A 57,671-nucleotide genomic window follows, 5' to 3' on the forward strand; every position below is an offset into this window, starting at 1 on the left:
AGCCCAAAGCCCCAAAGATGAGCGGATGAGGGATGGAAAGGGGGGCGGCGAAGCCGCAGACCCAGCGGGCAAAGCCCGCGCAGGGCCGAGCAGACCTGCGAGCCCCGACACAGCCCGACCCGAGCCGAAGGCGAGTGGGCAGCCCCAAAAAATTAAGAATAAAAAAATGTCTCTGTAAGTAGAATCACCTAGAAATAGGATAGAGAAAGCTTAACTTTGAAATGGAAACAACTGGCAGAAAAATCTGCTTATAGCTAACCCAATAAATCTAAAAAAACGATGAGCTTTCTATCTAAAATTAAGGACTTTGTAGGTTTTACTGGACTAAAAGTAGAGCATGAGCGGCCCAATTTGGAGCTGCCATACAACAGCACTCAATTTGATTTCCCTTATGTTTTGCAAGTAGGGCATAATTTGGACATTACCGATATTCGACAGACCTTGCGGGTTCAGCGTTCTGGTTTTGATGAATGCGTAGAAGAGCTGGTTTTGGCGGATAAAATGGCCAGCAAAACGGCTCCTGAGAACTTGCATTTTCCTTTGTCCGTAGAAAAAGGGGAGCAATTGCACTATCCCCTTAACTTTGAATTTGACTTGGCCGAGGCGCTCAAAAAATGGAACATTAACAGTGTAGAAGAGGCCTTGAAAGCGAATTTAAAATTTGAAGTATTGCTCCAAATTGATATTAAAGAAACCTTTTATGCTTTTGACCCAGAGGTCCGTTTTATCTTGGAACTAAAAGCATAATTGTAAGAAAAATCACTTAGGGGGGCGGTTCTTCCGTTTATCTTTGGGCAAAAACAGATGAAAACACTAAAAATTGCGAGCTTGCTTTTGAGCGGCTCATTACTTTTTGCCTATTGTTCTACACCAAGCGGCAGCGAACCAAAAGTTTATTCGGGAGAACAGGCCCAAACCCTAAAAAACAAAGGCAGCGAGGCAGCCCTCAAGGCGCAGCAAAGGTTGCTCAAAACCGTAAAAGGCGCTATGGCCGAAAAGGGTGTAGCCGGGGCCTTGAGCTATTGTAATTTGGAAGCCTTGGGCCTAAAAGCCAAATTGGGCGAAGAAATGGGCGTAGAAATCGCTAGGCGATCGGCTCGTTACCGCAACCCTAAAGATGCCCCAGAGAATGAATTTGAGGAGCAGCTTTTGGCCGCTTATGAACAGGCCCAAAAAGAGGGCAAAGACCTCAATAGCCAAATTTTTGAAAGCGAGACCCACTATATTTACTATCAGCCCATCAGCATTCCCAATGCAGCTTGTTTGAAATGCCATGGGAAGCCGGGCCAAGACATTGCCGATGCAGATGTACAAAAACTAGCCGAACTTTATCCAGAAGATAAGGCCCAAAACTATAAACTGGGTGATTTTCGGGGAGCTTGGCGAATTCAATGGGCCAAAAATCTGCAGGAATAGCCTTTTTGTCGAAACAGCTTGGAAAAGCTTTTGAAAGCGCTTAATTTGGGAAAAACATCCCCGCTTATGCGCATTCAAGAATCGATCAGTATGGCCTTCTCGGCTATACAGTCCAATTTTATAAGAACATTTCTCACTTTGCTCATCATTGCCATTGGAATCATGGCATTGGTGGGCATTTTGACGTCTATAGACAGCATTAAGGCCTCTATGGCCGACAATTTTGCCAATATGGGCGCCAACACCTTTAATATTATTCCTTCGGGAACGGGGATTCAGGGTGGGCGGCGTGGCCGCCGCCAAAAAAGAGGCGAGTCAATTAGCTATCAGCAGGCGATTTCCTTTAAGCAACAATATAATTTTCCCGCCAAGGTTTCGGTTTCTGCTTTGGGCACCACCCTGGGCCTAATCAAACGAGGGCCAGAAGAAACCAACCCCAATACCACCGTTTATGGCATTGATGAAAATTATTTATCGGTGGCAGGCTATGAGGTAGCTAGAGGGCGAAACTTTACGAAAACCGAGGTAGAATTTGGCCGAAATTTGGTCATTTTAGGCAAGGGCATTGCCGAACAGCTTTTTCCCAAACAAAGCCAAGAGCGAATTTTGGGCCAGCAGATTAGCCTGCGTAATATTAGTTATACCGTAGTGGGAATTTTGCAAGAAAAAGGCTCGAGTATGAGTTTTTCGGGAGACCGCATTGTCTTGATGCCCTTAATGAGTTTGCGCAAATATTTGGGCTCGCAGACCAACTCCTACAATTTATCGGTGGCCGTACAAGAGGCCCAACAAATGGAACTCGCCATGGGCGAGGCCGAAGGAATCATGCGGGCCGTTCGACAGATCCCCTTAGATCAACCCAATAACTTTGAGCTAGAAAAAAGCGATGGCCTGCTAGATGTTTTGGATGAAAATACGGCTAGCATTCAAATTGCCGCCATTTTTATCGGTTTGGTCACCCTATTGGGCGCCGCCATTGGCCTGATGAACATTATGTTGGTCTCGGTTACCGAACGAACAAGGGAAATTGGCATTGCCAAATCTTTGGGGGCCACCAAAAGCAGCATTCTACAACAGTTTCTCATAGAAGCCCTCGTCATTTGTCAAATCGGCGGCATTTTAGGCATTTTTCTGGGCATCATGATGGGCAATGTCGTCACTTTAGCTATGGGCGGGCAGTTTCTGATCCCCTGGGCCTGGATGGCCCTAGCCTTTGCGCTCTGTTTTTTAGTGGGCCTGATATCGGGAATTTACCCCGCCATGAAAGCTGCTAGCCTAGACCCCATAGAATCTTTGCGCTATGAATAACGTCTAGATTAGGCCTAAAGAACCATCTTGTAATAATAGACTGTTACGCTTAAACTACTTCTAGGAGATAGCTTTTTATGCAAAATAAATGCGGCAAAGTTTAGAAAAACTTAAGAGAATGGAAGATTTATTTTAATAAGTTTATGTTATTCCTTTTCTAAAAAAGAAATAAGTTATATATTCGTGCTAGCAGGCTAATCAACTGTCACAACTCCCTTCTATTTTGTCGGTAAATTTAGCTGGAACAAAAATCGAACTAACTTAACTTTAAAATTAAATTTTATGGATTTCTCTAATTTGAAAGAAGAAGATGCCAAACAACTGCTCATGCAGTACGATGCGCAACAACGTCAACTTTTTTTCCAACTACAGCAGGTACAAACCGCTATTGGTAAATTACATGCAGTTTTGAATGGCGACAGCTCTTCAGAAGTAAATGCCACACCTCAGGTACAGCCCGTAAACAGCGCTTTTATTCCTGTAGGTTATATGTATAATGGCGAGCGTGTAATTACTCAAGCTGCTGCTGAGCAACCCCGCAAACGCCCATATACTCGCAATAGCCCTTGGCCCAAATTCATTCTAGACAAGTTGGAAGAGGGACAAAAAACATTGAGCAGCCGCGAAATTTATGAGCTAGGCATCAAGGCCAATGTAGAAGATGAGATGGGCTTCCCCGATGCTGGTGAAGTACGTCGCTTGATCTCTAGAGCCCTACACCGCCTGAGCAACCAAGAGAAGAAAATCTCTAAATTCCCTCTTCGTGAAGGACAAGGAAAAGGATACAACTATGCTCTTCCTGCTTGGGTAGACAAAAAAGGTAACCTTCCTGATAAGTACAAGTCTGAAGACTTTTAGTCGGAAAGACACTTAACTAAAGAAGTTTTAATATGTCTCTTTGTTTTTGCAAAGGGACATTTTTTTTATTTTGACGACTCCCTCTTTTTTATTTTGGGGCTGCCCCGCCCTGCGAGCGGGTCGGGCTATGCGGGGGCTCGCTACTCGCTCGGCCCATCGCTTTTTTCGCTTTGCTCAAAAAGCTCGGTCTGGCCTGCGGCCACCCCCTACTATCCCTCAGCCTGCGGCGGCTTTGCCGCCTGTAGGACCCAAATAGACAAAACGCATTTCATCATAGCGCTTTGAAGCGCAACAAAAAACAATAAATTATGAGAAAGCAGCTTTTATTTTGCTTTTTGGCCCTAGGCCTCCTCTCTTCTTGCAGAACGGCCAACAACAGCGGCAGTTTTACCGATCCAAGAGATGGCCAAAGCTATAAAACAGTAAACCTAAGCGGCAATGTTTGGATGGCAGAAAACCTCCGCTTTGAACATGCAGAAGCGCAGCCTTATGGAAAAGACGAAAGTAAAAAATCTGACGGTTTGCTGTACAGCTTGGCTGGCGCCCGCAATGCTTGTCCAGAAGGCTGGCATTTACCTTCTGTAGCAGAATGGAAGTTTTTGCTCAAAAAAGCGGGCGGCTATTATCATGAGGTAGTCAATGGTCGAAAGCCCGAAAGAAAGGACTCCCCCTCTTCGGTCTTTTTAAAAATCAATGAAGGAGATGGTTTTGGCTTTCCCGTTTTGCCTATTGGCTGGGGCAGCCCAAAAAATGGCGGCTTATTTATGGACCAAGGGAAAAAAACCGCTTTTTGGAGCGATACAGGCCATCCCACTATGAGAAAATACCATAAATTTGTTCTATTCAATTTTGAGGAACAAAGAGTAACCATTACCCAAAAGCCCTTTGACGACTTGCTTTTGCCTTGTCGCTGTGTGCAAGATTAAAACATTTTGGGCCCGCGGCCAGCTAAGCCGCAGGCCCAAAACATAAAAAATAATAGCCTTCCCTTTCCCTTGATTTTATTCCCATGTCTAGAGCAAGCTACTACTTAGAAAAAACAAAAAAGCGAATCATCTTGGCCCATAAACCTTTTGCCAGAGGTGGAGAAGGGGCCTTGTATAAAGTACGGAGTCCCCGAAGGTTGCAAGATCGAGTAGTTAAATTATATTATCCGCATAAATTGCAGGCCGAAAAAAGAAGCAAATTGCGGGCCCTCGCCAACTACCCGCCCCAAGGCCTAGGCGAAGAACAATCGCCTATTTTTGTTTGGCCCGAAGAAATAGTCGTGGACCAACACAAACAACTGCAGGGCTTTATGATGCCTTTTGTGCAGGGACATAAATTGGAGCTTTTTTGTTTGCCCAAACTGCCCAGTCGTTTAGGGAGTTATTTTCAAAAATATAATCTATCCGCAGAAAATGGCCGAGTTTTGCGGCTTCGCCTCGCCTTTGAATTGAGCTTGGGATTGGCTCGTTTGCAGGCCGAGGGCCGCTACGTTCTAGTGGATTTAAAGCCAGAAAACATCTTACTGACGGCAGATAATCAACTGGCTTTTGTCGATTTGGATGCCATGCAATTGGAGCATCCTCAAGGGCTAGAAAAGGCCACCGTAACTACGCCAGAGTATAGCGCCCCAGAATATTATTGGGATGGCCGACCCGCTGTTTTTGATAGCAGTTGGGACAATTTTGCCTTGGCCGTGATTATTTACAAATTATTGTTTGGGATTCATCCCTTTGCGGCTGCCGCAGGGGGGAAATATGCCGAATTGACAAGTTTGCATCAAAAAATTGAGGCAGGGCTCTTTCCGCATCAATCAGAAATTCCTTTTTCAGTTATTCCGCCTCCGCATCAGCTGTTTAAAGAAGAATCTGCAGCTCTGCAAGAAGCATTTAAACAGGCCTTTATCCTTGGGCATTCTTCGCCGAAAGATCGGCCTTCGGCCAGAGCTTGGTGTTCTATTTTGTGGACCGAATTAGGAGATCCTAATTTATTGGGGCGTTTTTTAGACTTCTACCCTATTGTTTGGCGAAAAAACGGAGAACTATTAACGGTAGAAGAATTAGCGACTAACTTTGAAGAAGAAGAAAAAAGCATAGCGGCCCTAGAAGCGCCAATTTTGGCCCATTGGGAGCAGCAAGCCCTAGAACTGCCTCAGGAACTGCCCTCATCGGTGATTATTCCAACCCATTTGCGGAAAGAAATTTTGTGGGCCTTGCCTATCCTTGTTGTAGTCGCAGCTTTTTTGGCCCTAAATTTAAAATGGGCCTATGGATTTCAGAAAAGTTTTTTGCTCTTCCCTATTTCAATTGTTTTGGCTCTTCTAGGCTATTTTAAGCGAAAAAAGCTTTTGTTGCAAGAACAAAAAAGAGTAGCGATTGGCGCCATTTGGGCCGAAATAAAGGCTTGGAATGAAGAAAGTGCACAGCCTCCTTTGGCAAAAAAAGAATTGGCTTATTGGAATTTGGAAGAAAAGAAAAAAGACTTAATTAAGGAGTATCAGCAAGCTTTGAGGCAGCTAGAAAAAGAGCGCAAAATCTTAGCCGCGGCAGAAAAACAAATTGATCCTGAAGAGGAGGAAAAAGCCCTAAAGGCATTGCATCGGCAAAAAAGGCTGCCCTCCCCCCATCATATCTGGAAAAAGAAGGATGCTTTTTTAAATCAGCTCTGGGAGCAATCGCCTTATCCCTTGAAGGGGCAAAAAAGTATAGCCGCAGCTAAGCAACATTTGGCAGCATTAGAGGCTGAAGAATTGGAAAAAATAGAACAAACTTCTTTTTCTACAGATAAAAAAGACGCTAGATTGGCCATTTTAGAGAAAAACTACCAAGAAAATATGGCCCTTTGGGAAAGTCAGCAGCGTTCTTTAGACAGCAGTTGGCAACAAGAAGAGCTAGAAGGAAAGCAAAGATTAAATCGCTTGGCAGATTTTGATCGGAACTATAGAAAAAGGCTGCCTAGTATTTCTCCCGCCTTCAATCAAACTTTACTCATTTATATGGGTATTGACAGTATGTTGTCTTTGGTCCAAGTAGATCCAATTTCGGCAGAGCTTGAGTTTGTGGGAGGAGAAAAACGTTCTTTGGCCGCTTGGGTAGAGCAAAAACCCAACTTAATGAAGGAGCTCTATGATTGGTGGCAGGAAGTTATGGCAGAGCAAAAAGCCTTTTTGTCTCAGCAAGATCGCCTAAATATTGATCGGGCCAAAAAGGACTTGGCCAAAGAGCGCAAACAATGGCAAAAAAAGTATGAAAAGAAAAAGGCCCAACTAGCAGAGGCCGATGAGGAATTTTTTCGACAAGAAGCGAGGGCAGTTACGGCCCTAAAATATAAAAGCTGGAGAAAGGAATTACAAAAGGTAGAAAAGCTACTGTATAAAAAAGCCCAAAAGAATACAGGGGGGGAAGCCCTAGCGAATTGGAAAAAAGCCTTTTTATCCTTAAGCATACAGCATCATCAGGATATATGGCAGTTATCGGCTCAGCAAGAGGCACTTTTTTCTCCATTTTCATTTGAAGAGCGGATGAATTTTGAGCAAAAAGATCGGCAGAAAGTGTTGGAGGAGCGTTTGGCGGCTTATTATCGGGAGTATGGACATGAAAAAGCCCCCAAAAAGGGGGCAATTTAGGAATACTTATAGTTGGTGGTTGGTTATTTACAGTTGATTATCATAGCAAAGTCCATATTCATCAGCCTTTTTGCAGCTATTCATGCTAGTAGTTGCTTGCTGTAAAAGTCTGTTTTGTAGAGAAATATATTTTTGGGGTGTATTTCTTGATTCTCCAGGCATTTGGATATTGAATAAATCGCCATCGAAGCGATCATCGAAGCCATCTTGGTCCAAATCTCTAAAATTATCGACTTGGCCATTTTCGTCTCGGTCCAATTCCATATCATTCCAAAGCCAAAGGTCTGCTTGGCCATCGCCGTTAAAGTCTAGGTCCAAAAAAGCGGGCAATCCATCTTGGTCCACATCCAGTTGGGCAAGATCTAATTGGGCATAATCATGCCAGCCGTCTAGATCTTCATCAATAAAATCATCAACTTGGCCATTGCCATTTTGATCGAGCATACCTGCTTCTACTAGATCGGAGATGCCATCATTATCGCTATCTAGGTCCAGATAATTTGCTAATCCATCGCCATCTTGGTCGGCTAAGGGGTAAGCTTGTTCTATATAATTGGGGATGCCATCATTATCGGCATCAAAGTCAAGTTCATCGGCGATACCATCTTGGTCCATATCCTGTTGAGCGAAGATAAAAGTTGGCGCCAAGAGCAGTAGAGCAAAAAAAATAATTCTGGGGAAATTCATAAGGAGGAGCTTTGCTTGTTTTGGAATAAGCTATCTTATTCTAATGACACAAAGTTAGGCCTCAAGTCACTGATTTTTAGCGGTTTTAATCGCAGAGCTGAAATTTAGGTAGTTATTCCCCTTTAGTCAGTACTTTCTCTATGCGTATTTTACCTAAACAGTTGTTCAATTTAGTTTTTATAGTCCTTTTCTAAGTTGGCCAACCAAGCTAGCGCTTTTTCTCGCTCATTAAAGATTTTGATTGGGCTGGGGATTTTATTCATTTGCAGGAAGAAGTTGGCCAACATTTTAGACAAGACCGATTTTATTTGGATAGCGCCAGCAATGATATGCAAACGTTCGTCATCATAAACTTTTAATCGGCGGGCTTCTTTAGACACCGATTTCATATCAGAGAGATTGACCACAAAAGTAAAAGGTTGGCCAGCAGAAAATTCTGCGGCGGTATCGGCCCAAATATCCATTTCGGCAACATCAATATGTGCACCTTTGGCAATATCACAAATAAATACCCCATTTTGCAGGTACATTTTCCCCCAAGGCAGTTGCTTTTCCATGCAATTTTATTTTAAGGCTACAAAAGTAGTGATTTTGTTCTGCTTTAAGGAAAAGGCAGCGGAATTTTGGTCCTTGTTTTTGGGTGGCCTGCTAATTGAAAGCCGCTAATTGAAAGGGGGAGTTTATAAGCTGCATAAATTTCATAAGCATCTTAAAAAGTTGTTTTTTCTTGCTGGTTTTAGATCCAAAAAAAAATGAGCCGACAGTTGAAACCATCGGCTCATAAAAGATGAACTAAAATCTTTTCTGTTTTTTATGCCATTGCTAATTGAAAGCCACTAATTGAAAGGGGGAATTAAGGGCCGAAGAAAAAAGCGCTGAGAAAAACTAAAGTTGTGCGGCCTAGCGATGCGGCGGGGTGGCCGCAGGCCAGACCCAGTTTTTTGAGCGCAGCGAAAAAAACGCAGGGCCGAGCGAACAGCGAGCCCCAAAGCGTAGCGCCGCAAGGCGAAGCCGCAGCGGAGGCCCCAAAAAATAGAAAAACAAAAAAATGCGGAAAAACCAGATCGATTTTTCCGCCCATGCTAAAAAGAAGGCTTCATCTAAATAATTAGACTGGATTAGGGGTTTTATTTGGATACAGCTCAACTGCCTTTTTAGGCAAAGTGTTGCTTCAAAAACGCTTTATAGTTCGCAAATTCTTCTTCGGCTCTGGCGTTTTTTTCTATATCGTGAAAATGCAAGCTTCCTTTAAACTCAAGCCCTACAAAAGCATTCATTCTATGAAAAGGAAAGAGGGCACCTTCATCAACAGATTTTTGTTGAAAAAACTCGCCTTCCCATTCAAAAGCTTCCTTGGGAGCATTCCAGCTAGTGGTTATCAAGTAGTTGCGGCCATGCATTAAGCCTCCAGTTCCGTAATTGACTTTGGGATTTTTAGAAGATCGGCCATCGCTGGTATAAATCCGTCCATGCCCCTTTGTGAAAACCCGATCAATATATTCCTTAAAACGAAAAGGCATATGAAACCACCAAATTGGCATATGATAAATGATCGTGTCGGCCCAAAGAAATTTCTGTACTTCTGTCTCTACATCATATTCTTCACTTAGTTTAGTGTACTGTAGTTCATAGCTCTCTTTGGGAGCAAAAAAATCAAGATCAATGTCTAATAGACTTTGGTTAAATCGACCGGGAGAATGACCAAATGGAAATCCGGCGTTTATGACAAAAATATGTTGCTTTTTCATGCTAATGATGTATTTGGAAAGTAAAGGGAGGACCGTCCCTCCTTATTGCAACACAAAATTAAGCGTTATCTTTGCTAGCAACAATCAATAATTTTTAAATTAGCTATTAGTATTTTTATAGTAGCAGGCTTAAGCAATCAAATTATGCTCAATTTAGAATGGCTCCGTAGCTTTAAAGCAATTTATGAAGAAGGGAATATTAGCCGAGCTGCTCCAAAATTGTATAGCTCTCAACCTGGTCTTAGCATGCAATTAAGGGCTTTAGAGCAGCATCTAGGCTATAAACTGTTTATTCGAGCAGGCCGACAAATGAAGCCCACAGAAGAAGCTAAGCAGCTACATGCCTATGTTCTGCCCGCACTAGAACGTCTAGAGCAGGTCGAAGAACTTTTTCAACAAAGTGCTTTACAAAAACGAGAGCGAATTCGTATTGGCCTTTGCTCCGAAATTTTTTCATTGGTTTTGGCGCCCCAATTATCAACACTTTCTTTTGATGTACATGCCCGCTTTGCCGACAATTCTACTCTTTTTAAAGAATTGGAACAAGGCCTGTTAGATCTCTTAATTACAGCTCAGCCCCTAGATCATAGTCTAAAAAAACGCTTCGAAGCAGCGCATTTTTCTCAAGAACAACTTTACCTTGTTGGCTCTAAAAATTTAGACCTTTCTCCTTTTCAACAGGCGATTAAGGCCCAGGATTATAAGCGATTAACGCAGCAGCTAAGAGAATTTCCATGGTATGCAGTGATTAATGAAATGGAACATAGCCGCCGATTTTGGTCCGATAATTTTGAGGAATCGCTGCCTTTTCAACCCAATTTCATGCTGCCCAGCCTAGCTACGATTATTCAGTGCCTAAAAACACAAGAAGGGCTAGCTATTATTCCAGATATTTTGATCCAAAAAGAGCTAGAAAATAAGGAGCTGCAGCTTATTTGGAGCGGAAAAACACCTTCCGTTAACCCACTCTATTTTATTCGAGATAAACATAGCCGAAAAGAGAAAGAGTTGGAGTTGCTCAAGGCTATTTTTAAACAGAAAATGCCCCCGCAGATAAAAAAAGAGCTGCAGGCCTAGGATAGAAAAACAAAAAAAGGCGGAAAAACCAGATCGATTTTTCCGCCCATGCTAAAAAGAAGGCCTAATCTAAATAATTTTCCTCGGGAACGGTCCAGCTAGAAGGCACCACATAACCCTGCACCTTACTTTTGGGATAGGCTTTTATGCACACCTTATTGCCCTGGTTTCCGCCAAGGGTAAGAATATGGCTGTCGGTTTGGCCGGCCACAAAACCGACATGTCCGCCGCCAGAGCGACTAAAAACGACGATGGCCCCATAGGCGGGCTTGTCAATTTTTCGCCCATAATCCAGGTATTTTTTTGCTCGACCGCCATCATAATAACTGAGTGCGGGCTGTCCCGATTTTTTAAGACAATGCGAAACAAAAGCCGCGCACCAGTTGGCTGTTTTTACGGTTTGTTTGTGCGCCCATTCGTCATAAGTGCCCAATTCTTGGAAGAGCATTTTGACAAAGGGGTCATCTTTTACCATTTTTGCCGTTTCGGCTTTGCCTTTATAGCCTTCTGCTTTGCTGATCCAGGCAGGCTTTTGATAGTTTCCTTCTTTTTCAGAGGTTTTGCCATCATCACTTGGCTGATCTTCGGTGACCGTAGAATCATTTTCGGCAGAGGGCGTATCATTATTTTCGCTAGCACTTGTATGGCCAAAAAGGGAGCCCGCGGTTTTTCCGCCCACTTCAATCAAGCCATCTTGCCAACCAAAGGTTTTTTGCTGGTAGTTTCTGATCGCCTTAATCGTGAGGGGACCAACATCGCCATCTACGGCTAGGCCTGCATTATTTTTGGCATTTAGTGTTTTTTGGACCAAAACCGCATCGGCTTTTTTGTTTTCTCCGCCTTTACCGACCGAGGCCGAAATGCTGCTATTGGCCGTGGGGGTTTCTTCATTTTCCTCTTTGCCAGAAGGCTGATCATCTTCCTCTAGGCCTTCTTCATCGGGCATATCGAGGCCTTGTTTTTTGGCAAAGCTTTCAATATGATCAGATTGGCGTTGGACCTTATCCTCATATTCTTTATCCGAGGCATAGCGCTGATCCTTCTCATTGGTAAAGTTTTTCTCTAATTCGTCGGCATCTTTGGTCGAGAGATAATCTTCGGCCATCAAATCAAAGTACATTTCGATACCAGCATTCATATCGGGCAATTGGTCCAAAAAGTTGGCATCTCCAGAATCGTAGACGCCCACATTGAAAGGCGATTTTTCGCTACCTTCTCGATTGCCACGGCTACCAAAAAAGGTTTCAAATTGCAATTGCGACAACATCATTTCTACGGGTACCACTTTTTTGATGTCGCCATATTTTAGGTAAGTTTTGAGGGCGGCATCGGCTAGGGCTTGGCCAGTAATTGGGCTTTTTTGGCCCTTGCCATATTTGGCCATTTTTTCGTCAATATACTTTTGCGCCAAGGCCGCATAATCTGCAAAATAATCTTTTTCGGCCGCGGTCAAGCTGCCTTTGTCGACCACCACCTGCGAGCGCTCCTTCATAAAGTCATCAAAACTCCAACGCTTGTTCGGATCTACCTCAAATTGTGGTTCTCGGCCCAGTTCTTCTTTAGTTTCTTCTGTGCTGCTTGTGGCTGCCGAAGAAGCCGCCAAAGCTTTATCCAAACGCTGGTTAATTCGGCCCATTAAGGCCTCAATTTCCGAAATCACTTCTTGCTCCTGAGCGTCAATTTTTCCATCGCTCATAAACAACTTTTGCAAACTGCTAAGCTTGCTTTCATAATCTTTTAGTACTGCTTGTAGCTTTTCAACTTGATTCATAAGAGGATTGTATTTTGGCAAATAATATTGGGGACAAAAAAATACAGAAAGTAAAAAGCCAAGACAAGCTAAGCCCCTCTTTTTTAGGATAAAGCAGTTTTCTATTGTTTTTTTAAACAAGTTCTTTTATTTTGATAAATTTTGAACTTCGGCAAGGATAAATTCCTTTTTGGGCCGCCTGCCTAAGGGCTATAGGCAGGCATTGGCCCCCAGAACTCATTTATTTATCTTTTTCCCAATCGGTATTGTACATATCATACTCATAAGAGAGGTCCAAATCGCTCAAAATCATCTCCAGAAGTTCGTCATCTTTAGGATCATAGCCCGTTTTCAGATTATAGCCATACCAAGAGGCCATGCTTTGCCATTTGACGGCGGTCCAACGGCCTCTAAAATTCCGAATAACCTGATAAAAAGGCTGTTCCAGCTCTCTTTCGACCATCTTAATCAAGATATAGCCCTGCGATTTGGTCAGTTTTTTTAGCTGTGCCTCATATTCTGGAGTCAGTTCTTTTTGGTATTGCTTAATATATTTCTTCTTTTTTCGGCGGCTCATCCCTCTGGTCTCCTCTTCCATTTGCCGATGCAAACGAACGGCTTCTAGGGCCAGCGGAAAAACTTTTGCCGCATAATGCCGCCACTGATGATAGCGTCGACGCTCTTCTCGGTTTTCAAAATTTCGTTTTCGGCTCACTTGCACATCAATGCCGCTAATGGTGGGCAGGGTGTCTCCATCAATAATCAGAATGGGAATAATTTCGCCATTAAAGGTAGTGGTTCCAAAATATTCCCCTTCTCGAATCAGGCTATCTTGCTGTCCCTGAGCCCCTAAACTAAGGCCCAAAAAGGGCAAGATATATAGTAGTTTACGCATAATTTAGCTGTTTAAGCAGTTCATTAGGGCCAATTTTATGCCCAAAAAAAGCCGACAGTTTTTGCTGCCGACTTTTAAGATAATATTTATTTTTTGGGGCTGCCCCTCGCCTATCGGCTCGGGTCGGGCTGTGTCGTGGCTCGCAGGTCTGCTCGGCCCTGCGCAAAATTTCGCTACGCTCATTTTGCTAGGTCTGCGGCTGCGCCGCACCACTTTCCATCCCTCAGCCGTCGGGCCTTCGGCCCTCTAGGACCAAAAGCTTAGCCCTTGCAGGCGGCATCTAGTTGGCAGCCAATGGCAAATTGCAAAGTCTGCAAACCCAAACCTCTAGCATCCCGATTGCTAAATCCTTTTTGGATGAAGTAATCTTCTAGCTCTCTGAGGCTATTATAATAAGCTACTTTTAGGCTTTTGTAGTTATTGGCCTGTAGCGGAGCGCCTTGTTTCCAGCTATTTAGTTGCTGCCAAACGCCATTGTTCCAAGCCTCTAGGGATTTCATTTGCTCATATTCTAATCCTCTGGGAAAAGCATAAAGCAAATTGAGTTGGGCCAAATCTTGGCTTTTTTTACCGCCCGACAAATCCTCGGTCATGGCCAAAAGCAGTTGCATAGCCGGCAGGCTCAAAAAGCTGCCGCAATCGCTAGAAATTTGGTAATCATCTCGCTCATTGTTCCAGTAAGGGGCAAAAGCCTCGGCAGCTAGTTGGGGGTGGCGGCGGAAAAACCAGCAGGGTACATCAGGCTCGTCTTTTACGGCCTCATGAATGGCCCGCAAATGCTGAATCAGCTGGCGAATATCGTTATAAGCATATTGCTGGCTAAAATCGTAGCGGGTTTTCTGACGATAATTGACAAAGACCTGCCCAATAGCGGCCTGCATCAGTTGGTTGATGGTTGCATCGGCATTTTTAATCACTAGATCGCCATTGCGGTACATATAGGCTCGGTACACCTTGGCCAAGGGGTGCTTAAACTGCTTGAGGCCCGCTTCGGCTTGTACGGGATCTTGGTCAATTAGGTTGAGGTAATATTGCAGGCTATACTTTTCTACCTCTTCCTTAAAGAAATTATCTTGGCTGAGGAGTTGGTATTTTTGGACCGTTCTATCTTTTTGCATAAAAGCCAAAAGCGATTTTTCGGTATTGGGGCCCCATTGTCCATCAATTTTTTCCTGATAATCGCCAGTTTGGTTAAGGGCCAACTGCAAGCTTTTTACCGTAGGGCGAACCGCTGTTTTTTTACCATAACTCTTTGACTTTTGGCGCTCAAAATTGCTGAGCGGGTGCAAAGCTTTTTCGCTTACTCTGCGCACAATCATATCTTGGCGGCCGCCTTTGGCCTGAATGGTTTTCAGGGCCGCATCGGCTTCGGCTTGGCTGTAGTAAGGGCCAGCGGCAATCCGTAATTTTTTGGCCGAAAGCTGCAGGCTGAGTTGGGGCGTTAGGCGTTCCCAATCGGGCCAATAGACATCTTCGTTTTGGTCCAAGGTGGCCATTTGCACAATAAAAACGGCATCTTGCTCCAAGATGGCTCTCCTTTGGATGAAAGCATCTTTATAGCCTCTAGCTTTTACGGCATCCAGCTTCTTTTTGGCTGCATTATAATTGCTATAGGTTCCCATAAGCACCTGATAAAGGCCCGTGGGTTGCATTTCGGCAAAGAGGTAGCCTTGGCTGTGCACCTTAGAAAAATCTTTGTAGTCGGGATTGGCATAGGTGGCCAACTGAACAAAGTAAATGTTTTGTTGCAGCTGCTGCCCCCAAAGCGGGAGCGTCATAAAAGCAGCCATTAAAAAGGGTAATAAGCGCATACTATATAATTATATGATAAGAATGGGGAAAGAGCTCCCGATTGAGTTCATCCAAAAATAGAAGACTCTGAAAAAAAATTCAGTTATTGCGGGCAGTTTATCCAAAAAAAGTAGGCTGGGCCATTTTTTCGACGAAAAGCGGGGGCCCTACTCTATCTAGAAAATAATTTACTTAATCGAAAAAAGGCGTCTAGCTTTTTCTTTTGAAGTATTATGAGTTAGAAAAGCTGCTTGGGCTAGCGGGCTGGTCTTTGGCCTAGCGATGCGGCGGGGTGGCCGTTAGGCCAGACCGAGCCAGCGAAGCTGGCGAAGGGCCGAGCAGACCTGCGAGCCCCAAAGCGTAGCGCCTGCCGCAGGCAGGAGGCCCCAAAATATAAAAATCATTAAACCCTTTATACTATGAAAAAATTACTTTTAGCCCTTGGTTTTTGTGGCCTTGCCTGGCAAGCCCAGGCCCAAGCGCCTTCTTTAAGCTACCATTATAAGGTAGATTTGAATGCGGTCAAGGACGATAAATTGACCGTGAGTTTGGAGCCCAAGGATTTTAATGCCCAGGGAGAACTGCGTTTTTATTTGCCCAAAATGGTGCCCGGCACCTATAGCATTTATGATTTTGGCCGTTTTGTGTCTAACTTTAAGGCCTTGGATGCCAATGGAAAAGAGTTGGCGGTGCAGCATCCTGACGACAACAGTTGGGTCATTGCTGAGGGCGCAAAACTGGCTCGAATTGAGTACCAGGTGGAAGACAGTTGGGATACGGAGCAGGAAAATGTTGTTTTTGAGCCTGCGGGGACCAATATTGATGCAGAAAATGAAGTTTTCGTTTTCAACAACCACGGTATTTTTGGCTTTTTTGACGACCAAGAGCGTCGTCCCTTTACCATTGAGATTGACCGTCCGAAAAACTTATTTGGCGGCACCTCTATGGAAAGAGTGGCTGGCGATGAGGACAGCGATATTTTTCGGGTAGCCGATTATCATAAATTGGTGGATGCGCCCATTATGTATGCCGAGGCTGATACGGCCATTATTAAAGTAGGCGATGCCGATGTTTTGATTCAGACCTACTCGCCTACGGGCATGGTAAAATCTAAGGATTTGGTGCAGGAAATCCAGCCTATTTTGGAATCTCAGCGGGCCTATTTGGGCGGCAAACTGCCTGTGGACCACTACGCATTTTTGATTTTCTTGAATGAAGGTGGTGAAAGCTTTTTGTCGGGTTCTGCTGGAGCGCTAGAGCACTCTTACTCTTCTTTTTACTGTTTATTTGAGGGCGAATCTGGCGATATTGCCCAAACGGTACGAGATGTAGCGGCCCATGAATTCTTTCATATTGTAACGCCTTTATCGATTCATTCGGAAGAAATTCACTACTTCAACTACATTGAGCCCGAAATGTCGGAGCACCTTTGGTTATATGAGGGCGTAACCGAATATTCGGCCCAGCATGTACAAGTTAAGCAGCGTTTAGTTTCTGCCGAGCACTTCTTGAACGAGATGTCGACCAAAATGGCTACGGCGGACTACTTCAAAAAGGATTTGCCTTTTACGGAGATGTCAAAAACTTGTTTGGATGAAAACAAAGACCAATACCCCAACGTCTATATGCAGGGCGCATTGATTGGGATGTGCATTGATTTGAAGCTCCGTATTTTGTCTAAGGGCGCTTATGGCATTCAGGAAATGATGCAAGATTTGGCCAAAAAATACGGCATTCAAAAACCCTTTAAGGATGCCGAACTATTTGATGAGATGGTGGCTGTTACAGGTTATCCAGAAATCAAAGAATTTATGCTCAAGCATGTGGCTGGCACCGAGCCATTGCCCTATGTAGAGCTAATGAAAGAGGCGGGGATTGAGTACAGCGATCAGGGATTTCGGACCGAGCTTTCGCTTTTGGGTTTCAATCCCAACGGAGGCATTGGCTTCAATCCGGAGCAAGGGCTTTTGATGGTGGCCAATGAAAAATTCATTGATGACTTTGGCAAAGAGCTCGGTTTGAAAGAAGGCGATATGCTCAAAAAATGGGATGGCGAAGAATTGACGCCCTTGAATGCGCAGCAGGTATTGACCAGCTATGCCAGCAAAGCCAAAGAAGGCTATGAATTGGAGGTCCTTGTTTTGCGAGAAGAAACATTAAGCAAACGCAAAATGCGCAAGCGCAACCGCAGAATCAAAAAGGGCAAAAAGGTAGATCCTTTAGCCATTGAGGAAGTCCTTTTGAAGGGAAAACTGAAAAAGGTAAAAGTGCCACAGGAGCATGCCCTCAATTTGCTTGAAGAAGTAAGCGCCGAGCAGCTTAAGATTCGTAAAGCATGGTTGGGCGATTACATTTTGGAAGATGATGTAGAAAAATAAGCTTGAATCCTTATCTTCGCAAAAAAATAGCGACTACTATGTTTGGAAATATTCAGGAACAACAAGAGAAAATGCGTCAGCGCCTCACGCAAATTGAGGTGAGTGCTCAGGCTGGCGGCGGGGCCATTCAGATCCGGGCCAATGCCGCTCGTCAGATTTTGGACATCAAAATTGACCCAGAGCTTTCTTTGGACGATCATGAAGAGCTAGAGGATTTGTTGCTTACGGCCATGAACCGAGTTTTGGCGGCAGCAGCAGAAAAAGAAGCGGCCGAGACGCAGAACATGCTCAAAGACATCTTGCCTCCGGGCATGGGTGATTTGGGTGGAATGTTTGGCTTCTAAGTTCGACCTAATGAAGAAAACATTTCTATTAAATTTGGCTTTATTGGTGGGCATCAACCTGCTGATAAAGCCATTTTATATTTTTGGGATCGACCTACAGGTCCAAAACCGTTTGGATGATGGGGAGTATGGCTTGTACTTTAGTTTGTTCAATTTTGCCTTTATTTTTCAGCTCCTAGCCGATTTGGGTTTGCTACAATTTAATAGTCGATTTATTTCGCAGCAAGAAAATTTGCGCTCTGCCTATTTGCCGATGCTGCTCAGTCTCAAGGCGGTTTTGGGCTTGGGTTATTTTGCCTTGGCCTTTGGGGCTGCTTTTCTGATGGGTTATGGAGAGGCGGCTTGGCAGATATTGCCCTATATTTTGCTCAATCAGTTTTTATTGAGTGGCATTTTATTTTTGCGCTCCAATTTATCGGCCATGGCCTTTTATCGGCTCGACAGTTTGCTTTCGGCCTTGGATAAATTATTGCTCATCATTTTACTATACAGTTTACTGTCCCTTGAACCTTTTGGCCCCTTCAATATTTTGCAGTTTGTGCAGGCGCAATCTGTCGGTTATGCCCTCACTTTTTTGATTTGCGCAGTTTTTTTGGCCCAAAAAGTAGAGGGGCCGTTGGCTTGGCGCATTTCGCCTAGACGGATGTACATTTTGCTCAAACAGGCCTTGCCCTATGCCTTTGTCATTTTGCTGATGACCTTATACAGCCGTATGGATGCCGTGATGATTGAGCGTTTGCTGCCTGCGGAGGAGGGAAAACTGGAGGCGGACCAATATGCTTTTGCCTATCGGTTGCTCGATGCCTTTAACATGATTGCTTATTTATTTGCGGGTTTATTGTTGCCTATGTTTTCTCGTTTGCTGCGGCCTTTGCAGCTCAAAGATTTGGGCCAATTGATGGCCACGGCTTTCCGCTGGATGAGTTTTTTATCTGTCTCGCTCAGCATTGCCCTCTTCTTTTATGCCGAGGAGCTCGCCCCCGCCCTTTATGAAAGTAGCCATAGCCAGACCCCGCTATTGCTCCAAATTTTATTGTTTTCCGCCAATGCTGCTGGACTCATCTATATTTTTGGTCCTTTTCTCACGGCGGCGGCTCGTCTCAAGGGGATGAATATCTTTTTTGCCTTTGGGGTAGTGCTCAATTTTGGCCTCAATCTGCTCTGGATTCCAACTTATGGGGCTTTGGGAGCGGCTGTAGCCACCCTAATCACGCAATTTTTCATTGCCATTACGGAGATGTTATTGAGTTTTCGCTATTTCCCGGCCTTGCGTTCCTACTTCTCTTTGGCCTTATTTTTCCGCTTCATTTTGGGCAGTGCATTGAGTTTCGGCATTTTTTACGGCAGTCAATTTTTGCCCCTTATTTTTTGGTTCAAGATTTTATTGGCGGGCGCAGCCTCTCTTTTAAGCGCCTTTTTGATTGGCCAACTTTCTTTTCGGGAACTTCTCGAATTGCGGAAATAGTTTTTTGGGGCCTGCCGCCTTTGGCGGCCGGGCCCTTACAGGGCTCGCAGGTCTGCTCGGCCCTGCGCCAGCAAGCTGGCTGGGTCTGCCGCTGCGCGGCCCCCTTTCAGGCCCCTAGGCCAAGTCGCTTCGCTCCTTTGCGGCGGCTTCGCCGCCTGCTAGCTGTGGCTGCAGGTTGAAACCAGCAGCCATACAACAACCCTATTCTATATCTATAGTGCGAAGAGGATTAAAATCCTCTACCGCTTTGAACAAGGGTTGTTTTTCTTCGGTAGTTTGATTTTCTTTTTTTCTCCCCCATAAATTTCATGGAAACGCTAGGGCCAAGGCCCTAGGCTATTGAAAAAATCGTCATCCCCTCATTCGAGGGGATTTTTCTGTTCCACTAGGCTCCATCAGCAAACAAGGGCTTTAGCCCGACAGTTTGCATAGCCCCACAACCATGGGCTTCAGCCCATGGAACCAAAACCAACTAGTTCTTAAAAGGCTTATTCTCTATTCTCTCTCCCCTCCCTTTCAATCTTACAAGAAAAAGTTGAGGGACTAACAGGCGGCTATCCTTACCGCCCTGGGCTGAAGCCCAGGGTTGCTGACTTTAGCGAACTAGCGGACTAAAGTCCTTGTTCGCTTTCATTGCTTCTAAGGGCCCAAAACTGCCCAGCCGCCGAAGAAAACCGCCCAAAGAAAAAAGACAGCTGAGCGGCCACAACAAGCCCTTTAGGGCGCAGTTCGACGACCAACGGGAGTAACCGATGGTAGGCAGTGCGGCAAAGCCGCAGACCAAGCAAAAACTTGTTTTTTGCGCAGGGCCGAGCGACCCGACCAACGGGAGCCGACGCAGCGAAGCAAGTAACAGCGAGCTGCCGAACGTAGCGCCCGCCAAAGGCGGGAGGCCCCCAAAATTTCAACCTACTTGAGACCAAATGTATAGATAAAATCACCTTCAATATACTGCCAGCCCAGCTTGGCGCAATCAGAAGGATTCTTTTTAGCGGCATAATCTATTCTGTAAATCCCTTTTTTCTTGGAGTAAAAAACATACCGCTTCAACACACACAAATCTTCGTAGCGGCGATCCTCAGATAGGGCTTGATGTCTATGATGTGTTTTTTGCTCTATAACAAATAGCGTATCTCCATTATTTTCAAGTGTAGACTGTAGTTTTGAATCAAGATTTCCAGAATTCAATCTAAAATTATACGTTTCCTCAAAAAAGGTACAACTATCGCAGCTTAAATCTGCAATAGCCGAATAGAACTCCACCTTTAGCAGTCTATCATAAAACAACACAAAAAGTGTATCATTTCTCAAACCTGTAAGAAGGGCCCCAGTTTTTATGTTTTCTACTTTAGAAAAAAACTTATTGCCCTTAGGAGGCTCCCAGTTTTGCCCCTGACAAATAGCAATTTGAAAGCAAAAAAATATTGCCCATATTATCAGCTTAGGTTCTACCTTCATAGTTAAATGTCAATTTTGCTGCCTACTTTTATAACTTTTTCATCTAACCTAAAGGTTAGGGCGATCTATTTGGACCTTTGCAGCTTAGCTCTGCAGTAGTTTTTGAATATCGAGCTCAAAATTAGAGTCAAAGTTGTATTTTATAATATTTTGAACAACCTCCCAACTATCACAGCGACGAGTTCTTCCATCATACAGAAGGATTAAGCCAATATTGTGTTCTTGATAATCAATAACTTTGAACTCTCCATGATTGCCAACTATGCCTAAAGAATAACGTACTCCTTTTATTTTTGAGAAGGATTTGTATAAATCAAAAAAGGCCTTCAACTGCTGTTCTTCATCCTCAAACTTTTGTTTTAAGATCGTTCTCCAGCCATAAGCTGAGTTTATTCCAGGCCCTAATTTCACGCTAACCCATTCATGAAATAAGTCAAAAAATAAATCAGAAGTAGAAATATTCTCTTCGCATACTTTAGCCACAGAACCTCGTCCTGTTAAAAAACCTGCTATATAATTACCTAAAGAGTCTAGAGAAACTGGATAAAAATACATCCAAGGTCGTTGTTCGATGTACGAAAGAAGTTGATGTAAGGTCATTTTGTTTTTTATTTAAAGATTAAAAGTGGGCACTAAAGATAGACATAATAGATAGCCGCTCCGCATTTTTTGCCCCAAAGGTATGTCCATTTTGCTAATCAAAGGGAAGGCTAGATTCCTTGATGATGATTTCAACACAACTAGCTAATTCAGCTCCAGCATAGATAGTATGAAGATGCTTTTTATTGTTTTTATCGATACCAATAATTTCCCAAAATGGCCGCCTTAGAGGTTCCTCTTGAACGGATGCTAACTCCCAAAACTGAGCATTCATAAAGCGTTTAAAATGATCGGGGGGAATAAAAAAACTATCTTTTACACTATAAACGATAAGGTAATCTTTAGCGCCCTCATACTCATCAGAGGCCCAAGAATAGAGACTATCATAATCCTTACCCGCTAATTGAAGTCCACTAAAGCAGGCTCTGTAAAGATCATACTCTATTTTCGTATAAAAAAACGTGTCCTTTCTAAATTGGGCCAACAGTTTATAAGAGTGATGAGGACTATATTCGCTATTGAGGACATTTAGCACCCAATAATTTTGTTCATTTAGGTTACTAAATGTATCACAGTCTACTCCTTGCAGGCCCAAATGCAGCAGCATCTTACAACTCATCCGATAATAGCCCTCTAGCTTATTGAGCTGCTCCAACTGCCTAACGGAATCTTCCTGCCCTGGCTTCTCCTCCGACTTTTCAGAAACTTCAGCCACGCAAGCCAAGAGGAGAATCAATGGCAAGAATAAACAGAAAACAAATTTCATCATTAAGTTACTTTTGATCTAAATATTTCAGTCTATACCTTTTATGCTTAATGCTTCTGGACTAAAAAGTTACGAAGCCTATAGCACTCCATTAAGTCTACTATTTTTTTGAATCCTTCCGCTGCTCGGCCTTCTGCTGCAGCTGAAAACCTATGGCAAAGCCTTCAACAACCTAATCCTTTAGTTTGTATAAAACTATTTTTTTAGAGTAGTTCAGGCCAGTTCTTCTGATCACAATTTTTCCTTTCCTGTTATTTACCTTTAGGAGCTCTATATTTGTAAGAAAACAGTAGTCCCAATTGTACATTGTTATGGTTAAATCCTCCTGAGGATAGGCCCTTAAATCAATAGTAAAAGCTAGCTCTTCTATAGAAGAAGTCGAACTTATAATGAGTTTTTTTGGAGCCTCCTTTCTAAGAAAGGAAACTGTATTATTTCTTCCCACTTCAGAACTATCAGTAATCAGACGGGTACTTATCTTGCATTTAGTTACTCTTGATGTCAATTGCTCTAAAGACAGACTATCTACTACTTCATAAAGAGGAATACCCAGCTCTTCAAACACAAAAGACAGACGAATACTATCTGAATGCTTAGCGCTTTGAGTTGTTAATACAAAAGCTCTATTCTTCTCATGGTTAAAGCTAGCTCGCTTCTTATCTACTCTTATCGTTCCTTCTATTAAGCAAGGGTCCATAAGATCAAAACGGCAAGAAAAGCTATCATTTTCTTTTACTTCTAAAAGAACATATGGTAGTGCATTGCTACTATAACGTCCCGGTACAAGTTTTTGATACGCACAAGAAGTTGCCAACAGACAGCAGCTAATCAAAGCTATACTGATGCACAGATATTTCATTTAATTGCTTGTTTTATCGGAACAGCAGTCAATCTCGACCTTAAATTTATATCTATTCAGATGTTGCTTTTAAGGGTTTTGGTGGGCATGCTATCCATATTTTTTTGGGGCCTGCCGCCTGCGGCGGCCGGGCCCTTGCAGGGCTCGCAAGTCTGCTCGGCCCTGCGCCAGCAAGCTGGCTGGGTCTGCCGCTGCGCGGCCCCCTTTCAGGCCCCTAGGCCAAGTCGCTTCGCTCCTTTGCGGCGGCTTCGCCGCCTGCTAGCTGTGGCTGCAGGTTGAAACCAGCAGCCATACAACAACCCTATTCTATATCTATAGTGCGAAGAGGATTAAAATCCTCTACCGCTTTGAACAAGGGTTGTTTTTCTTCGGTAGTTTGATTTTCTTTTTTTCTCCCCCATAAATTTCATGGAAACGCTAGGGCCAAGGCCCTAGGCTATTGAAAAAATTGTCATCCCCTCATTCGAGGGGATTTTTCTTTGCGGTTGTGGTTGGACGGTTGTTGTTTTTGAGGAGCGAACCTTTTCCATTTTTATAGCAAACAAGGGCTTTAGCCCGCCAGTTTGCATAGCCCCACAAGCATGGGCTTCAGCCCATGGACCCAAAACCAACTAGTTCTTAAAAGGCTTATTCTCTATTCTCTCTCCCCTCCCTTTCAATCTTACAAGAAAAAGTTGAGGGACTAATAAAGCTATCTGCCTGCTCTGCTGCCTAGGGACAAGCCCCTAGGCTAGCTTTTTCAGACAGCCCTCTGCGAGGGCCTTTGGATATGGCCCTTCTCTGCAATCACAACAGAGCAAAGCCGTAAATCATAATTTGAGGCCCTTTAGGGCTGACTCCATTAGGTTAGCCTAGGGGCTTGTCCCTAGGCGATGAATGGCAGGCGGCAAAGCCGCCATGGCCGAAGGCCAAACGGCCTAGCGATGGTAGGCAGTGCGGCAAAGCCGCAGACCCAGCAAAAACTTGTTTTTTGCGCAGGGCCGAGCGAGCAGCGAGCTGCCGAACGTAGCGCCGACGAGCGCAGCGAGGCGGAGGCCCCAAAAAAAAGGAGAAAAAGCCAAGCTTCTTCTCCTCTTTCGCCCGCTTATTGCGCAGGGGGATTGGGTGGGGTGTCCTGATCTGGATCAGGATCTTCAGTGTAATTTTTCATAGAAATTGTGTTTTTGTTAAAAAATTAGGTTGTTTAGTTTGGTTAGCTTTATGTCTAGTTATTTAGGCTACTCATCCTCTGGATTATTTTTTTCCATACTGCTGCTAAAGGCCGCGATATCCATCCCCGGATAAAATTGCGCCATCTCCTGCAGGCAATCCTCCACCTTGTCCAAGGCGCCAGTCACTTTATACAATTTTGTCTGCATCCGCAGGCCTTCAACGCTCAACTGATGGCGATTGGCTTGCTCGCAAAAAAAGAGCGCGCCCTCATGCAAACCCAAAGCATAAAAATCTTGGGCCTTCTCCAGAAAAATGCGGTCCTGGCTCATCTGGGGCAACTGCAAACTGTTGTGATAGCTGCACCAAGCCTGGGCCGCCGCCAAATCTTGTTTTAGGTCCTGCAAAAGCTGCGCATATTCCGACATATAGCCGATCGGATCTGCCGCCTTTTCGGTCAAGGTTTTTAAATAGGGAAGTGCTTTTTCGCCCTCTCCAAAAGCAATATACAAGCGGCAAAGCAGCTCAAAACAGTCCTCCTCAAATTCGGTGTTACAAATTGGCGATAAGAGGGAAATTCCCTGCAGATATTCGCCTTCTTCCAAGGCAATGGCCGCCAAAAAATAGCAGCTTTCTGCGGTGGGGATCGCCAAATTCTCGAGTAAAATTTTGGCCTTGGGCAGATCTTCTTCCAACAAAAAAAGTAACTTGGCTTGGGCCAAATCGGCCTGTTCATCGCCCTGCCCCTGCTCATAATAATGAAGCGCCAAATCATAGCGCCCCTCTTCTTCCATCAATTGGCCAAATAAAAAATACAGCCGCCCTTTTTCAGCAGAACGCTTTTGGCCCAACTGCAAACAACGCTTGGCATTCAAGTAGTTAGGTGATTCTTTTTCGAGTTCCACCTTCACCCAGTAATAATATGGCGCCGAGCTTTTTGCTCCTGCAGCCATTAATTTTTCGGCTAATTCCTGACAAGCCGTCAGCTCATCTAGCTCAAATAGCTCGGTTAATAAGGTCTCATTTTTTTTCATGCTGTCTCTTTGCCCCATGCTAAAGCATGAGTTTGGGAAAAAATCTTTTGGGAAAACTACGCCCTCCAATTAAAACCATTTTCAACTTGCGCCTCCACTCTTGGCATAGCTGTTAAAACATTTTATTAAAGTCGGTCATCTACTAAAACATTGACTTATGCTTTAATGTCACCTAAGTCCATTTTGTGAACTTTATTTTTAAGTTTTTTTAAAAAATTTTAGGCGAACTGCATTTTTGCCATAAACTAAATAGCTATTTAGCTCTAAAATTAGTTGGATTTGATTTGAAAAACAAGCTATCAAAATCCTCACTTACAACTGATTACCAATCAGTTAGGACTATATTCTTTTTTTGGGGCCTGCCGCCTACGGCGGCCGGGCCCTTGCAGGGCTCGCAGGTCTGCTCGGCCCTGCGCCGCTTTCAGCGGCTGGGTCTGCCGCTGCGCGGCCCCCTTTCAGGCCCCTAGGCCAAGTCGCTTCGCTCCTTTGCGGCGGCTTCGCCGCCTGCTAGCTGTGGCGGCAGCTTAAAACCTACAGCCATACAACAACCCCATTCTACATCTATAGTGCGGAGAGGATTAAAATCCTCTACCGCTTTGAACAAGAGTTATTTTTCTTCGGTAGTTTGATTTTCTTTTTTTCTCCCCCATAAATTTCATAGGAACCCTAGGGCCAAGGCCCTAGGCTATCGAAAAAATCGCCATCCCCTCCTTCGAGGGGATTTTTCTTTGCCGTTGTGGTTGGACTGTTGTTTTTTTCTTGGAGCGAACCTTTTCCATTTTTATAGCGAACAAGGGCTTTAGCCATGAGTCCAAACCCGCTAGTTCCAAAAAAGGCTTCTTCTCTATTCGCTCTCTCCCCCTCCTTTCAAAACTCCCAAGAAAAAGTTGAGGGACTAATAAAGCTATCTCAATACTACCAACTCTGCTGCCTAGGGGCTTATCCCTAGGCTAGCTTTTTTCAGACAGCCCTCTAAAGAGGGCCTTTGGATATGGTCCTTCTCTGCAATAACAACAGAGCAAAACCCTACATCACAATTTGAGGCCCTTTAGGGCTGACTCCATTGGGTTAGCCTAGGGGCTTGTCCCTAGGCGATTATTGGCTGCTGCTTCGCCTGCAATGGGTTTAGTATTTATAATCCAGCAAATCAAAAGCAATAACGGATGTCGTTTCAATGCTGCTTCGCCTGCAATGGGTTTAGTATACGAGATGGAACGAGGACGACCTAAGCGGTCGAGGTTTCAATGCTGCTTCGCCTGCAATGGGTTTAGTATTTCAAGTGGCGTTTTGCCTAAGTTAGACGCAAAAAGTTTCAATGCTGCTTCGCCTGCAATGGGTTTAGTATATTTTTAAATATTTAATTGAGGGAGGGGGGGGAGGTTTCAATGCTGCTTCGCCTGCAATGGGTTTAGTATGTCCCGAATGATGTGCGTACCAGCGTGGATTGTGACGTTTCAATGCTGCTTCGCCTGCAATGGGTTTAGTATAAGGAGAATGGGTTGCTCCTAAATGGATGGTAGAGTTTCAATGCTGCTTCGCCTGCAATGGGTTTAGTATTTCAAAAAATCGCTCACTATGGGCGATATAAAACAGTTTCAATGCTGCTTCGCCTGCAATGGGTTTAGTATTAGCCATTGGGCCAATACCGAAATAGAGGCTAAAAAAGTTTCAATGCTGCTTCGCCTGCAATGGGTTTAGTATGGGATAAGATCCCTGCAGTTGGAGTGTGGAACTGTGTTTCAATGCTGCTTCGCCTGCAATGGGTTTAGTATTGCATTATATTAAACCCTTAAAGCTGTCTAAGGCAGTTTCAATGCTGCTTCGCCTGCAATGGGTTTAGTATTATGCTAAGGCTAGATTATAAATAATCCAATGCCACGGTTTCAATGCTGCTTCGCCTGCAATGGGTTTAGTATGAAGATGAGAAGTCGAACTTCTCTCTCAACGTGGAGGTTTCAATGCTGCTTCGCCTGCAATGGGTTTAGTATTTAGGAGGGTCTATTGAAGTAACCCCTAAATAGTCGTTTCAATGCTGCTTCGCCTGCAATGGGTTTAGTATTCAATGGCGAGCAGGCATTCATGCAGCTCCTCCAGCCGGTTTCAATGCTGCTTCGCCTGCAATGGGTTTAGTATTCAATGGCGAGCAGGCATTCATGCAGCTCCTCCAGCCGGTTTCAATGCTGCTTCGCCTGCAATGGGTTTAGTATCAGTTGTACGTCTATTGGATACAGCCAACATGTAGAAGTTTCAATGCTGCTTCGCCTGCAATGGGTTTAGTATCTAAAATCACAAATCTTCCGCCTTTTACTGGATAGGTTTCAATGCTGCTTCGCCTGCAATGGGTTTAGTATATCAATCCAGAGCCTTCTACTGCATTCGCATAGTAGTTTCAATGCTGCTTCGCCTGCAATGGGTTTAGTATAAGCCCATTGCCTCACTCCTGAAATGGTTCAGGAGTGTTTCAATGCTGCTTCGCCTGCAATGGGTTTAGTATTAGATGCGTATTTCTCTTATTGGAGGGAATTTGCTAGTTTCAATGCTGCTTCGCCTGCAAAGGGTTTAGTATAATTACCAACCTAAGCTAAAAATAATGACACGATGTTTCAATGCTGCTTCGCCTGCAAAGGGTTTAGTATCAAACCAAAGCAGATCAAAGCAGAAATGACACTGTTTCAATGCTGCTTCGCCTGCAAAGGGTTTAGTATAGATATGTAGAAGGGGGGAAAAGCAACCTCTATTGTTTCAATGCTGCTTCGCCTGCAAAGGGTTTAGTATCTAAAACGGGCCGTTTTATGGCCCAAATTATGGCTAGTTTCAATGCTGCTTCGCCTGCAAAGGGTTTAGTATTTTTAAAATGGGGGGCAACCTCGCAGGCTTTCAAAGGTTTCAATGCTGCTTCGCCTGCAAAGGGTTTAGTATAGGCTCAGTGCGTTGCTTATGCAGGTATGGACAAGTTTCAATGCTGCTTCGCCTGCAAAGGGTTTAGTATCCTCCACTTTGAGGTTTTTGATAAGATCTCTTATGTTTCAATGCTGCTTCGCCTGCAAAGGGTTTAGTATTAATACGTGAGTCTTGTGGAATCCCCCTAGAAGCTGTTTCAATGCTGCTTCGCCTGCAAAGGGTTTAGTATCCCTAATCAAGGGGTTCAGCGTCTTCTTTAAAGAGGTTTCAATGCTGCTTCGCCTGCAAAGGGTTTAGTATTTCTTCAGCTCTATTGTTAAATCCACCTCCAAAGTTGTTTCAATGCTGCTTCGCCTGCAAAGGGTTTAGTATATTTCAATATTATCATCATGGTCTAAAGCAATAACAGTTTCAATGCTGCTTCGCCTGCAAAGGGTTTAGTATTGTTTGAATACTTCAATAGACTACTGTTTGAAGGAAGTTTCAATGCTGCTTCGCCTGCAAAGGGTTTAGTATGGTGATGCCACTGATGGTGGTGTTATCGGGGAAAGTTTCAATGCTGCTTCGCCTGCAAAGGGTTTAGTATATTTTATTATGTCATTTTTTGATGAAAAAGAAAAGGTTTCAATGCTGCTTCGCCTGCAAAGGGTTTAGTATATAAAACCCATTCTCTTTTAATAATCCACTTATTGTTTCAATGCTGCTTCGCCTGCAAAGGGTTTAGTATAGTAGAGGTTTTATTAGCATATAAATCATTTCAGTTTCAATGCTGCTTCGCCTGCAAAGGGTTTAGTATTTTATAGACATATACTCATCGGTCTCAATACGTGTTTCAATGCTGCTTCGCCTGCAAAGGGTTTAGTATACTATTTCACCACTTAAAATGTAATCAATACCATTGTTTCAATGCTGCTTCGCCTGCAAAGGGTTTAGTATAGGAGAAGGGGTAGTTTCAGGCTGGAGCTGCTCCAGTTTCAATGCTGCTTCGCCTGCAAAGGGTTTAGTATCTGATTCGTACTCCAGAAGAATCTCCGCAAAGATGTTTCAATGCTGCTTCGCCTGCAAAGGGTTTAGTATAATGGATGTAATGTACAAGCAAGCAGATGACGAAGTTTCAATGCTGCTTCGCCTGCAAAGGGTTTAGTATAGCTTCCCTGCCAACTCCCACGCCTCAGCGGAGAGAGTTTCAATGCTGCTTCGCCTGCAAAGGGTTTAGTATACAACTAAAATTTCTTTTAGAACCTTTAAAAACTGTTTCAATGCTGCTTCGCCTGCAAAGGGTTTAGTATTCAGAGCGAGTATAAACAGGCGTTTAGGCTCTGAGCGTTTCAATGCTGCTTCGCCTGCAAAGGGTTTAGTATCAGAACAATGTAGTGTCTACTACGATAGAATTGATGTTTCAATGCTGCTTCGCCTGCAAAGGGTTTAGTATAAAAAATGATTTCATTCAAAAATTTCGAGGAATTGTTTCAATGCTGCTTCGCCTGCAAAGGGTTTAGTATAACCTCTCTCCTCATTATTAGGAGAGGGGTAAAACGTTTCAATGCTGCTTCGCCTGCAAAGGGTTTAGTATATAAAACAACCCTCAGATTCATTATGACATCTGAGGTTTCAATGCTGCTTCGCCTGCAATGGGTTTAGTATACTTAATTATGTTGACATCTGTGATTATATTGAAGAAGTTTCAATGCTGCTTCGCCTGCAAAGGGTTTAGTATTAGACAACGTAAGGATTTCTGTTTTTGCAAATGGGTTTCAATGCTGCTTCGCCTGCAAAGGGTTTAGTATTCACCATACCTAGGAATCAGGTGGTCATCATGAAGTTTCAATGCTGCTTCGCCTGCAAAGGGTTTAGTATATCTCGTTATTTAATAATCTTTTTCTTCCCGTTTTCTCATCTTCACCATACCTAGGAATCAGGTGGTCATCATGAAGTTTCAATGCTGCTTCGCCTGCAAAGGGTTTAGTATTAATTATTTAGCTCTTAATTCTTCATTTAATTTGTTTCAATGCTGCTTCGCCTGCAAAGGGTTTAGTATTCATAATCAGTGGGTCCACGGTTCGAGTCCGTGTAGTTTCAATGCTGCTTCGCCTGCAAAGGGTTTAGTATACGGCTAAGGACGGGGGGGATGTCCTTGGAGAGTAGTTTCAATGCTGCTTCGCCTGCAAAGGGTTTAGTATCAAAGGTAACGATTCAACAGTAGCTGTATTAGAACAGGTTTCAATGCTGCTTCGCCTGCAAAGGGTTTAGTATAACCAACCGAATCGGGGGGACTCGGCGGCGCCAGAGTTTCAATGCTGCTTCGCCTGCAAAGGGTTTAGTATTAGCACCCTACCGTAATTGCTGATCACTCTTACGGTAAAGTTTCAATGCTGCTTCGCCTGCAAAGGGTTTAGTATTTTTTTTATCTTCCACCATTATAGTATCTTCAAATAGTTTCAATGCTGCTTCGCCTGCAAAGGGTTTAGTATTACAGATCTCCGCAGTTGTACGTCTATTGGATACAGTTTCAATGCTGCTTCGCCTGCAAAGGGTTTAGTATTACAGATCTCCGCAGTTGTACGTCTATTGGATACAGTTTCAATGCTGCTTCGCCTGCAAAGGGTTTAGTATTAGACAGTTTTAAGTCAAACCCAAAAACTTTAGAGTTTCAATGCTGCTTCGCCTGCAAAGGGTTTAGTATAACCTGTGAAAAGAATCTTGATTACTTTCGGAGAGTTTCAATGCTGCTTCGCCTGCAAAGGGTTTAGTATGACTGTAAAGACGAACTCAATGCAAATTAGAGAAAGTTTCAATGCTGCTTCGCCTGCAAAGGGTTTAGTATCTCCTCTTTTGACAGCTTCTGTTAATATGTCAGCTGTTTCAATGCTGCTTCGCCTGCAAAGGGTTTAGTATGCTCTAACGATGGATCCCTTGTATTGCCCATAATGTTTCAATGCTGCTTCGCCTGCAAAGGGTTTAGTATTTCTAAGAAATCTTCTGGTAGATCACTACATGTTGTTTCAATGCTGCTTCGCCTGCAAAGGGTTTAGTATTGGTGCTTACCGAAAAAAAGAGGCCTACCGTGAATGTTTCAATGCTGCTTCGCCTGCAAAGGGTTTAGTATCTACTACTTTGTTTTTTAATTCTTCTAATTCACGGTTTCAATGCTGCTTCGCCTGCAAAGGGTTTAGTATTAGAAACTATATCTGTTGAAATTTTGAATGAATAGTTTCAATGCTGCTTCGCCTGCAAAGGGTTTAGTATGTAGCATCTATTTTCGGATTGAGACCTCAAGGAGGTTTCAATGCTGCTTCGCCTGCAAAGGGTTTAGTATCGAGTAAATACTCGCTTAGGATCCGACTTACGCAAGTTTCAATGCTGCTTCGCCTGCAAAGGGTTTAGTATGTAGCATCTATTTTCGGATTGAGACCTCAAGGAGGTTTCAATGCTGCTTCGCCTGCAAAGGGTTTAGTATCTTGAGCCCTTTTAGTTCTTAAGGCATTGATAGAGGTTTCAATGCTGCTTCGCCTGCAAAGGGTTTAGTATTTAAAGTAGCTTCAATTCTTTTAATTTCTTTTTGAAGTTTCAATGCTGCTTCGCCTGCAAAGGGTTTAGTATAACTTTTTTTTGTCAGACACCCCCGGGGGTCAAAAAGTTTCAATGCTGCTTCGCCTGCAAAGGGTTTAGTATAGACACCAACTCATCGCAGCCCTCTATCTTCATCTGTTTCAATGCTGCTTCGCCTGCAAAGGGTTTAGTATAGCCTAAATGGCTGTTTATACTCGCTCAGTCGAGTGTTTCAATGCTGCTTCGCCTGCAAAGGGTTTAGTATATTGTACCGAGGGAGCATTTCTCTCTCGGTCACTGGTTTCAATGCTGCTTCGCCTGCAAAGGGTTTAGTATAGACTGGTTCAGTAAACTCCCTGAAGAAGAACGTGGTTTCAATGCTGCTTCGCCTGCAAAGGGTTTAGTATGCTTTCGTTTGCTGTAGCCCAGTACATGTCTGAGGTTTCAATGCTGCTTCGCCTGCAAAGGGTTTAGTATTCGTAGGGAGGCCAATTTGGAGATGATACGCCTTTTGTTTCAATGCTGCTTCGCCTGCAAAGGGTTTAGTATACTCCCATCGTTTTCGCATCAAAGTTCTCTAGCGATGTTTCAATGCTGCTTCGCCTGCAAAGGGTTTAGTATTTAAAACGCTCTGAAATAAGTAGATTTCTCATGAGTTTCAATGCTGCTTCGCCTGCAAAGGGTTTAGTATTACACTATAGTGGATTTCCACTCTTCTGTCGAGAGGTTTCAATGCTGCTTCGCCTGCAAAGGGTTTAGTATTCCCCGACGAATTTCGAGGAAAAGAGCTTTCTGACGGTTTCAATGCTGCTTCGCCTGCAAAGGGTTTAGTATTCCCCGACGAATTTCGAGGAAAAGAGCTTTCTGACGGTTTCAATGCTGCTTCGCCTGCAAAGGGTTTAGTATTCTGCAACAAGGAAGGGCGGCTTGCTCTTAAACAGTTTCAATGCTGCTTCGCCTGCAAAGGGTTTAGTATTCAGGTTTTTCCAAACCAAGCTAGCAGCACCTGTAGTTTCAATGCTGCTTCGCCTGCAAAGGGTTTAGTATTCGGCCCGGTACATTTCTAGCAAACATCTTTTAAAAGTTTCAATGCTGCTTCGCCTGCAAAGGGTTTAGTATTTTCTCGGATCCGTGAGCTATTGCAGGAAAAAAATGTTTCAATGCTGCTTCGCCTGCAAAGGGTTTAGTATTCAGGTTTTTCCAAACCAAGCTAGCAGCACCTGTAGTTTCAATGCTGCTTCGCCTGCAAAGGGTTTAGTATTCGGCCCGGTACATTTCTAGCAAACATCTTTTAAAAGTTTCAATGCTGCTTCGCCTGCAAAGGGTTTAGTATTTTCTCGGATCCGTGAGCTATTGCAGGAAAAAAATGTTTCAATGCTGCTTCGCCTGCAAAGGGTTTAGTATAGTTTGACTCCGATATTAATAGACTTACAGATGACTGTTTCAATGCTGCTTCGCCTGCAAAGGGTTTAGTATATACGCAACTCACAGCTTGAGTAATCTCGTACAACGTTTCAATGCTGCTTCGCCTGCAAAGGGTTTAGTATGCTATTACGATTTCAAAAATGGCGTGTTCTACCACGGTTTCAATGCTGCTTCGCCTGCAAAGGGTTTAGTATTTTCCTAGGTTTTTTTATTTTTTTCTTGCAAAATGGTTTCAATGCTGCTTCGCCTGCAAAGGGTTTAGTATAAATTCTTCGTTAAACATAGCTTCGTTTTAAGGTTGTTTCAATGCTGCTTCGCCTGCAAAGGGTTTAGTATTAACTTGGACTACCCACTAGAATTAGATGAGTTGTTTCAATGCTGCTTCGCCTGCAAAGGGTTTAGTATGCTACCGTTTATGAATGTCACGGTTAAGCTTGTTGTTTCAATGCTGCTTCGCCTGCAAAGGGTTTAGTATAACTATTGTATTGCTGTGCCAACTTGAAAAGAGCAGTTTCAATGCTGCTTCGCCTGCAAAGGGTTTAGTATGCCCTAAAGCCAGCAAGGCTAAATTCCTAAGCCGTTTCAATGCTGCTTCGCCTGCAAAGGGTTTAGTATCGAGAGTTCGACCGCGAGGTCGAGTTCATTGCCAGTTTCAATGCTGCTTCGCCTGCAAAGGGTTTAGTATTCAAAGCCTTCTTCTGGACCACAAGTCTTGAGAAGTTTCAATGCTGCTTCGCCTGCAAAGGGTTTAGTATTTTAAGACCGAACACGAGGCCTTTATTTTGGGCCGTTTCAATGCTGCTTCGCCTGCAAAGGGTTTAGTATAGGTGAAGGAATGTCTCTCATTAAGAACTATAAAGTTTCAATGCTGCTTCGCCTGCAAAGGGTTTAGTATTCAATGGCAGAATCTGAAACTTTGAATAAGACTGTTTCAATGCTGCTTCGCCTGCAAAGGGTTTAGTATTTATCTGATCTCAGTTGAGAACAAAATAGAATAGTTTCAATGCTGCTTCGCCTGCAAAGGGTTTAGTATGAAAGATGATCTGGAGGAATACTTCTCCAGCATCGTTTCAATGCTGCTTCGCCTGCAAAGGGTTTAGTATTCTTTAAATAACTCGAAAGGTATTTCTGGAGATAGTTTCAATGCTGCTTCGCCTGCAAAGGGTTTAGTATCTACCTTTCTTATATTGTACTGCATATTTCTCATAGTTTCAATGCTGCTTCGCCTGCAAAGGGTTTAGTATAGCTTCTGGATAAAAAAGGAAAAAGAAAAGAAGCTGTTTCAATGCTGCTTCGCCTGCAAAGGGTTTAGTATTCTACGATCAGAAGCTTTGTTGCTTCTGATAACAGTTTCAATGCTGCTTCGCCTGCAAAGGGTTTAGTATACAGCAACTGACTTTTTAAATGGAGCATTTGTAGTGTTTCAATGCTGCTTCGCCTGCAAAGGGTTTAGTATTCGGCCCGGTACATTTCTAGCAAACATCTTTTAAAAGTTTCAATGCTGCTTCGCCTGCAAAGGGTTTAGTATATTATAATAATGTATAAATTTTAGGTGAACTAGAATGTTTCAATGCTGCTTCGCCTGCAAAGGGTTTAGTATGGCCGCCAGCTGATCAATAAATTTTTTAAAGCGGTTTCAATGCTGCTTCGCCTGCAAAGGGTTTAGTATCTTGGACCTATACCAAGATGGCACACTTGCCAGCCGTTTCAATGCTGCTTCGCCTGCAAAGGGTTTAGTATTATGTATTTTTTTAAGTTAATTATATGAAATTAACAGTTTCAATGCTGCTTCGCCTGCAAAGGGTTTAGTATAAGAATTTGGTCAAACCAAATCTCTGTTCTGGATGTTTCAATGCTGCTTCGCCTGCAAAGGGTTTAGTATTCGAGCTCTTTGATTGCTTCTACTGTGAGACGTAGTTTCAATGCTGCTTCGCCTGCAAAGGGTTTAGTATAAAGTACATTTAGATACCTTAATTGAGGCTGACAGGTTTCAATGCTGCTTCGCCTGCAAAGGGTTTAGTATAAATAATATCATTACACAAACTAATGTAAATATATTGTTTCAATGCTGCTTCGCCTGCAAAGGGTTTAGTATACACAATTTTCAGTGGAAGTTATTTTTCTGAATTGTTTCAATGCTGCTTCGCCTGCAAAGGGTTTAGTATCAGAGTCAGGGACTGGAAACCAATGCTACCAGGTTGTTTCAATGCTGCTTCGCCTGCAAAGGGTTTAGTATTCGATATGGACCGCGGCTATGCCGTTTGGTTCTAGTTTCAATGCTGCTTCGCCTGCAAAGGGTTTAGTATCTTGCTCGAAGCGGTAATTTGGGTTATCCTGCAAAGTTTCAATGCTGCTTCGCCTGCAAAGGGTTTAGTATACGCTCTGTTAAGAGAAAAGGTTGAAAAACAACCTGTTTCAATGCTGCTTCGCCTGCAAAGGGTTTAGTATTTCTGGCAAGAACCGCCTTGTTGCCAAGGTAAACAGTTTCAATGCTGCTTCGCCTGCAAAGGGTTTAGTATTCTCAAATTCTTTGAACTTCTTACCCATAATAACGTTTCAATGCTGCTTCGCCTGCAAAGGGTTTAGTATGGAGTTTCAACCCCAAAACCGAGCAAATAAAACAGTTTCAATGCTGCTTCGCCTGCAAAGGGTTTAGTATTAGTTTCGGTAACCACGGCGGGTTTTGTTCTTTCGAGTTTCAATGCTGCTTCGCCTGCAAAGGGTTTAGTATTTGTGTAGGTACGTATGTCTGGAGAGACAATAAACAGTTTCAATGCTGCTTCGCCTGCAAAGGGTTTAGTATACAAAGCTACAAAGTAAATAAGGAAGTATACTTAGTTTCAATGCTGCTTCGCCTGCAAAGGGTTTAGTATTTTTTTAGGTAGGTATTTAACAATAAGAGTGCACTGTTTCAATGCTGCTTCGCCTGCAAAGGGTTTAGTATGCACTTGACATAATCTCATTACTAGCCATTCTATAGTTTCAATGCTGCTTCGCCTGCAAAGGGTTTAGTATTGTACTTCCTGGAGGACCTGATGTAAGCCTTGCTGTTTCAATGCTGCTTCGCCTGCAAAGGGTTTAGTATACGTCATTTTTAGTTAGGGTTTCGGTAAAAGAACCGTTTCAATGCTGCTTCGCCTGCAAAGGGTTTAGTATGAGCCGTCTTCTTCGGGCTCTACTAAACTTACAAGTTTCAATGCTGCTTCGCCTGCAAAGGGTTTAGTATATAGAGTTAAAAAAGTAGTAAATGAATACATATAGTTTCAATGCTGCTTCGCCTGCAAAGGGTTTAGTATAATTTGGTTTCGAAGTCGGCTGGGCTTAAATATTCTAGTTTCAATGCTGCTTCGCCTGCAAAGGGTTTAGTATTCCGCTTTCTCGAATTATAGAGTCCCACAAAGGGAGTTTCAATGCTGCTTCGCCTGCAAAGGGTTTAGTATTCAGCTGCTTGAAGTAGCTTAACAATCTGGGCTGTTTCAATGCTGCTTCGCCTGCAAAGGGTTTAGTATGAAACAGAACTAGAAAATCTAGGGGAGATTGAAGAGTTTCAATGCTGCTTCGCCTGCAAAGGGTTTAGTATAGGCGCAAAGCCCGAAAATACAAGGAGCCTGCAGTAGTTTCAATGCTGCTTCGCCTGCAAAGGGTTTAGTATTATACAGTATGGTCAACAGGCCACCTGCCTATGGGGTTTCAATGCTGCTTCGCCTGCAAAGGGTTTAGTATTAGAAATGACTTCAAAGCTCTCTTAAAACAAGAGCTGTTTCAATGCTGCTTCGCCTGCAAAGGGTTTAGTATTGCACACGAGTACGGATAAGGAGCTGGAAGAACTGTTTCAATGCTGCTTCGCCTGCAAAGGGTTTAGTATGTTTTTAGGGCCATAGCCATCGCTTCGGCAAGGGGGTTTCAATGCTGCTTCGCCTGCAAAGGGTTTAGTATACATTTATAAACTTATAATATTCTAAAGCTGTCAGTTTCAATGCTGCTTCGCCTGCAAAGGGTTTAGTATGAACTATTCCTCCCCACTACATTGATGGAGAGGATGTTTCAATGCTGCTTCGCCTGCAAAGGGTTTAGTATAAACTTTCCATGTGTAGCTTCTACACATTCGAAGTAGTTTCAATGCTGCTTCGCCTGCAAAGGGTTTAGTATTTGATAAGATTGCTGCTGAGATTTCAATGAAGAAATGTTTCAATGCTGCTTCGCCTGCAAAGGGTTTAGTATTATATTTAATTAACTCTAAATTTATTACATTATGAGTTTCAATGCTGCTTCGCCTGCAAAGGGTTTAGTATTTGAGATGCGGATTTCATAGACTTATGAATTTATAATAGTTTCAATGCTGCTTCGCCTGCAAAGGGTTTAGTATAGGGCTGGGAACTCATATGAGAGTTTGCCAGGAATGTTTCAATGCTGCTTCGCCTGCAAAGGGTTTAGTATAAAAACAAAAGAGGCCCTAGAGGGCTCTTTTAAGTTTCAATGCTGCTTCGCCTGCAAAGGGTTTAGTATAAAAGGGTCAAAGGTTGCCAGCTTCCACGCTGAAGTTTCAATGCTGCTTCGCCTGCAAAGGGTTTAGTATTTTTTATACAGAGACTTCTGCTTCTTGGCAGTGGCGTTTCAATGCTGCTTCGCCTGCAAAGGGTTTAGTATGCAAAGCATGGTAATGCCCGAAATTAAAATTGAGGTTTCAATGCTGCTTCGCCTGCAAAGGGTTTAGTATCCATAACAGGTCAGTCAAGTGGGAAGCCTCTGCTAGTTTCAATGCTGCTTCGCCTGCAAAGGGTTTAGTATATAGAATGGGCTGAAGGCGAAAAGCTAAAAGTGACGTTTCAATGCTGCTTCGCCTGCAAAGGGTTTAGTATTCCTGTGGGGTCGTTGGTTGTCCGCTCAAGTCGGGTTTCAATGCTGCTTCGCCTGCAAAGGGTTTAGTATTGGCCAATATTTACCAAACCTACTAACTGAGAAATGTTTCAATGCTGCTTCGCCTGCAAAGGGTTTAGTATAGCAAAACTATCATATAATTCAAAAAGCCATAAGAACGCTTTCACCGACATTAGAGCCACCAAACTCTAAAATATACCGCAAAGCTCCCAAATGCTCTTTTTTCATTTTAAGAAAGTTTTAAGATTTGGATTTTCCCACTATCTAAAGACATTTCCTGCTCACAATATAAAACTTATCTCCTATACTTCCTAATTTAATTTTGGCCCCTTTTTCCGCGACCTACAGGCGGCAAAGCCGCCGCAGGCCGAAGGCCAAACGGCCTAGCGATGTGCAGGGGTGGCCGAAGGCCAGACCGAAGGCGAAACGAAGTGAAGCCTGAAGGGCCGAGCAGACCTGCGAGCCCCGAAACGTAGCGCCGCAAGGCCGCAGGCCGCAGCGGAGGCCCCTCCCCCAGTCCTTAACAGTAATTTGATTTTATAAGCCAAAGAGCCAGCAAAAAAACCGTATTTTTGCCCCCATTACCGCTTGTCTAAATCCGTACGATATGAAAAATATTATGACCAAGTATATCTTTGTTACAGGTGGAGTGAGCTCCTCTTTGGGCAAAGGGATTATTGCCGCCTCCGTGGGTAAACTCCTGCAAGCTAGGGGCTTTTCAGTGACAATCCTGAAATTAGACCCCTATATCAATGTGGACCCCGGTACCCTGAACCCCTACGAACATGGCGAATGCTATGTGACCGAAGATGGGGCCGAAACGGACCTCGATCTCGGCCATTACGAACGCTTCCTTAACCAAAATAGCTCGCAGGCCAATAATGTGACCACGGGCAGAATTTACCAAAGCGTGATTAACCGAGAAAGAGCTGGCGATTATCTGGGCAAAACGGTGCAGGTGGTCCCCCATATTACTAATGAAATTAAACGCAATATCATGGCCCTAGCCAATCAGGGTAATTACGATATTGTCTTGGTCGAAATTGGTGGCACGGTGGGCGATATTGAGTCTCTGCCCTATGTGGAAGCGATGCGGCAAATGCGCTGGGAACTCGGTCGAGAAAACTGCCTGACGGTCCACCTCACTTTGGTCCCTTACCTTCGTGCAGCCGGCGAACTGAAAACAAAACCCACCCAACATTCGGTCAAAGAATTACTCGGCTCAGGTATCCAACCCGATATTCTGGTCTGCCGAACCGAGCATCCGCTCAGTATGGAAATCAAACGGAAATTGGCCCTCTTTTGCAACCTCGATGCCCCCTCGGTGATTGAGGCCCGCGATGCCAAAAGTATTTATGATGTGCCCATGCTGATGCTCAAGGAAAAACTGGATAGCAATATTCTCACAAAGCTTCGCTTGTTAGACCGACATGAGCCCAAATTAGACCGCTGGAAGCGCTTTTTGGGCCAACTCAAAAATCCTATGCATGAAATCGAAATTGGGCTGGTAGGCAAATATATCGAGCTCCAAGATGCCTATAAATCGATTCATGAGGCCTTTATTCATGCCGGCGTGAGCAATGAATGTAAGGTGCATATTCGCCATATTCACTCGGCCCATATCAATGAAAGTACGGTGGCCCAAGAACTCAAGGGACTATCTGCCGTGCTGGTGGCCCCAGGCTTTGGCGAAAGAGGGGTTGAAGGAAAAATTACGGCCATTCGCTATCTGCGAGAAAATAATATCCCTTTTCTGGGCATCTGTCTGGGCATGCAATGCGCCGTGATTGAGTTTGCCCGTCATGTTTTGGGCCTCCAACAAGCCAATTCTACCGAAATGCAGGCCCAAACGCCCGAGCCCGTAATTTCCCTAATGGAGGAACAAGAAAGTATTGAGAATTTGGGCGGCAGCATGCGCCTAGGCGCCTACCCCTGCCAGCTCCAAGAAGGTAGCAAAATGGCCCAAATCTATGGCCAAAAAGAGATTTCTGAACGCCATCGCCACCGCTATGAGTTCAATAATAATTATCTGCAAGCCTTTGAGGAGGCCGGCCTGATCGCCTCTGGTCGCAACCCAGAAACTGGACTAGTGGAGGCCGTAGAACTCAAAAACCACCCCTGGTTTTTGGCCGTTCAATTTCATCCCGAATATAAAAGTCGAGTAGAAAGTCCCCACCCAATTTTTATCGATTTTATCCGCGCAGCCCTAGCCTATAAGGAAAGCGAAGCCTAATTTATAGGTCCCCAAAAATAGAAAAAGGAGTTGTAGCCCGCTGGCTGCAACTCCTTTCTTTTAGCGCTTTAATCGCTTATTTTGTTTCTGTCGTTACTACATCGGCCTTGATGGTCAGACGAGTTTGAGCAGGGTTGGTGTTGGCGGTTAGTGTCACAAATTTAGTTTGTGCACCTTTCTTGCCTGCAGAGTTAAACTCTACTTCAATTTCGCCAGATTCACCTGGAGCAATAGGCTCTTTAGGGTACTGAGGCACAGTACAACCGCAAGATCCTTTGGCATTGGTGATCGTCAAGGGCTTGTCGCCATCATTAGTAAACTTAAAAGTATGTGTCACTTTTTCGCCTTGCTTAATGGTGCCAAAATCAAAGGCATCCTCGGCAAACTTCATAGTTGTGGCCAAAGCGGGGTCTACGGCTTCTTGTGGGTTGCCAGACTGTTGAGCCTGGATGGATTGAGTGGGTTGCGTTCCAGTAGGTCCTACTGTGTTGTTATTCTGAACAGCAACATCGGTTTTGGTTGCTTCCACCTCGGCGGCAGAAACTCCTCCGCCACACTGCATAAAGGTAAACGCCATCAAGCCAATGAATGCAAAGCTGAGAAATTGGGCTGCAAATCTTTTCATCTTCTAAAGAGAAATTTTGGTTAAAGTAATCTGTCCGCAAATCCTGCGGATAACAAAAGTACAGCTTTCATCGCAAAATGAGAAAAGCCAATCTTTAAAAGAAACTTAAGAACGAAAAGTTTAGTTCTTTCCGCCCCTTCTCTTAAGGTATGGGCTAAAAGCTTCCTCCATTTTGGGAAGGTAATCAATAAAGAAACGATTTGCTTTTGGCCAATCTTCTTCACGCCCTAAACTAACGCCCTTCAAATCAAAGCGAATACAACTCTTTTTGTTGTCTGCCATCTCTTGCCAAACCAAAGGCTGCCCAAATACTGCCTCTATTTCTTCCTTATACCCAAATAGCTTTCTAAATATCTCCTTGTTTCTTGTCTTCTCTGCGCCAGTAATAGAAACCTCGATTCGAGCTTCGTCTTTTGTCATGATTAAGCTATAATACACACTAGTCGTTCCGGCTCCACAACTCAGCCAATGATCCTTAGACGGAGATACCCGCTGAAAAAGAGTCGTATCCTTTATTTGAGGTAATAGTTGCGTCCAGTATTTCTTCCGCATAAAAAAGCGGTCCTTCTTTGTCGCTGCTATTTTTTCTCCCAACTCTTGCTTATCCCGATACTTAAGGAGTAAAGCATCTTCTAGACCAAATAAAGGCAGTAAGCTCTTGAGGGTAGTAAACTTACTATTGCTATCTGAGTTTGTCTCTACATAATAGGAACCGACAAGCAATTGTGGAGCCCGAAAATCCTCAGCCCGTTCACTAACTTTAAGCCGATCTGGCTGACTCAAAAGCAAAGCAGCATTCCTTTCATATAACGCTCGCAAAACATACAGATACATCTGCGTAAATCGGCCTTCTTCTACTTTCTCCCCCTCAAAGATGAAATAGGCCAATTTCTTGTTCTTGGGCAAACTCGCCTCCATGATATGAAGCTCTGGCTCTAAAAACTCCTCCTTAACCTCTACTTCTGGATAAGGCCATATCTCTAAAAAACGCTCGGTAATAATAACTGTCCGCTCTTGATAGGCCTGTATATCCCAAGAAGATAAACTACTCAAGTATTTATTTAACCACAAACGACTATACTGATAACCCTGCTCTTTCCCCTGAATATTCATCTCTTTTTTTGCCCTAAAGGTTTTATTCCCCAAAGCCCCATTATTTCCCGATAAGGTCAAATTCCCTATCGTATGCAAATAACGATGCTCAAAGGCTTGTATGTCCTCTTCAGCTAGTTCTTTTCGCCAATCTTCACTAAGCTTCTGCGGAAAAATATGCTCTACACTAATGCGCTCATCTCTAGTGTCTACATATTCTCTGTTGTTATAGTTTTCTAACTTCTCAAAAAGATAGTTTCTCTTTCTCGCTGTTATATGATAAAGATCTCGATCCTTCAAGGCCTGCCTCAATTCCGCATCCAAAGGAAAACGCCCAGCGCCCCGCTTTTTCAAGATAGCCTGATAAATAGAATTTAAATAGTCCTCACTATCCACCTCTGCATATAAAACCATGAAAATCTTATTCAAGGCACTAGTAGGCAAACCCATAATAAACCGACGCCAGACATATGCCTGCAAAAACTGAAGGATCGCAATCAAATCTAACTTAGAAATCACCCCATTTTCCTTATCCTCAAAAAGCTGCAATAAAAAAGGATATACTACATTAACATCCAGTTGGTTAATGTACTCTAACTCCTGCCGAATGTCTTTATCTCGCTCTGCTCTCGGATTGATAAACAAATGATAATGATATGATAAGCTCTTGATCTGCTCCAAATCGTTCCAGTATTCCTCCCCCTTCTTATCCTGACACTGCTCTTTAAAGGTCTGATATACCTTAGATTTCTTGGGAATCGTCTTGTTCTTTAAGGTCAAGTAATCCCGAATAAAAGCCGAAACCATAGATTTATCCTCGCCCCAGTTTCTAGCATTCTCCTCTATCGGATACCAAATCCGCTTATAAACCCGCGCCTGCTCTTTAGGATCCAAATCCATCAATATGTAGTTCCGAATCAAATCAGACTGCGAAAGATCTAAACCCGTAGAGTTCAAACTCTCAAAGATCCGCTGTGGATCATCTTTCCCCCGCTCCAAAGCAATCTCTACAAAGATCAAGCGTTTCAAACCCTGCTCGATCAACTGAAAGTTGTCTTTATTGACCAGCCCCTTAAAAAAACGGTAGTTTTCCAGGACCTTAGCCCCCCCCTCTACCTTATCCTCCTCCCCCAAAAGTATCGCCTCAAAAGCAAGCGCATTCTTATCCGTTTGCTTCAATTTCAATTTGTAGTTCTCCTCTTCCGCATACTCATTACACAAATAACTATTGTAAATTCTAGCCGCATCCCGCTGCTGACCACTCTCCAAAGCAAAACGATACAAGGCCACCAACAAAATATTTAAAGTCGTCAGACGCTGCTGACCATCAATTATCACCAGCTCACTAATCTCACTACTACTAAATAAGCCATCATAAATAAACACAATACTCCCTATAAAATGAGAGCTGCGATGATGACTGACCACATCTATAATGTCCTTAAATAAATCGGAACACTCCTTCTGCCCCCAATCGTAATTCCGCTGATAAATAGGAATAACAAACTGTATGTCCCGCTTTTTCAAAAAGCTGACTACCTGCAATTCTTTAGCATTCATTCTTGGTTCTTGTTTTTAGTTATTTTTATTTGGGGCTGCCCCTTCCGCTGGGTTGAAACCCAGCGCAAAGCGGTATCGCTTTGCGAAGCTATACAAAATGAGGGTTGAAACCCTCATGAATTATCGGTCGGGTCGGGCTGTTTCGCAGCTCGCTGTTCGCTCGGCCCTGCGCCGCCAAAGGCGGCTGGGTCTGGCCCTTCGGGCCACTGCTGTCCATCCCTCAGCCTGCGGGCGCTCCGCGCCCTGTCCCCTCCAATACTAGTTTTCTGCAGCCAAACTGTCCTTGGCCAATTGCTCGGCCTTATAAGCCTTCCACTTCTCCTCGGCTAGCTTCCAAGCCGCCGACTTAACATCCAGTACCTCTTCCTTCAATTCGCTTTCCCAAAAAGATTTAAAGCTCTTAAATTCGGTTCTCGTCTCTGTCTTCAAACTTTCTATCTCACTATAGATATAGAAGTAAAAGAAAGCGCCCGCCCCCAATAAACTCAATAACATCCCTAAGAGTAAGCCCAGCCAAAATGCAGTATTCTTCATTAGTTGTGGATTTTTACGGCCCGCTCAAAGCCCAAGCGCTCCAAATGGGCCTTGCGCACCTGCTTGAGGTCAAAATCTTGAAAGCGAATCTGCGCCCGCAAAAAGTCAAAGGCAAAGTCAAAATCCATATACTGATAGCGAATAGGCAAGGCACCCGGCCCCGCCATATCCGTCAGTTTCTTTTGGTTGAGGACCTGCAACAGATCGCCCGCCAATTGCAAAAAGGGATTCAAATGGTTTTCGATAAATTGTTGGCGCTTCTCTCGGTCCAACTCAAAGATTTCTTGGGCCAAACGACAATAGGCCTGCATGGCCGGACAATAATCCAGCACAAAGACATTGCTCAGCTCGTTGCGGCGCGCCCGAACCATTTCCCCATTCTTTTCTCTCAACTGCTTTTTGAGGTCCTTCAAGATTAAGCGAATACGCTCGTTTTTTGCCTTGCAGGCATCCTCCAAAGCAAAAAGTTGGTCATTTCGGCCCAATTGCAATTTGGCAATTTCAGTTTGGTATTTGGCCAACTCGCCCATAAAGCGACTACGCGCCCAAAACCAACTTACCGCCACCAAGGCCAACAAGCCCGCAAAACTCAGGGCATAAAAAGGCAACTGCTCGACAAATTCGTCCCAGTTCATATATATAGGGGATTAAATGAATGATAAAATAAGAAAGAGAAGACCCACTACAGCCGCAGCAGCCAAAACAATGTAAATAGCAAGGGGAATAGGGCTCCAAATTCGCACTTTTTCTAGTACGGGCAAGCCCTCTTCCATCCGCAGCGCATACAACAAGCTATCTATACTTTGATAGGGATCTGCCGTTGGTCGAACCGCATAATTGGGGTCTATCGGAATAGCCGAAGGGGGCGGCAATTGCTCAATAATCAAGTCTAATTTTTGATTTTGCTGCGCTTCTAATTCTTGCAGGCGCTTTTGCAAGTTTTCTAGCTCTTCCTCTATAGAAGCTTGCGAAACTGAGCGCAGCTGAAGGTAGGCCCCAGCGGCCAAGCCCTGCGCTCCAAAACTTTGGTCCAAAAACAAGGCCTCGCCCTTAAAGTAAAGGTTTAAATCTCCGGGCAAGTCACTCAAAAAGCCTTGATCGACTAATTGCTGCAGGGCCTGCTGGGGCAATTGCTCCTCATCAAAGGCTAAGGGGGCATAAGTTTGGCCCAAAGGGTCTTGTATATAAATAAAATGCTTGGCCGCTGGCCCTTCTTGCTCAATGCGCAAGATGCTGCCCTCATACAAATCACTAAGTTGCTGCAACTGCTGTTCGGCCTGCAAAAGCTGCTCGCCAAAAGCCAGTTGGTAGCTGCCCCCTCGGGGAAGGAAGCCACTAAGTTCCAGCTGCTCAATCATTTCGGCAGCAGAGAAACTAAGATCCACCTCGGCATTCATGAGCGTGCCGTATTGCGGATGCATAAAATTTAAGTTGAGTATAGGTTCCATAGCTTATACTGGGGATATTTTGAATCCGAATATACTAAGATATCTCTTAAATAACAGTTTTTTGCCCAGAAAAGCAAAAGGCCCCAGCTGCAGAAGCAGCTAAGGCCTTTTTTTGGTCCATTTTTGCGGCGGACAGGGCCGATAGGCTTGGGTTGACCCACTTTTAAAAATAAGCTTAACTTAGCTCTAAATCAAGATTTATATGGACAGTACAAAGGTATCTTCATTTATGCTAAATAAGCAATCAGTGAGAGTATGTTATAGATTAGCAGAGAGTCTAAAAAATAATCCTAACCCACATTTAACAAATGTAGCAAAAACTGATGCAGACCGTAAGGCTTTCATGAGGTTGTTATCAAACAAAAATCTTACTGAGGAATACATTCAATTTGAGTTTATTGGCAAAAGTAGGGAGTCTATGAAGGTGGTTGAAGAAAAGCTTCTGGCCTTTCACGACACCTCTGAAGTTGTACTGAATAAGCAAAGAAATAGACTAACGGACAAAGAGGGTTTAGGCCCTGGAGGTCGGGAAACAAATTTGTCTGTATTTCTTCACATGGCTCTACTATATGGTCGAGAAAGCTTTCATTATCATGGCTTAGGAGGTGTTCAGCTTTATAATCGATATAAAAATAGAGTAACTTGTAAGGAGGCTGAAAATAGAAATACGGGTCATTTTAGAGGTGAAATTACGAGATGGAAAGTAAATGTAGAAGAGACAGAATCTGCGTTAAAAGTAATTAACGACCTAATTGATATTTTACATGTTTGTGATCGAGAAGGAGATGTTTATCCCATGATGGAAAGTTTTTTCAGACAGCATATTAAGTTCTTGATTCGGTCTCGAACAGATAGACGAGCAACGATTTGGGAGGATGGCAAAAAGATTCCATTATGTGATGTCTTTGAACATTATCCAGCAGACTTTGAGACGACAGAAACGGTCAAGAGTAGCCGTAAAAAACTTAACGGGAAGAAGCTAGTTGTTCGATCTAAAAAAGTGACTTTTGCCGTTCCCAAATCTTGTAAGTATGTTCTTGGCGAACCAAGGCCTAAACCAATGACAATCAATGTTATTGAGGTCTTTGAAAAGGGCAAAGGTTTTTCAAAATCTGCCGCTAGAAAAAGAAGCCGAACAAAAAAAGATCATGATGATGAAACCATCAGTTGGCGCTTACTCACAAATGAAGAAATCAACAGCGAAGAAGAGCTCTTAGAGCTTGTTCTTTGCTACCGCAAGAGGTGGTTAATTGAAACATACTTTAAATATTTAAAATCAGATGGCTTTGATATTGAAAACATATGTTTAAAAACAGGTAAAGCTATCCGCAAAATGATACTTATGGCAATCAGTGCATCTGACAAGGTCCTTAAGCTTAAAGAAGCTGGACTTAACCAAGATAATGAGACTCCAGCAACCTCTATTTTCACAGAAGATGAAGTAGAAGTCTTAGATCTTATATTTAAACAATATCTAAAAGGCGAAAGCCAAAGCCCTTCTTTGCGTAACCCATTTACCTCTAAATCAATAGCTTGGGCCTATTGGATCATAGCAAGGTTGGGCGGATTTAATGGCGCAGTGAAGAAAACTAGGCATGCCGTATCCGTCAAGAAAATAGGACTAGGGTTAGAGAGATTCATATTTATGTATGATGGATATCGATCCCTAAATTGACACCGCTATAAAAAGTGGGTCAACCCAAGGGCCGATAGGCCCGCAGGCTGAGGGGCTGTAGCAGGGCCGCCGAAGGCGGCAGACCAAAGCGGCTTTGCCGCTGCAGGGCCGAGCAGACCTGCGAGCTGCGCAATGGCCCGACCCGAGCGAAGCGAGTGGGCAGCCCCAAAACAGTAGCCCCTCATAAAAAACGACTTTTCATCGATCGCCTTTTCTTTAGCCTAACGGGGAGGAGGAGGAGGGCCACCGGGACCACGACCGCTGCGACGACGTTGATGATGCTCAATCATTTCCTTAGATTTTTCCTCATCGACTAGGCTTCCCTTTTTGGGCACAAAACGGTAGCTAAAGCGGAGCATAAAATAGCGCTCCAACACCTGCCCAATTTGGTCCTCAATATAGCTGGCCGTAAAGTTTCGGCTCAGGCTAGTATTTTGGCCCAAAATATCATAGACATAAAGGCCAAGTTCTCCGCGTTGGTTCTTGAAAAGCTGCGTCGAAAGACTGGCATTCCAGAGCAAAAAGTCGGTATTAAAGCCATCGGAAAGGCCCGCATAATGTTGGTGGCTGAGGTCCGTTTGTAGGACCAAAGTTTTCCAGGGGTTCCAATAGGCCCGCAGGCGAGTAGTTTGGTTATAGTAGCGGTTATTCGAGCTAGTATTGAGGCTATTGATCGAATAATTGACGCTTCCGTCCGTACTCAGAGTAAAGTCAACTTTCTCGCTAATATTCGAGCTTAGTTTAAAGCCCAAACGGCCAGAAGGCTGTCGAGAATAGTTGAGCTGATTGTTAATCAGGCTGGGGGTTTCGGAGAAAGAGCCGCCAAATTTAATTCCAAAATTTGACTTAAGAAAATTGAGCGGAAAGCTATAATCGGCAAAGAGATCCATCTGATATTGGCGGTCCAAATTGACATCTTGCGTGAGCTGCGTCCCTTGGGCCAAATCTACGCCCAAAAAGCTAGTATCCTGATAAGCGATAAAGGTACTTTCGCCCAGATAATCTTTATTATACTGTGCACTGAAACCGACAAAAAACATGGTATTTTTGCTCGGATTGGGGCTGGCATAATGAAAGTTAATGCGGTGATTGGTTTCTTGGCCAAGCTGCGCATTACCGATAGACAATTGGATGGGGTTGCTATTATCGACCACCTCCTGCAATTGACCAATAGAAGGCTCATCGGTTCCGGCTCTATAAAAAATGCGTAAATTTTTTGTCTTCGAAATCTTGTAGCGCATGACGGCAAAAGGCAAGATATTGAAGAAATTGTAGCTATTTTCAAAGCTTTGTGGATAGACCTGCGTGGCCGACAATTGGGCCCATTGTGCCGAGGCGCGGACATAAAAGCGGAAGCCTTTTTTATTGTAGCGCAGGCCCAAAGAAGCACGATGGCGCTCATAGCGGCTATCGGCCTCATTAGACAAAAAGGTATCGAGCAAATTATAATCTTGGCCATCAAAATTAAAGGTAAACTGCTCGGCCTCATTGTAGCTAATTGAGGGATCGTAGCGAAACTGTAGTTGCATTTGTTTGTTTAGCGGTTCGCTATATTCTAGGCGGGCCGAGTAGCTGCGTTCGTATTCGTCCAAATCAGAAGATTGGTCAATAGAATCAATTTGGTTGAGGCTATAATAATTATTTTCAGACTGCAACTGATTATTGCCATTTTGCCCGCTAAGCTCTTGTTGAATACGGACCGAAAAGGTTCGGCCCCTCTTTTTTAGGCGGTGGCGATAGAGCAAACGGTTGCGAAAATTGTAGGCCGTCAGCTCGCTATTAAAGAGGCTTTGGCTTTGGTTGAGCGTTTGCTCAATATTATAGGTTTCGGACTGGCTCATTTGCTCGCCCTGATTGATTTGCACACTCAGGTTGGGTTCAATTTCAATCTGGTTGCGATCATTGATTTCATACTCTAGTCGAAAGGTCGCCCGATGGTTGATATTCGTACTATTTTGGTTTTGCGACTCTAGATAATACTGCCCCGCCTCTTCTTCCGAAATAAAGCTACGGAAAGTAGAATCGAAGCCGATATTATTGGTTTGATTAAAAAAGTAGCTTCCGTTGAGCTTCCATTTTTTGTTCCATTCGTTGCTGTAGTTAATTCCCCCGGCATAGGTCTCATTGATTCCGCCATTATCATCGACCAAGAAGTTACCGAGGCTACCACCGCGCCAGCGGCGGCGACCACCTCCACCCGAAGCGGCCACTCCGGCCAAATCTTCAGAGCTAAAGTTCTGCTCATTGATATTATTGAGTTGGCCCAAAATCGAGATGCGTTCATTGCCATTGAAGCGGTTGTAGACCCCACCTAGGCGATAGCGCCAATCGTCGTCGGCTTCTTGGCCATCGTCATGGCCTATACCGGCATAAAAGCGACCAAAAGTCCCCGAGCGATAAGCTGGCTTAGAAATAATGTTGATCGTTTTGCTTTCTTCGCCATCTTCAAAGCCAGAAAATTGGGCTTGGCGGCTCTTTTGGTCATACACTTGGACCTTATCCACCATATCGGCAGGCAAGTTTTTTAGGGTAGTTTTGGCATCTTGTCCAAAAAAAGGTTTGCCATCAATGACCACCTGCTGCACGGTTTCGCCTTGGGCCTTTACGGTTCCGTTTTCGATTTCGATACCCGGCATTTTTTCCACCAAATCCTCGGCAGTAGCATTGGGGTTGGTTTTAAAGGCCTTAGAGTTAAACTCTACCGTATCGCCTTTGAGCACTGCGGGAGGCGTTTTGCCGACCACATCTACTACCCCCTCCTCTAGGGCCGAAACGTTGAGCAAGATCGGATCCAAATCAATGGCGGCTTTGTCTAAAAGCAAGGGCTGCTCATAGGTTTCATAGCCCAAAAAGGAAATTTTGAGCTGGTAGGGGCCCTGAGGCAGGGCCAATTGAAAGCCGCCCTCTAAGTCGGTACTTGTGCCAAATTGCTTTGTACTGTCTTTGGTCGACTGCAAAACAACATTGGCCCCAATCAACGGCTCTTGAGTTTGCGCATCAAAAATGCGCCCATTGAGCTGGCTTTGGTTTTGGGCCGAAAGGCTCCAACTGAGGAGCAGCAAAACGGCCAGAGATAAATAATATTTCATTGTACAGGATTAATGAACTAGATAAAATGATGGTATCGGCTAGGGTAAGGCCCAGGCGATCAATTAGACCGATCGGCGATCAATAAAACCTTGAAAGGCCTCTTTGTATTTGTCTGAAACGGGAATATGCTGTTTGCCAAAAATCAATTGCCCCCTTTCAATGGTGGATATCTTGTCTAAATTGACAATATAGGAGCGATGCACCCGCATAAAGCGATGCCGAGGCAATCGGGCCTGCAAGCTTTTCATGCTCAATAGGCTGAGCAAACTTTTATCAGTAGATCTGCGATGAATGCGCACATAATCTTTTAGACCCTCGATATAGAGTATATCATCTAGGGCAATTTGTTGCAGTTTATAGTCGGACTTGAGGATCAGGTAGTCTTCCTGCACTACCGTAACCGCCTGCAGTTGCTGTTTGGCCTTTTGGGCCGCCGAGAGCAGCTCTTCAAAGGCAAAGGGCTTGAGCAGATAATCGACAGCATTGACCTTATAGCCCTGAATGGCATACTGCTCAAAAGCCGTAGTGAATATAATTTTATGCCCCTGCCCAGCCAGTTGTTGGGCCAGCTGCATACCCGAAAGATTGGGCATCTGAATATCGAGAATGAGTATGTCTACCCACTCTTCTTCTAGTTGCTCTAGCACCGATAAGGCATTGCTGTGGCTGCCAATCAGCTGCAAAAAGGGAATTTGCTTAACGTATTTTTCTACTAAGGAAAGCGCCAAAGGCTCATCATCGGCCACAAGGACAGAATAGGTTTGCATAAGTGGATTATTTTGGAAGGCAAAGCCGGGCCAAGAAATAATTAGATTGGGGCCCTTGCTCAAATTGATAGTCTTGTTCTGGATAAAAAAGCTCTAGGCGCTTGCAGAGGTTTTCTAAGCCTATACCCGAACCACTTTTATCCGTTTCAGTTTTGGGAAATAAGGAGTTTTTCACCTCAAAGCAAAGCCATTCTTCATCTAGCCGCAAAGATAACTGGATAAAAGAAGGCCGACGAGCATCCACCCCATGCTTAAAGGCATTTTCCAAAAGCGGAATGAGCAAGAGTGGAGGTACTTGCAAACCCTCTTCCTTCGGAAATTCCATCTCTATTTGTACATGCTCCGCATAACGCAGGCGCATTAGCTCGACATAGTTTTGCAAAAACTGTATTTCATCGGCTAAAGGGACCGCCATTTCATCAGAATGATATAAGATGTAGCGCATCAAGCGGCTAAGACGAAGCACATTTTCTTGGGCCATTTTAGGCGCCAAATCAATGAGCGCATAGATGTTATTTAAGGTGTTGAAAAAGAAATGAGGCTGCAACTGATATTTCAAATAAAGCAACTCCGACTTTAAATGCTCGTTCTCCATTTCCTGATAACGGTCTTTCTCACTTTGCAAGCGCTGCGTTACCCGAATGGCACTAGCTACGCCTACACTTAAAGAAAAAGCCAGGCTATCACCAAATAGCAACAAAAATATGGGCGGCTTATGTAAGTGTCCTTCATTGACCAACATATAGCTCCCTATTATTTCACTATAACAAAAGTGCAAAAAGAACAACATCGGCAGCAAAAAAGCCAAATTGCGCCCCAAAAAGGCCCGATGCTTTCGCTTGATGAGTAATTGCGGCACCCAAACATAGAAGTTCAGGTAAAAGACGACTACATTAAACCCTAGGTTTAATGTGTGCTTGAACAAAAACTTTTGCCAAGGGATATGCGTATGCGTCCAATCAATCCATAAAATCGGAGAAATCAACAAGATAAGCCAAGGCAGAAAATGAAAAATAAATTTGCGCCAGCTCGGAGAAAAGTCAAAACCGCAGTCTTCTTTTTGCATAAATTTGATGTTTATACACAAATATCTATTTTCTCCCCCCTTTTAAGGCCTAAACTAGACTAAGCCGCCTTTCTTATAGATAATTGCCCCATAAAAAAACCGACAGTTTCTTTAGCGAAACTGCCGGAGCAATATATTGTTTTCTTAACTTCTTTTGGTCCCCTCTTCTTCTATATAAGTAGGCGCTTTATTCCGTTTTGGCGATACATTTTCCTCTATCGCTGGAGCCTCTTCAGCCTCCTCATTCTCAAACCAAATTCGCTTGATTTTGTGGCGCACCATAATTTTTATGCCCTCATAATCCTTATAAAAACGAACCTCATCGGCATTGGGGTCCAAAACCATTTCGTAGTGGTTGCCCACATCGGAAACCACCGAAAACTCAAAGATTTCATTCTCCTCATCCTGCCGGGCCTCCTTGATCAAATAAGCCGAACTAATGCTAGGAGTTGTATGCTTAAACATGCTCATCTCCGCATTAAATTCAAAAAAAGTAAGCTCTTCCTCATCCGAAGACATCAGTTTCCATTCGCCAGTTTCTTCACTATATCGCAGGTCTTCGCGCAAAGAAGTAGAAATCATCATTTGGCTCCAAAGCGGAAATTGCAGGAGCATAAAAAGTAAAAGCAGGGGAAGCGGTCGCATAGGCTAAAGTTTTGGCCCTTTGGGGAGCTATGGGTAAATCATATTATTTATATCATCGCTTATTCATCAAAAAAAATTCCAATTCAGCCGTTTTTTCCCTTTTATAAAAATAAAACCCAGACCATTCTGACTGCTGTTTTGGGGCTGCCCACTCGCTTCGCTCGGGTCGGGCTGTTTCAGGGCTCGCAGGTCTGCTCGGCCCTTCGCTTTTTTCGCTGCGCTCAAAAAGCTCGGTCTGGCCTTCGGCCACCCTTGTCCATCCCTCAGCCTGCGGCCCTTTGGGCCTTTGCGGCGGCTTCGCCGCCTGCTATCCGCAAATTTGGACCTAAAAATGTTGTTGGTAAAACTCGACTACCCTAGGGTCTACCCGAATATCTTGGGGCTTTAAGGGGTGCTTGAGCACTAAGCCCTCTAAAGTACGGCAGCGACTCAAGGCCACATAGGTTTGCCCAAACTCAAAAGCCCCCTTCGGCATATCCAACAATACCCGATCAAAGGTTTTGCCCTGGCTCTTATGAATGGTCATGGCCCAGGCCAAGCGCAAAGGATATTGGGTAAAGCTTCCGCTAACCTTGGTCTCAATCTCGCCAGCATCATTGAGCTCATGGGTCATCATCTCCCACTCAAATTTTTCTACCTTGATGGTTTGTAGATCGCCAAAAGGACCATATACCTGCACCTGTATTTCATCAAAATCTAGATAAACCACCTTGCCAATGGTCCCGTTAGCATAACGCCTTTTGGGGTCGTTCTTTAAAAAGACGACCTGTGCGCCCAACTTTAACCGTAGCGGCGAGGGGGCCGGTTGTACATTCATCTGCCCAGAAACCTCCGCAATATAGCTGTACTCCTCCCCTTGCAAAACCCGCAACCTCGCCCGATTGACCTCATCTACTCGGGCATTTCTGGCCGCTAGGGTAATATAAAAATCCGATTGCTCCGGAAAGTCGGGAATATGCCGCTCATTGAGCTCCATAAATTCATCATAATCCATAGTACTTTGACGAACAGCATCTAAAAGGCCAATAAATCGGCGGTCGGCCTGTCGGTACACCTCTCGGAGTTCGGCCATGATGATGTCCATCTGGAAAAAGACCTCGGCCGAAAAAAAGTAGGGACTTTCATAGCGCTCTTGCAGCTGTTGTCTTACTTCTGGGCTACTAATCACGGGCGGCAGCTGAAAGAGATCGCCAAACATAATAATTTGAGCGCCCCCAAAGGGAAGATAGCGATCTCTTCCGTTAATGCGCATAAAGAAATCTATTTGGTCCATCATATCGGCACGGACCATAGAAATCTCATCAATAATAATCGTGTCGATGGCTTTATATAAGCGGTGGTTTTTTCTGGGCTTAATTTCGCTCCTTTGTAAGGGGCGGGCCGGAAAGCCAAAAAAAGAATGAATCGTTTGCCCCCCAATATTAAGGGCGGCAATGCCGGTAGGCGCCAGCACCACTACTTTTTTCTGGGTTCTTCGGACAAACTCTCGGAGCAGGGTAGATTTTCCCGTTCCTGCTTTTCCCGTAATAAACATGGCTGGGGTCCCCGCCTCTATATCCTCTAAACAAGCCTGAAAGTCGGCATTTAGGTCAATCTCTTCTGTCTGCATAATGATTCGTTATCTTAGGGCCATAAGATAGGCATCTTTAGGGAGCTATTCAAGTTTGGGCGGCCCAGCGAGGCGCCAAAATAGGCCCCCAGCTTCATCTAAGGGCCCTCTATTTAGCGTATTGAGCTCAGGCAAAGCGAGCTTAGCCCCTCATCCTTAGGGAAAAGGCTAAATAAAGTATATTTTAGAGGACGGCCATTGGTCCTTATTTCCGGTTTTGCAGGCGCGCAGCGCCTCGGCTGAGGGATGGACAAGGGTGGCCGAAGGCCAGACCGAGCTTTTTGAGCGTAGCGAAAAAAGCGAAGGGCCGAGCAGACCTGCGAGCCCTGAAACAGCCCGACCCGAGCGATAATTCATGAGGGTTTCCACCCTCATTTTGTATAGCTTCGCAAAGCGATACCGCTTTGCGCTGGGTTTCAACCCAGCGGAAGGGGCAGCCCCAAAAAAACAGCAAGAAATGAAAAAACTCTACAGCATCCTCTTTCTTTTGTTCTTGACATTGGCCAGCCTGAGGGCCACGCATATTGTTGGGGGCGAATTATCTTATCGTTGTTTGGGCAATGAGCTTTATGAGATCAATCTTCGGGTATTTCGGGATTGTGATACGGGCGTACCTTGGTTTGACGACCCCGCATCTATTGGGGTATTTGATGATAATGACCAGCTTCTTTTTGACCTGCGGACGCGGCCTGTTAGCAATGATACTTTGAGTCCAGAGTTAGAAGATCCTTGCTTGGTCGTGCCGCCCAATGTTTGCATTCATACGACCTATTATCGAGATACGGTGCAGCTTCCCTTTCGTGCTGGGGGCTATCAATTGGTTTATCAGCGTTGTTGTCGGAACCAAGACATTGTGAACATTGTGAGCCCTTTGAATACGGGGGCCACTTACTATTGTTTGATTACGGAGGCGGCCTTGCAAGGCTGCAATAGCAGTCCGGAGTTTCGGGATTGGCCCCCAGTTTACGTCTGTGCCAACAAGCCTTTGCGCTTTGATCATTCGGCCACAGATGCGGATGGCGACTCCTTAGTTTATCGGTTGTCTACGCCTTTGGATGGGGCGGCTCCGCTCAATCCCATGCCGCAGCCGCCTTATAATCCGCCCTATACGCCTGTCAATTGGCTGGGCGCTTTTTCTGAGACCAACATGATGGGCGGCCAAGATTCTCTTCGGATAGATCCGCAGACGGGTTTATTGCAGGGAACGCCGACCATTTTGGGGGTATTTGTGGTGGGTGTAGCGGTAGAAGAATATCGAAATGGGCAATTAATATCGACCATGCGGCGGGACTTTCAGTATGCGGTGGGTATTTGTGGGGAGTTGGTCAGTTCGGCCTTTTTTGCGCCAGAGATTCAGTGCGATAATGATTTGATGGTCCAATTTCAGAACAATAGCCAGAGTTTAGGTTCTGGTTTTCAGTGGTATTTTGGCGATAGTTTGCAGAGCAGCTCCAGTTTGGATGATCCAGTCTTTATCTACCCCGATACGGGCCGTTATACCATCACTTTAATAGCCGACCCGGGCAGCAGTTGTGCAGACACGGCCCAGCAAGAAATCTATTTGCAGTATGAATCTATTACTTTGGATGCGGATTTTGTTTTGGGGCCTTGTAGTGACAGCATCGAGCTGCAAGTGAGCGACCTTAGCATTGATAGTATTTCGGCTATTGGGCAATGGCTCTGGGATTTTGGCAATGGAGATACGGCCCAAACGCCTTTTGCCTCTACCGTTTATACGCAATCGGGCAGCTACCCCATTCAGTTGACTTTAAGGGCCCTCAATGGTTGCGAGCGCAGCCTACACGATACGATAGACATTCAATTGGCCCAACTCAATATGGCGGACAGCATTCCGCTTTGTCCGGGGCAAGACAGCATACAATTAAATCAGGGCGGAGACCCCAACTTACAATATCAATGGGGACCAGCGGCTGCTTTTTCCGATCCTCAGGCGGCTAGTCCTTGGGTACGGCCCACAAGCAGCAGCAGTTATCAGGTCACGGTAACGGCCAATAGCAGCAGTGGCGATAGTTGTCAGTTAATAAAAACGGTTTGGGTGATTGTTCCGCCGCCCATTCAATTGTTGGCGGTCAGTGATACGGCTAGTTGTGCCGATACGCTCAGCTTGGGGGTACAAACTTCGGTGCCAGCAGACATTAGTTGGTCTTACTTACCTACATTTATCCCCTTACAATCTAGCAGTAATCCTGCTCAGATTATCATGCCTCCGCCTGGGCCTGCCTTTCCCGTTTATATTCGGGCCAAGGATGCTTGGGGCTGTACCCTCATCGATAGCATTATTTTACAAGGTCAAGATATTCCTTTACAGGCCGCCTTTAGTTATAATATGACGAATTGTGGGCCGCCTATGCAAATACAATTTAGCGATGAGACGGTAGACAGCAGTCAGGGGCCTATAGTGGCTTGGGATTGGGATTTTGGCAATGGGCAGCAGTCTAATCAGCAACATCCTGCGGTCAATTATACGCAATCGGGCAGTTATGTCGTGCAACTAAGGGTCACTTCTGAGCAAGGCTGTCAGGGCCTTGTTCAGGATACGCTTCAACAGATCCAACTGCCAATTTTGTTTGGGCCAGATACAGTAGGAATTTGTCAGGGAGAGAGTTCGGTGGTTTTGAATGCGGGAGGAGATAGCAGTTTGAGCTATAGTTGGAGCCCTGCGGGCAGTTTATCAGATGCCAGCAGCCCCTCTCCTAGCGCTAATCCGAGTAGTCCGACCACTTATAGGGTAACTATCACGGCAGCCAATGGTTGTACGGCAGTAGATAGCGTTTTTCTAGGCTTTCCGCCTGCGGTTACCGTCAATTTGGAGGACCAGCAATATTGTGGGAATAGTGTTAGCCTAAATGCGGAGAGTCCAACCGCTGTAGATTACATTTGGTCCTCGGATCCTAGTTTTTTCACGGTCTTGGGGCAGGGCAACCCAATTAGTTTTAGTCCGCCTAGCAGCCCATGGGCCTATTATGTACAAGCGACAGATGTTTATGGTTGTCAGGCGACGGATTTTGCGATTGTTCAGCAGATCAACAGCAGTCCCAATACGGAATTTTCTTGGTCTAGTTTGGGCTGTAACTTCCCCTTGCAATTGCAGTTTACAGATTTGAGTGATACTTCTTTGGCCGAGATTGTCAGTTGGCAATGGACGACCTCCAACGGACAACAATCTAATCAGCAGCATCCTCTTTTCAGCTTCAATCGCTCGGGGCCGGTCTTGGTCCGTTTAGACATTACTTTAGCCAATGGTTGCACCGGTAGCTATTCCGAAATTTTAGACCTTAATATTCCCGCTTTAGCTGGGGCCAATAGCCGAACGCTTTGTTTTAATGAAGATTCTTTGGCCCTAAACCCTGGAGGCGATGC

General features: G+C 44.3%; 34 protein-coding genes and 1 CRISPR repeat array (1 of these 35 cut by a window edge). Of the genes, 13 read left to right on the forward strand and 21 right to left on the reverse strand.

Annotated features, from left to right (window positions below; all coding sequences use genetic code 11):
• Nucleotides 1-279: 279 nt before the first annotated feature.
• The 6 genes from SGRA_RS00580 to SGRA_RS00610 all read left to right on the forward strand — a co-directional run bounded on the left by SGRA_RS00580 (nucleotide 280) and on the right by SGRA_RS00610 (nucleotide 7,192).
• Nucleotides 280-747: a hypothetical protein gene (locus SGRA_RS00580; protein ID WP_014373126.1), complete on the forward strand. Its 468-nt coding sequence runs from the start codon at nucleotides 280-282 to the stop codon at nucleotides 745-747.
• Between the two features lie 57 nt (nucleotides 748-804).
• Nucleotides 805-1,416, forward strand: coding sequence for a Tll0287-like domain-containing protein (locus tag SGRA_RS00585; protein WP_014373127.1), 612 nt, complete (start codon nucleotides 805-807; stop codon nucleotides 1,414-1,416).
• Nucleotides 1,417-1,482: 66 nt separating this feature from the next.
• Complete coding sequence (locus tag SGRA_RS00590) at nucleotides 1,483-2,724, forward strand: ABC transporter permease (protein ID WP_014373128.1); 1,242 nt, start codon at nucleotides 1,483-1,485, stop codon at nucleotides 2,722-2,724.
• A 282-nt stretch (nucleotides 2,725-3,006) separates the two neighbouring features.
• A complete protein-coding gene (locus SGRA_RS00595; RefSeq protein ID WP_014373129.1) occupies nucleotides 3,007-3,582 on the forward strand; it encodes a hypothetical protein in 576 nt (191 codons plus the stop codon).
• A 308-nt stretch (nucleotides 3,583-3,890) separates the two neighbouring features.
• On the forward strand, nucleotides 3,891-4,508 hold the full coding sequence (locus tag SGRA_RS00605) for an FISUMP domain-containing protein (protein WP_014373131.1): 618 nt from the start codon (nucleotides 3,891-3,893) through the stop codon (nucleotides 4,506-4,508).
• Between the two features lie 83 nt (nucleotides 4,509-4,591).
• Complete coding sequence (locus tag SGRA_RS00610; RefSeq protein ID WP_041329422.1) at nucleotides 4,592-7,192, forward strand: protein kinase domain-containing protein; 2,601 nt, start codon at nucleotides 4,592-4,594, stop codon at nucleotides 7,190-7,192.
• 27 nt (nucleotides 7,193-7,219) lie between these two features.
• Here the strand turns inward: SGRA_RS00610 and SGRA_RS00615 are convergent, their stop codons facing one another.
• The 3 genes from SGRA_RS00615 to SGRA_RS00630 form a co-directional block, all read right to left on the reverse strand.
• Nucleotides 7,220-7,879, reverse strand: coding sequence for a hypothetical protein (locus SGRA_RS00615; RefSeq protein WP_014373133.1), 660 nt, complete (start codon nucleotides 7,877-7,879; stop codon nucleotides 7,220-7,222).
• Nucleotides 7,880-8,049: 170 nt separating this feature from the next.
• Nucleotides 8,050-8,436, reverse strand: a complete 387-nt coding sequence (locus tag SGRA_RS00620; protein WP_014373134.1) for a DUF7793 family protein — start codon at nucleotides 8,434-8,436, stop codon at nucleotides 8,050-8,052.
• 597 nt (nucleotides 8,437-9,033) lie between these two features.
• A complete protein-coding gene (locus SGRA_RS00630; RefSeq protein ID WP_014373137.1) occupies nucleotides 9,034-9,627 on the reverse strand; it encodes an NAD(P)H-dependent oxidoreductase in 594 nt (197 codons plus the stop codon).
• Nucleotides 9,628-9,771: 144 nt separating this feature from the next.
• On the opposite strand from SGRA_RS00630, the gene SGRA_RS00635 reads away from it, so the two are divergent.
• A complete protein-coding gene (locus tag SGRA_RS00635) occupies nucleotides 9,772-10,704 on the forward strand; it encodes a LysR family transcriptional regulator (protein ID WP_014373138.1) in 933 nt (310 codons plus the stop codon).
• A 64-nt stretch (nucleotides 10,705-10,768) separates the two neighbouring features.
• Here SGRA_RS00635 and SGRA_RS00640 read toward each other — a convergent pair whose 3' ends face one another.
• From SGRA_RS00640 to SGRA_RS00650, 3 genes are all read right to left on the reverse strand, one after another.
• A complete protein-coding gene (locus SGRA_RS00640; protein WP_148268231.1) occupies nucleotides 10,769-12,475 on the reverse strand; it encodes an NlpC/P60 family protein in 1,707 nt (568 codons plus the stop codon).
• Between the two features lie 220 nt (nucleotides 12,476-12,695).
• Nucleotides 12,696-13,349: a DUF4294 domain-containing protein gene (locus tag SGRA_RS00645; protein ID WP_014373141.1), complete on the reverse strand. Its 654-nt coding sequence runs from the start codon at nucleotides 13,347-13,349 to the stop codon at nucleotides 12,696-12,698.
• A 260-nt stretch (nucleotides 13,350-13,609) separates the two neighbouring features.
• Nucleotides 13,610-15,160 (reverse strand): hypothetical protein, encoded by a 1,551-nt coding sequence (locus SGRA_RS00650; RefSeq protein WP_014373143.1) that lies wholly within the window; start codon nucleotides 15,158-15,160, stop codon nucleotides 13,610-13,612.
• Between the two features lie 399 nt (nucleotides 15,161-15,559).
• Here SGRA_RS00650 and SGRA_RS00655 point away from each other — a divergent pair, with 399 nt between their 5' ends.
• Genes SGRA_RS00655 through SGRA_RS00665 form a run of 3 tightly spaced genes read left to right on the forward strand, consistent with a single transcriptional unit; the run spans nucleotide 15,560 to nucleotide 19,327 of the window.
• Nucleotides 15,560-17,518 carry a M61 family metallopeptidase gene (locus SGRA_RS00655; RefSeq protein ID WP_014373145.1) on the forward strand — a complete coding sequence of 653 codons (1,959 nt, stop codon included), beginning with the start codon at nucleotides 15,560-15,562 and terminating at the stop codon, nucleotides 17,516-17,518.
• A 38-nt stretch (nucleotides 17,519-17,556) separates the two neighbouring features.
• Nucleotides 17,557-17,862, forward strand: a complete 306-nt coding sequence (locus SGRA_RS00660) for a YbaB/EbfC family nucleoid-associated protein (protein ID WP_014373146.1) — start codon at nucleotides 17,557-17,559, stop codon at nucleotides 17,860-17,862.
• Between the two features lie 10 nt (nucleotides 17,863-17,872).
• Nucleotides 17,873-19,327: an MATE family efflux transporter gene (locus tag SGRA_RS00665; protein ID WP_041329423.1), complete on the forward strand. Its 1,455-nt coding sequence runs from the start codon at nucleotides 17,873-17,875 to the stop codon at nucleotides 19,325-19,327.
• 909 nt (nucleotides 19,328-20,236) lie between these two features.
• On the opposite strand, the gene SGRA_RS00670 is transcribed toward SGRA_RS00665, so the two are convergent.
• The 5 genes from SGRA_RS00670 to SGRA_RS00700 all read right to left on the reverse strand — a co-directional run bounded on the left by SGRA_RS00670 (nucleotide 20,237) and on the right by SGRA_RS00700 (nucleotide 25,193).
• A complete protein-coding gene (locus tag SGRA_RS00670; protein WP_014373150.1) occupies nucleotides 20,237-20,785 on the reverse strand; it encodes a hypothetical protein in 549 nt (182 codons plus the stop codon).
• Nucleotides 20,786-20,869: 84 nt separating this feature from the next.
• Entirely contained in the window at nucleotides 20,870-21,385 is a 516-nt protein-coding gene (locus tag SGRA_RS00675) for a hypothetical protein (RefSeq protein WP_041329424.1), read from the reverse strand.
• Between the two features lie 94 nt (nucleotides 21,386-21,479).
• The gene (locus SGRA_RS00680; protein WP_245538605.1) at nucleotides 21,480-22,154 is read right to left on the reverse strand and encodes a hypothetical protein; all 675 of its coding nucleotides are present in this window, start codon (nucleotides 22,152-22,154) and stop codon (nucleotides 21,480-21,482) included.
• Between the two features lie 169 nt (nucleotides 22,155-22,323).
• Nucleotides 22,324-23,010, reverse strand: a complete 687-nt coding sequence (locus tag SGRA_RS00685; RefSeq protein WP_014373153.1) for a hypothetical protein — start codon at nucleotides 23,008-23,010, stop codon at nucleotides 22,324-22,326.
• Between the two features lie 1,217 nt (nucleotides 23,011-24,227).
• Nucleotides 24,228-25,193, reverse strand: a complete 966-nt coding sequence (locus SGRA_RS00700; RefSeq protein ID WP_245538606.1) for a tetratricopeptide repeat protein — start codon at nucleotides 25,191-25,193, stop codon at nucleotides 24,228-24,230.
• A 1,096-nt stretch (nucleotides 25,194-26,289) separates the two neighbouring features.
• Nucleotides 26,290-38,068: direct repeats of the CRISPR family, unit length 36 nt; unit sequence GTTTCAATGCTGCTTCGCCTGCAAAGGGTTTAGTAT.
• Nucleotides 38,069-38,565: 497 nt separating this feature from the next.
• Between SGRA_RS00700 and SGRA_RS00705 the strand changes: the two genes are divergently transcribed.
• A complete protein-coding gene (locus SGRA_RS00705) occupies nucleotides 38,566-40,179 on the forward strand; it encodes a CTP synthase (protein ID WP_014373159.1) in 1,614 nt (537 codons plus the stop codon).
• Nucleotides 40,180-40,255: 76 nt separating this feature from the next.
• Here the strand turns inward: SGRA_RS00705 and SGRA_RS00710 are convergent, their stop codons facing one another.
• The 5 genes from SGRA_RS00710 to SGRA_RS00730 form a co-directional block, all read right to left on the reverse strand.
• Entirely contained in the window at nucleotides 40,256-40,804 is a 549-nt protein-coding gene (locus SGRA_RS00710) for a DUF1573 domain-containing protein (protein WP_014373160.1), read from the reverse strand.
• Nucleotides 40,805-40,924: 120 nt separating this feature from the next.
• The gene (locus tag SGRA_RS00715) at nucleotides 40,925-43,456 is read right to left on the reverse strand and encodes a DUF4268 domain-containing protein (RefSeq protein WP_014373161.1); all 2,532 of its coding nucleotides are present in this window, start codon (nucleotides 43,454-43,456) and stop codon (nucleotides 40,925-40,927) included.
• 258 nt (nucleotides 43,457-43,714) lie between these two features.
• Nucleotides 43,715-43,990 (reverse strand): hypothetical protein, encoded by a 276-nt coding sequence (locus SGRA_RS00720; RefSeq protein ID WP_014373162.1) that lies wholly within the window; start codon nucleotides 43,988-43,990, stop codon nucleotides 43,715-43,717.
• On the reverse strand, nucleotides 43,990-44,625 hold the full coding sequence (locus tag SGRA_RS00725; protein ID WP_014373163.1) for a hypothetical protein: 636 nt from the start codon (nucleotides 44,623-44,625) through the stop codon (nucleotides 43,990-43,992). The genes SGRA_RS00720 and SGRA_RS00725 overlap by 1 nt, the downstream gene beginning before the upstream one ends.
• A 12-nt stretch (nucleotides 44,626-44,637) precedes the next feature.
• Nucleotides 44,638-45,438: a hypothetical protein gene (locus SGRA_RS00730; protein WP_014373164.1), complete on the reverse strand. Its 801-nt coding sequence runs from the start codon at nucleotides 45,436-45,438 to the stop codon at nucleotides 44,638-44,640.
• Nucleotides 45,439-45,667: 229 nt separating this feature from the next.
• On the opposite strand from SGRA_RS00730, the gene SGRA_RS00735 reads away from it, so the two are divergent.
• Nucleotides 45,668-47,113 (forward strand): IS4 family transposase, encoded by a 1,446-nt coding sequence (locus SGRA_RS00735; RefSeq protein WP_014373165.1) that lies wholly within the window; start codon nucleotides 45,668-45,670, stop codon nucleotides 47,111-47,113.
• A gap of 221 nt (nucleotides 47,114-47,334) precedes the next feature.
• On the opposite strand, the gene SGRA_RS00745 is transcribed toward SGRA_RS00735, so the two are convergent.
• The 5 genes from SGRA_RS00745 to SGRA_RS00770 all read right to left on the reverse strand — a co-directional run bounded on the left by SGRA_RS00745 (nucleotide 47,335) and on the right by SGRA_RS00770 (nucleotide 54,290).
• Entirely contained in the window at nucleotides 47,335-50,202 is a 2,868-nt protein-coding gene (locus SGRA_RS00745; RefSeq protein WP_014373167.1) for a TonB-dependent receptor, read from the reverse strand.
• Between the two features lie 63 nt (nucleotides 50,203-50,265).
• Nucleotides 50,266-50,970 (reverse strand): LytR/AlgR family response regulator transcription factor, encoded by a 705-nt coding sequence (locus tag SGRA_RS00750; RefSeq protein WP_014373168.1) that lies wholly within the window; start codon nucleotides 50,968-50,970, stop codon nucleotides 50,266-50,268.
• Between the two features lie 7 nt (nucleotides 50,971-50,977).
• Nucleotides 50,978-52,036 (reverse strand): sensor histidine kinase, encoded by a 1,059-nt coding sequence (locus tag SGRA_RS00755; protein ID WP_014373169.1) that lies wholly within the window; start codon nucleotides 52,034-52,036, stop codon nucleotides 50,978-50,980.
• 144 nt (nucleotides 52,037-52,180) lie between these two features.
• Nucleotides 52,181-52,681, reverse strand: coding sequence for a hypothetical protein (locus tag SGRA_RS00760; protein WP_014373170.1), 501 nt, complete (start codon nucleotides 52,679-52,681; stop codon nucleotides 52,181-52,183).
• A 325-nt stretch (nucleotides 52,682-53,006) separates the two neighbouring features.
• Nucleotides 53,007-54,290 (reverse strand): ATP-dependent DNA helicase, encoded by a 1,284-nt coding sequence (locus tag SGRA_RS00770; RefSeq protein WP_014373172.1) that lies wholly within the window; start codon nucleotides 54,288-54,290, stop codon nucleotides 53,007-53,009.
• Between the two features lie 457 nt (nucleotides 54,291-54,747).
• Here SGRA_RS00770 and SGRA_RS00775 point away from each other — a divergent pair, with 457 nt between their 5' ends.
• Nucleotides 54,748-57,671, forward strand: partial view of a PKD domain-containing protein gene (locus tag SGRA_RS00775; RefSeq protein ID WP_148268233.1) — the 5' portion only. 2,689 nt of this gene lie beyond the right edge of the window; 2,924 of the gene's 5,613 nt are visible here — the first part of the coding sequence; the start codon lies at nucleotides 54,748-54,750; the stop codon falls past the right edge of the window.

It is taken from the genome of Saprospira grandis str. Lewin (assembly GCF_000250635.1).
GTDB lineage: Bacteria > Bacteroidota > Bacteroidia > Chitinophagales > Saprospiraceae > Saprospira > Saprospira grandis.

Excerpts from the sequence above, each read along its gene's own strand:
- SGRA_RS00580 (WP_014373126.1), top strand. The coding sequence starts at position 280 with ATGAGCTTTCTATCTAAAATTAAGGACTTTGTAGGTTTTACTGGACTA.
- SGRA_RS00585 (WP_014373127.1), top strand. The coding sequence starts at position 805 with ATGAAAACACTAAAAATTGCGAGCTTGCTTTTGAGCGGCTCATTACTT.
- SGRA_RS00590 (WP_014373128.1), top strand. The coding sequence starts at position 1,483 with ATGCGCATTCAAGAATCGATCAGTATGGCCTTCTCGGCTATACAGTCC.
- SGRA_RS00595 (WP_014373129.1), top strand. The coding sequence starts at position 3,007 with ATGGATTTCTCTAATTTGAAAGAAGAAGATGCCAAACAACTGCTCATG.
- SGRA_RS00605 (WP_014373131.1), top strand. The coding sequence starts at position 3,891 with ATGAGAAAGCAGCTTTTATTTTGCTTTTTGGCCCTAGGCCTCCTCTCT.
- SGRA_RS00610 (WP_041329422.1), top strand. The coding sequence starts at position 4,592 with ATGTCTAGAGCAAGCTACTACTTAGAAAAAACAAAAAAGCGAATCATC.
- SGRA_RS00615 (WP_014373133.1), bottom strand. The coding sequence starts at position 7,879 with ATGAATTTCCCCAGAATTATTTTTTTTGCTCTACTGCTCTTGGCGCCA.
- SGRA_RS00620 (WP_014373134.1), bottom strand. The coding sequence starts at position 8,436 with ATGGAAAAGCAACTGCCTTGGGGGAAAATGTACCTGCAAAATGGGGTA.
- SGRA_RS00630 (WP_014373137.1), bottom strand. The coding sequence starts at position 9,627 with ATGAAAAAGCAACATATTTTTGTCATAAACGCCGGATTTCCATTTGGT.
- SGRA_RS00635 (WP_014373138.1), top strand. The coding sequence starts at position 9,772 with ATGCTCAATTTAGAATGGCTCCGTAGCTTTAAAGCAATTTATGAAGAA.
- SGRA_RS00640 (WP_148268231.1), bottom strand. The coding sequence starts at position 12,475 with ATGAATCAAGTTGAAAAGCTACAAGCAGTACTAAAAGATTATGAAAGC.
- SGRA_RS00645 (WP_014373141.1), bottom strand. The coding sequence starts at position 13,349 with ATGCGTAAACTACTATATATCTTGCCCTTTTTGGGCCTTAGTTTAGGG.
- SGRA_RS00650 (WP_014373143.1), bottom strand. The coding sequence starts at position 15,160 with ATGCGCTTATTACCCTTTTTAATGGCTGCTTTTATGACGCTCCCGCTT.
- SGRA_RS00655 (WP_014373145.1), top strand. The coding sequence starts at position 15,560 with ATGAAAAAATTACTTTTAGCCCTTGGTTTTTGTGGCCTTGCCTGGCAA.
- SGRA_RS00660 (WP_014373146.1), top strand. The coding sequence starts at position 17,557 with ATGTTTGGAAATATTCAGGAACAACAAGAGAAAATGCGTCAGCGCCTC.
- SGRA_RS00665 (WP_041329423.1), top strand. The coding sequence starts at position 17,873 with ATGAAGAAAACATTTCTATTAAATTTGGCTTTATTGGTGGGCATCAAC.
- SGRA_RS00670 (WP_014373150.1), bottom strand. The coding sequence starts at position 20,785 with ATGAAGGTAGAACCTAAGCTGATAATATGGGCAATATTTTTTTGCTTT.
- SGRA_RS00675 (WP_041329424.1), bottom strand. The coding sequence starts at position 21,385 with ATGACCTTACATCAACTTCTTTCGTACATCGAACAACGACCTTGGATG.
- SGRA_RS00680 (WP_245538605.1), bottom strand. The coding sequence starts at position 22,154 with ATGATGAAATTTGTTTTCTGTTTATTCTTGCCATTGATTCTCCTCTTG.
- SGRA_RS00685 (WP_014373153.1), bottom strand. The coding sequence starts at position 23,010 with ATGAAATATCTGTGCATCAGTATAGCTTTGATTAGCTGCTGTCTGTTG.
- SGRA_RS00700 (WP_245538606.1), bottom strand. The coding sequence starts at position 25,193 with ATGAAAAAAAATGAGACCTTATTAACCGAGCTATTTGAGCTAGATGAG.
- SGRA_RS00705 (WP_014373159.1), top strand. The coding sequence starts at position 38,566 with ATGACCAAGTATATCTTTGTTACAGGTGGAGTGAGCTCCTCTTTGGGC.
- SGRA_RS00710 (WP_014373160.1), bottom strand. The coding sequence starts at position 40,804 with ATGAAAAGATTTGCAGCCCAATTTCTCAGCTTTGCATTCATTGGCTTG.
- SGRA_RS00715 (WP_014373161.1), bottom strand. The coding sequence starts at position 43,456 with ATGAATGCTAAAGAATTGCAGGTAGTCAGCTTTTTGAAAAAGCGGGAC.
- SGRA_RS00720 (WP_014373162.1), bottom strand. The coding sequence starts at position 43,990 with ATGAAGAATACTGCATTTTGGCTGGGCTTACTCTTAGGGATGTTATTG.
- SGRA_RS00725 (WP_014373163.1), bottom strand. The coding sequence starts at position 44,625 with ATGAACTGGGACGAATTTGTCGAGCAGTTGCCTTTTTATGCCCTGAGT.
- SGRA_RS00730 (WP_014373164.1), bottom strand. The coding sequence starts at position 45,438 with ATGGAACCTATACTCAACTTAAATTTTATGCATCCGCAATACGGCACG.
- SGRA_RS00735 (WP_014373165.1), top strand. The coding sequence starts at position 45,668 with ATGCTAAATAAGCAATCAGTGAGAGTATGTTATAGATTAGCAGAGAGT.
- SGRA_RS00745 (WP_014373167.1), bottom strand. The coding sequence starts at position 50,202 with ATGAAATATTATTTATCTCTGGCCGTTTTGCTGCTCCTCAGTTGGAGC.
- SGRA_RS00750 (WP_014373168.1), bottom strand. The coding sequence starts at position 50,970 with ATGCAAACCTATTCTGTCCTTGTGGCCGATGATGAGCCTTTGGCGCTT.
- SGRA_RS00755 (WP_014373169.1), bottom strand. The coding sequence starts at position 52,036 with ATGCAAAAAGAAGACTGCGGTTTTGACTTTTCTCCGAGCTGGCGCAAA.
- SGRA_RS00760 (WP_014373170.1), bottom strand. The coding sequence starts at position 52,681 with ATGCGACCGCTTCCCCTGCTTTTACTTTTTATGCTCCTGCAATTTCCG.
- SGRA_RS00770 (WP_014373172.1), bottom strand. The coding sequence starts at position 54,290 with ATGCAGACAGAAGAGATTGACCTAAATGCCGACTTTCAGGCTTGTTTA.